The sequence below is a fragment of the Xylanibacter rodentium genome (assembly GCF_013166575.1).
Taxonomy (GTDB): Bacteria; Bacteroidota; Bacteroidia; order Bacteroidales; family Bacteroidaceae; genus Prevotella; species Prevotella rodentium.
Genome location: NZ_JABKKE010000005.1, coordinates 1 through 57,671, shown reverse-complemented (window position 1 = coordinate 57,671; position 57,671 = coordinate 1). Strand labels below are relative to the sequence as shown.

50 protein-coding genes (1 of these 50 running past the window's edge) are annotated in these 57,671 nt (G+C 48.3%); 26 read left to right on the top strand and 24 right to left on the bottom strand.

The annotated features are described in order from the left end of the window. The 3 genes from HPS55_RS04255 to HPS55_RS04245 form a co-directional block, all read left to right on the top strand. Positions 1-1,129, top strand: partial view of an inositol-3-phosphate synthase gene (locus HPS55_RS04255; protein WP_172176109.1) — the 3' portion only. The gene continues 200 nt to the left of window position 1, outside the view; only the last 1,129 of its 1,329 coding nucleotides appear in the window; its start codon lies beyond the left edge, outside the window; its stop codon occupies positions 1,127-1,129. Between the two features lie 363 nt (positions 1,130-1,492). Continuing rightward, positions 1,493-4,036: a DUF5686 and carboxypeptidase-like regulatory domain-containing protein gene (locus tag HPS55_RS04250; protein ID WP_172176230.1), complete on the top strand. Its 2,544-nt coding sequence runs from the start codon at positions 1,493-1,495 to the stop codon at positions 4,034-4,036. Between the two features lie 257 nt (positions 4,037-4,293). Continuing rightward, complete coding sequence (locus HPS55_RS04245; RefSeq protein ID WP_172176107.1) at positions 4,294-5,067, top strand: head GIN domain-containing protein; 774 nt, start codon at positions 4,294-4,296, stop codon at positions 5,065-5,067. 36 nt (positions 5,068-5,103) lie between these two features. Here HPS55_RS04245 and aroB read toward each other — a convergent pair whose 3' ends face one another. Further along, entirely contained in the window at positions 5,104-6,162 is a 1,059-nt protein-coding gene (aroB, locus tag HPS55_RS04240; protein WP_172176105.1) for a 3-dehydroquinate synthase, read from the bottom strand. Positions 6,163-7,506: 1,344 nt separating this feature from the next. Here aroB and HPS55_RS04235 point away from each other — a divergent pair. Next, complete coding sequence (locus HPS55_RS04235) at positions 7,507-10,464, top strand: outer membrane beta-barrel protein (protein WP_172324708.1); 2,958 nt, start codon at positions 7,507-7,509, stop codon at positions 10,462-10,464. Positions 10,465-11,014: 550 nt separating this feature from the next. Here HPS55_RS04235 and HPS55_RS04230 read toward each other — a convergent pair. From HPS55_RS04230 to nusB, 6 genes are all read right to left on the bottom strand, one after another. Further along, positions 11,015-12,043, bottom strand: coding sequence for a LacI family DNA-binding transcriptional regulator (locus HPS55_RS04230; RefSeq protein ID WP_172176101.1), 1,029 nt, complete (start codon positions 12,041-12,043; stop codon positions 11,015-11,017). A 49-nt stretch (positions 12,044-12,092) separates the two neighbouring features. Next, on the bottom strand, positions 12,093-12,536 hold the full coding sequence (locus HPS55_RS04225) for a DUF5606 family protein (RefSeq protein ID WP_172176099.1): 444 nt from the start codon (positions 12,534-12,536) through the stop codon (positions 12,093-12,095). A gap of 88 nt (positions 12,537-12,624) precedes the next feature. After that, the gene (coaE, locus tag HPS55_RS04220; protein ID WP_172176098.1) at positions 12,625-13,203 is read right to left on the bottom strand and encodes a dephospho-CoA kinase; all 579 of its coding nucleotides are present in this window, start codon (positions 13,201-13,203) and stop codon (positions 12,625-12,627) included. A 57-nt stretch (positions 13,204-13,260) separates the two neighbouring features. Further along, positions 13,261-14,241, bottom strand: a complete 981-nt coding sequence (locus tag HPS55_RS04215; protein WP_172176096.1) for a YbbR-like domain-containing protein — start codon at positions 14,239-14,241, stop codon at positions 13,261-13,263. Next, positions 14,242-14,571 (bottom strand): preprotein translocase subunit YajC, encoded by a 330-nt coding sequence (gene yajC / locus HPS55_RS04210; RefSeq protein ID WP_172176094.1) that lies wholly within the window; start codon positions 14,569-14,571, stop codon positions 14,242-14,244. It lies immediately after the preceding gene. Positions 14,572-14,594: 23 nt separating this feature from the next. Further along, positions 14,595-15,542 carry a transcription antitermination factor NusB gene (gene nusB, locus HPS55_RS04205; RefSeq protein WP_172176092.1) on the bottom strand — a complete coding sequence of 316 codons (948 nt, stop codon included), beginning with the start codon at positions 15,540-15,542 and terminating at the stop codon, positions 14,595-14,597. 265 nt (positions 15,543-15,807) lie between these two features. On the opposite strand from nusB, the gene HPS55_RS04200 reads away from it, so the two are divergent. Genes HPS55_RS04200 through HPS55_RS04175 form a run of 6 tightly spaced genes read left to right on the top strand, consistent with a single transcriptional unit; the run spans position 15,808 to position 20,159 of the window. Next, positions 15,808-16,413: a 50S ribosomal protein L25/general stress protein Ctc gene (locus tag HPS55_RS04200; RefSeq protein WP_172176090.1), complete on the top strand. Its 606-nt coding sequence runs from the start codon at positions 15,808-15,810 to the stop codon at positions 16,411-16,413. Then, complete coding sequence (gene pth / locus HPS55_RS04195; RefSeq protein ID WP_172176088.1) at positions 16,413-16,982, top strand: aminoacyl-tRNA hydrolase; 570 nt, start codon at positions 16,413-16,415, stop codon at positions 16,980-16,982. The genes HPS55_RS04200 and pth overlap by 1 nt, the downstream gene beginning before the upstream one ends. 1 nt (position 16,983) lies before the next feature. Further along, the gene (locus HPS55_RS04190) at positions 16,984-17,403 is read left to right on the top strand and encodes an RNA-binding S4 domain-containing protein (RefSeq protein ID WP_172176086.1); all 420 of its coding nucleotides are present in this window, start codon (positions 16,984-16,986) and stop codon (positions 17,401-17,403) included. 38 nt (positions 17,404-17,441) lie between these two features. Beyond that, positions 17,442-18,536, top strand: coding sequence for a hypothetical protein (locus HPS55_RS04185; RefSeq protein ID WP_172176084.1), 1,095 nt, complete (start codon positions 17,442-17,444; stop codon positions 18,534-18,536). Between the two features lie 35 nt (positions 18,537-18,571). Continuing rightward, positions 18,572-19,147 carry a phosphoribosylglycinamide formyltransferase gene (gene purN / locus HPS55_RS04180; protein WP_172176082.1) on the top strand — a complete coding sequence of 192 codons (576 nt, stop codon included), beginning with the start codon at positions 18,572-18,574 and terminating at the stop codon, positions 19,145-19,147. Further along, the gene (locus HPS55_RS04175) at positions 19,137-20,159 is read left to right on the top strand and encodes a calcium/sodium antiporter (protein ID WP_172176080.1); all 1,023 of its coding nucleotides are present in this window, start codon (positions 19,137-19,139) and stop codon (positions 20,157-20,159) included. Before purN ends, HPS55_RS04175 begins: the two co-directional genes overlap by 11 nt. A 93-nt stretch (positions 20,160-20,252) precedes the next feature. Here HPS55_RS04175 and HPS55_RS04170 read toward each other — a convergent pair whose 3' ends face one another. The 6 genes from HPS55_RS04170 to HPS55_RS04145 all read right to left on the bottom strand — a co-directional run bounded on the left by HPS55_RS04170 (position 20,253) and on the right by HPS55_RS04145 (position 27,836). Continuing rightward, complete coding sequence (locus tag HPS55_RS04170) at positions 20,253-21,278, bottom strand: LacI family DNA-binding transcriptional regulator (RefSeq protein WP_172176078.1); 1,026 nt, start codon at positions 21,276-21,278, stop codon at positions 20,253-20,255. 278 nt (positions 21,279-21,556) lie between these two features. Beyond that, the gene (locus HPS55_RS04165; RefSeq protein ID WP_172176076.1) at positions 21,557-22,042 is read right to left on the bottom strand and encodes a PaaI family thioesterase; all 486 of its coding nucleotides are present in this window, start codon (positions 22,040-22,042) and stop codon (positions 21,557-21,559) included. Between the two features lie 82 nt (positions 22,043-22,124). Further along, on the bottom strand, positions 22,125-24,485 hold the full coding sequence (locus tag HPS55_RS04160; protein ID WP_172176074.1) for a DUF5686 family protein: 2,361 nt from the start codon (positions 24,483-24,485) through the stop codon (positions 22,125-22,127). After that, positions 24,482-25,423, bottom strand: coding sequence for a CDP-alcohol phosphatidyltransferase family protein (locus HPS55_RS04155; protein WP_172176072.1), 942 nt, complete (start codon positions 25,421-25,423; stop codon positions 24,482-24,484). Before HPS55_RS04155 ends, HPS55_RS04160 begins: the two co-directional genes overlap by 4 nt. A 4-nt stretch (positions 25,424-25,427) precedes the next feature. After that, entirely contained in the window at positions 25,428-26,153 is a 726-nt protein-coding gene (locus HPS55_RS04150; protein WP_172176070.1) for a sugar phosphate nucleotidyltransferase, read from the bottom strand. A gap of 111 nt (positions 26,154-26,264) precedes the next feature. Beyond that, complete coding sequence (locus tag HPS55_RS04145; RefSeq protein WP_172176068.1) at positions 26,265-27,836, bottom strand: hypothetical protein; 1,572 nt, start codon at positions 27,834-27,836, stop codon at positions 26,265-26,267. Between the two features lie 1,207 nt (positions 27,837-29,043). Here HPS55_RS04145 and tsaA point away from each other — a divergent pair. After that, a complete protein-coding gene (gene tsaA, locus HPS55_RS04140) occupies positions 29,044-29,730 on the top strand; it encodes a tRNA (N6-threonylcarbamoyladenosine(37)-N6)-methyltransferase TrmO (protein ID WP_172176066.1) in 687 nt (228 codons plus the stop codon). On the opposite strand, the gene HPS55_RS04135 is transcribed toward tsaA, so the two are convergent. Both HPS55_RS04135 and HPS55_RS04130 read right to left on the bottom strand, forming a co-directional pair. Further along, positions 29,672-30,316, bottom strand: a complete 645-nt coding sequence (locus tag HPS55_RS04135; protein ID WP_172176064.1) for a DUF4230 domain-containing protein — start codon at positions 30,314-30,316, stop codon at positions 29,672-29,674. The two genes, tsaA and HPS55_RS04135, sit on opposite strands and share 59 nt — an antisense overlap. After that, positions 30,313-31,017, bottom strand: coding sequence for a DUF4230 domain-containing protein (locus HPS55_RS04130; protein WP_172176062.1), 705 nt, complete (start codon positions 31,015-31,017; stop codon positions 30,313-30,315). The genes HPS55_RS04135 and HPS55_RS04130 overlap by 4 nt, the downstream gene beginning before the upstream one ends. 172 nt (positions 31,018-31,189) lie before the next feature. On the opposite strand from HPS55_RS04130, the gene HPS55_RS04125 reads away from it, so the two are divergent. Both HPS55_RS04125 and HPS55_RS04120 read left to right on the top strand, forming a co-directional pair. After that, positions 31,190-31,705 carry a DUF4890 domain-containing protein gene (locus tag HPS55_RS04125; RefSeq protein ID WP_172176060.1) on the top strand — a complete coding sequence of 172 codons (516 nt, stop codon included), beginning with the start codon at positions 31,190-31,192 and terminating at the stop codon, positions 31,703-31,705. Positions 31,706-32,463: 758 nt separating this feature from the next. Next, the gene (locus tag HPS55_RS04120; RefSeq protein WP_172176058.1) at positions 32,464-33,039 is read left to right on the top strand and encodes a DUF4738 domain-containing protein; all 576 of its coding nucleotides are present in this window, start codon (positions 32,464-32,466) and stop codon (positions 33,037-33,039) included. Between the two features lie 30 nt (positions 33,040-33,069). Here HPS55_RS04120 and HPS55_RS04115 read toward each other — a convergent pair whose 3' ends face one another. The 4 genes from HPS55_RS04115 to lysS all read right to left on the bottom strand — a co-directional run bounded on the left by HPS55_RS04115 (position 33,070) and on the right by lysS (position 38,401). After that, on the bottom strand, positions 33,070-33,801 hold the full coding sequence (locus HPS55_RS04115) for an HAD family hydrolase (RefSeq protein ID WP_172176056.1): 732 nt from the start codon (positions 33,799-33,801) through the stop codon (positions 33,070-33,072). Between the two features lie 106 nt (positions 33,802-33,907). After that, complete coding sequence (locus HPS55_RS04110) at positions 33,908-35,266, bottom strand: glucose-6-phosphate isomerase (RefSeq protein ID WP_172176054.1); 1,359 nt, start codon at positions 35,264-35,266, stop codon at positions 33,908-33,910. 278 nt (positions 35,267-35,544) lie between these two features. Then, the gene (locus HPS55_RS04105) at positions 35,545-36,540 is read right to left on the bottom strand and encodes an NAD(P)H-dependent glycerol-3-phosphate dehydrogenase (RefSeq protein ID WP_172176052.1); all 996 of its coding nucleotides are present in this window, start codon (positions 36,538-36,540) and stop codon (positions 35,545-35,547) included. A 133-nt stretch (positions 36,541-36,673) separates the two neighbouring features. Further along, a complete protein-coding gene (gene lysS, locus HPS55_RS04100) occupies positions 36,674-38,401 on the bottom strand; it encodes a lysine--tRNA ligase (RefSeq protein ID WP_172176050.1) in 1,728 nt (575 codons plus the stop codon). Positions 38,402-39,242: 841 nt separating this feature from the next. On the opposite strand from lysS, the gene HPS55_RS04095 reads away from it, so the two are divergent. The 7 genes from HPS55_RS04095 to HPS55_RS04065 all read left to right on the top strand — a co-directional run bounded on the left by HPS55_RS04095 (position 39,243) and on the right by HPS55_RS04065 (position 46,674). Continuing rightward, on the top strand, positions 39,243-40,223 hold the full coding sequence (locus HPS55_RS04095) for an ROK family protein (protein WP_172176048.1): 981 nt from the start codon (positions 39,243-39,245) through the stop codon (positions 40,221-40,223). 60 nt (positions 40,224-40,283) lie between these two features. After that, the gene (locus tag HPS55_RS04090) at positions 40,284-40,706 is read left to right on the top strand and encodes a PaaI family thioesterase (protein ID WP_172176228.1); all 423 of its coding nucleotides are present in this window, start codon (positions 40,284-40,286) and stop codon (positions 40,704-40,706) included. Positions 40,707-40,708: 2 nt separating this feature from the next. Further along, positions 40,709-41,827 carry a chorismate-binding protein gene (locus HPS55_RS04085; RefSeq protein ID WP_172176046.1) on the top strand — a complete coding sequence of 373 codons (1,119 nt, stop codon included), beginning with the start codon at positions 40,709-40,711 and terminating at the stop codon, positions 41,825-41,827. A gap of 64 nt (positions 41,828-41,891) precedes the next feature. Beyond that, complete coding sequence (gene menD / locus HPS55_RS04080) at positions 41,892-43,631, top strand: 2-succinyl-5-enolpyruvyl-6-hydroxy-3-cyclohexene-1-carboxylic-acid synthase (protein ID WP_172176044.1); 1,740 nt, start codon at positions 41,892-41,894, stop codon at positions 43,629-43,631. A 123-nt stretch (positions 43,632-43,754) separates the two neighbouring features. Next, on the top strand, positions 43,755-44,573 hold the full coding sequence (gene menB, locus HPS55_RS04075; RefSeq protein WP_172176042.1) for a 1,4-dihydroxy-2-naphthoyl-CoA synthase: 819 nt from the start codon (positions 43,755-43,757) through the stop codon (positions 44,571-44,573). A gap of 21 nt (positions 44,574-44,594) precedes the next feature. Next, a complete protein-coding gene (menC, locus tag HPS55_RS04070) occupies positions 44,595-45,626 on the top strand; it encodes an o-succinylbenzoate synthase (protein ID WP_172176040.1) in 1,032 nt (343 codons plus the stop codon). A gap of 55 nt (positions 45,627-45,681) precedes the next feature. Beyond that, positions 45,682-46,674: an AMP-binding protein gene (locus HPS55_RS04065; RefSeq protein WP_172176038.1), complete on the top strand. Its 993-nt coding sequence runs from the start codon at positions 45,682-45,684 to the stop codon at positions 46,672-46,674. Positions 46,675-46,742: 68 nt separating this feature from the next. Here HPS55_RS04065 and HPS55_RS04060 read toward each other — a convergent pair whose 3' ends face one another. After that, complete coding sequence (locus tag HPS55_RS04060) at positions 46,743-48,416, bottom strand: alpha-L-fucosidase (protein WP_410543855.1); 1,674 nt, start codon at positions 48,414-48,416, stop codon at positions 46,743-46,745. Positions 48,417-48,447: 31 nt separating this feature from the next. Next, positions 48,448-48,657 carry a hypothetical protein gene (locus HPS55_RS04055; protein ID WP_172176036.1) on the bottom strand — a complete coding sequence of 70 codons (210 nt, stop codon included), beginning with the start codon at positions 48,655-48,657 and terminating at the stop codon, positions 48,448-48,450. A gap of 229 nt (positions 48,658-48,886) precedes the next feature. Here HPS55_RS04055 and HPS55_RS04050 point away from each other — a divergent pair, with 229 nt between their 5' ends. The 4 genes from HPS55_RS04050 to HPS55_RS04035 all read left to right on the top strand — a co-directional run bounded on the left by HPS55_RS04050 (position 48,887) and on the right by HPS55_RS04035 (position 53,615). Further along, positions 48,887-50,215 (top strand): ATP-binding protein, encoded by a 1,329-nt coding sequence (locus HPS55_RS04050; RefSeq protein ID WP_172176034.1) that lies wholly within the window; start codon positions 48,887-48,889, stop codon positions 50,213-50,215. An 824-nt stretch (positions 50,216-51,039) separates the two neighbouring features. After that, on the top strand, positions 51,040-51,330 hold the full coding sequence (locus tag HPS55_RS04045; RefSeq protein ID WP_172176032.1) for a hypothetical protein: 291 nt from the start codon (positions 51,040-51,042) through the stop codon (positions 51,328-51,330). 37 nt (positions 51,331-51,367) lie between these two features. Next, a complete protein-coding gene (locus HPS55_RS04040; RefSeq protein ID WP_172176030.1) occupies positions 51,368-51,619 on the top strand; it encodes a hypothetical protein in 252 nt (83 codons plus the stop codon). Positions 51,620-51,623: 4 nt separating this feature from the next. After that, positions 51,624-53,615, top strand: a complete 1,992-nt coding sequence (locus HPS55_RS04035; RefSeq protein ID WP_172176028.1) for an Ig-like domain-containing protein — start codon at positions 51,624-51,626, stop codon at positions 53,613-53,615. A 109-nt stretch (positions 53,616-53,724) separates the two neighbouring features. Here HPS55_RS04035 and HPS55_RS04030 read toward each other — a convergent pair whose 3' ends face one another. Together HPS55_RS04030 and HPS55_RS04025 are read right to left on the bottom strand one after the other, a co-directional pair. Continuing rightward, positions 53,725-54,516, bottom strand: a complete 792-nt coding sequence (locus tag HPS55_RS04030; RefSeq protein WP_172176026.1) for a DUF1828 domain-containing protein — start codon at positions 54,514-54,516, stop codon at positions 53,725-53,727. Continuing rightward, positions 54,513-55,058: a DUF6978 family protein gene (locus HPS55_RS04025; RefSeq protein ID WP_172176024.1), complete on the bottom strand. Its 546-nt coding sequence runs from the start codon at positions 55,056-55,058 to the stop codon at positions 54,513-54,515. The genes HPS55_RS04030 and HPS55_RS04025 overlap by 4 nt, the downstream gene beginning before the upstream one ends. Before the next feature lie 268 nt (positions 55,059-55,326). Here HPS55_RS04025 and HPS55_RS04020 point away from each other — a divergent pair, with 268 nt between their 5' ends. Together HPS55_RS04020 and queF are read left to right on the top strand one after the other, a co-directional pair. Beyond that, positions 55,327-56,010 carry a queuosine precursor transporter gene (locus tag HPS55_RS04020; protein ID WP_172176022.1) on the top strand — a complete coding sequence of 228 codons (684 nt, stop codon included), beginning with the start codon at positions 55,327-55,329 and terminating at the stop codon, positions 56,008-56,010. Between the two features lie 173 nt (positions 56,011-56,183). Continuing rightward, positions 56,184-56,651 (top strand): preQ(1) synthase, encoded by a 468-nt coding sequence (queF, locus tag HPS55_RS04015; protein ID WP_172176020.1) that lies wholly within the window; start codon positions 56,184-56,186, stop codon positions 56,649-56,651. An 80-nt stretch (positions 56,652-56,731) separates the two neighbouring features. On the opposite strand, the gene HPS55_RS04010 is transcribed toward queF, so the two are convergent. Continuing rightward, positions 56,732-57,148: an HU family DNA-binding protein gene (locus HPS55_RS04010; protein ID WP_172176018.1), complete on the bottom strand. Its 417-nt coding sequence runs from the start codon at positions 57,146-57,148 to the stop codon at positions 56,732-56,734. Between the last annotated feature and the right edge of the window lie 523 nt (positions 57,149-57,671).

The following is a 57,671-nucleotide window of genomic DNA, read 5'->3' as shown; positions in this document are numbered from 1 at the left end:
GGTGCCTTTGGCAAAGCTCGATGATATAGTATTCGGTACATGGGATGTATATCCACAGAATTCTTATCAGGCAGCCATGTATGCCGAGGTTCTGAAAGAAAAGGATATCAACCCGGTAAAGGACGAACTCGAGAAAATAGTGCCTATGAAGGCTGCTTTCGACAAGAACTATGCCAAGCGGTTGGACGGTGACAACGTGAAGCAGTGTGCCACACGTTGGGAGATGGTTGAGGAACTGCGCAAGGATATCCGCGATTTCAAGGAGAAGAACGGTTGCTCGCGTGTTGTAGTGCTTTGGGCCGCTTCTACCGAGATATATGTGCCAATCTACGAGCCTGTACATTATACTTTGGCCGCTCTTGAGCAGGCCATGAAAGACGACGATCGTGAGCACATCGCTCCATCTATGTGCTATGCTTATGCCGCCCTTACCGAAGGTGCGCCTTTCATCATGGGTGCCCCCAACACGACGGTTGACATTCCTGCCATGTGGGAATTGGCAGAGAAGACAAAGCTGCCGATAGCCGGTAAAGACTTCAAGACGGGTCAGACACTGGTGAAGAGCGGTTTTGCCCCCATTATAGGAACACGCTGTCTGGGTCTGAACGGCTGGTTCTCTACAAATATCCTGGGCAATCGCGACGGTCTGGTACTCGACGAGCCGGCCAACTTCCGTACAAAGGAGGTGAGCAAGCTGTCTACACTGGAGACAATCTTGAAGCCCGAGGCCCAGCCCGACCTTTATGGTCACGGCAACGACGAAGACACACAGTACTATCACAAGGTGCGTATCAACTATTATCCGCCGCGCAACGACAACAAGGAAGGATGGGACAACATCGACATCTTCGGATGGATGGGTTATCCTATGCAGATTAAGATCAACTTCCTCTGTCGCGATTCTATCCTCGCCGCTCCTCTGTGTCTTGACCTTTGTTTGCTGAGCGACCTTGCCGCCCGTGCCGGACGTTATGGCACACAGCGCTTCCTCAGCTTCTTCCTGAAGAGTCCGCAGCATGACTATACTCGTGGCGAGGAGCCTGTAAACCATCTCTATCAGCAGTACACTATGCTGAAGAATGCCATCCGCGAGATGGGAGGCTATGAGGCTGACGAAGAGATTGACTAAAAAAGAAAATGACCTGTAGTCTCCCATAGGGTGGAATGCGGCGGAGAGAGATGGTATCAGCTCATAAATAATACTTTCCGTCAGTCCGCTCTTTTGGGGGATTATGGGGCTTTTTTACTTGGATTTCAGCATCCGGTGACCTTATCTTTCCAATTTAAAGTATTGGTTTGGATTGTTTTATCTTGCCAATCTAATTGTATTGGATTGATTGGATAAGGTTTGATTTTTTCTTCATTCCCGTTTGGAGAATCCAACTTTTGGATGGCACTTCACAAATAGGGGCTTTGTTTATATAAATAAAGATAAAAAGATTTGGATAATCACAGAACTAAATATCTGCTGCTTTTGTTTCTGATATTGCTGATGTCATTGCCATTGCGTGCCCAGCATATATCGGGATATGTTATTGACGATGCTACGGGCGACAGTATTCCTTATGCCAGTGTGGTGTATAAGGGACATAAGGTAGCCGTGGTTTCTAATCTTGGCGGACGCTACACGGTGGCGCGTCACGACGGATGGCAGCTCACATTCAGTGCCTTGGGCTATGTGGAAAAGACGGTTATCATAGGTCCGGCTACCAAAAGCACACTCAACATAAGATTGAAACCGGACACAAGAAAGCTGAAAGAGGTGACGGTGAAGACGAAGCGCAAGCGTTACAGCCGGAAGGACAATCCGGCGGTGGAGCTGATGAGGAAGGTGATAGAAAGGAAGAAACAGACGGATCTTGACAACAAAGACTTCTACCAGTACAACAAGTATCAAAAGATTACGCTGGCCATAAATGATATAACGCAGGAGAAGCTTAATTCTCCGAAGTTCAGTAAGGCGGCATGGCTGAAAGATCAGGTGGAGATGTGTCAGTACAACAAGAAGCTGATACTTCCTCTTTCGGTTGACGAGACCGTGACGCAGAAGATATACCGCAAGAGCCCGCACACGGAGAAGAATATAATAAAAGGTCAGAACTCGTCGGGAGTGAACGAGCTTTTTCAGACAGGCGACATTCTTACCACCGTGCTTAAAGATGTGTTTACCGATGTAGATATATACGACGATCAGGTGCGCCTGCTTCAATATCCGTTTACATCCCCGATCGGTAAAGGAGCAATAGGTTTCTATCGATTCTATATAGAAGATACCGTGTTTGTAGATCGTGACCGGTGCATACACCTGCATTTCCTTCCCAACAATCAGCAGGACTTCGGTTTCCGTGGCGACATATATATATTGGCCGATTCGTCCTATCAGGTGAAGCGTTGCGAGCTTACTATACCGAAGAAGAGCGATGTCAATTTCGTGGAAAACCTGCGCGTGGAGCAGGAGTTCACAATGCTTCCCGATAGCACGTGGGTGCTCAGTGTTGACGATATGATAGCAGAGTTGAAGGTGGCAAGTTTCCTGCAGAAAGCTATTGTCATACGTACCACACGTCTCAGTGACTATGCTTTTGACGATTTGCCAAAACAATTGTTTAAAGGCAAGGCGCGTGAAGTGAAAGAGGCTGATGCCATGATGCGTGACGATGACTTTTGGAGTCGTTACCGCCAGGTGGACCTGACCAAGAGTGAAAGCAAGATGGATGTCTTTGTGCATAATCTTGAGCAGATAAAAGGATTCAAGTACATCATCTTCGGTGCCAAGGCATTCATAGAGAACTTTGTGGAGACCGGCAATCCGAGCAAAGTCGATTTAGGACCCATAAATACCATGCTTACAAGCAACTTCGTTGACGGATTCCGAACACGTATCAGTGCGCAGACGACGGCCAAGCTGCACAACCGGCTGTTTGCGGCCGGCTATTACGCACACGGATGGGGCAGTCACAAGAATTACTATAAGGGCGAACTGATCTATTCGTTCAACAAGAAAGAGTATCTGCCACGCGAATTTCCCAAACGCACATTGTCGTTGATGTCGACTTACGATGTGTGTTCGCCGTCAGACAAGTTCATGCGTACGGACAAGGACAATGTTTTTACGTCGTTCAAGTGGGCAAAGGTGGACGCGATGATGTTTTACAACCGCCAGGAACTCACATATGAACGCGAGGAGGACTGGGGCTTCAAGACTACGGTTGCGTTGAAGACAGAGGAGAATCAGGCTGTAGGCAATCTGTATTTTACTCCTATGAACGAGTGGACATCTTGGAATGCCACGAATGACGGTGCGCCTGATGTTGCCGTCCGGCCGTCCCATTACTTCCGCACGACGGAGTTGCGTGCCGAGCTGAGGTTTGCTCCTGGCGAGACGTACATCAACACCAAGCAGCGGCGTCTGAAGATAAATCTCGATGCTCCGGTCTTTACCGTGAGCCACACTCTCGGACTCAAGAACGTGTTGGGAGGCGACTATCGCTACAACTATACCGAGGCCAGTATATATAAGCGCTTTTGGATGAACAGTTGGGGAAAGATAGACTGTTATGTGCGCGGCGGAATACAGTGGGACAAAGTTCCTTTCCCGCTGCTTTGCATGCCTGCAACCAACTTGTCGTACATCATTCAGGACCAGACATTCCAGCTGATAAACAACATGGAGTTCCTCAACGACCGCTTTGCAAGTGCGGAGATCAGTTGGGATTTCAATGGAAAGCTGTTCAACCGTATACCGTTGATTAAGAAATTGAAGTGGCGCGAGTATCTGGCAGTGAGATGTCTTTGGGGTGATTTGAGTGACAAGAACAATCCCTATCTGGCCCAGAATGCCAACGACGGAATGTTGATGATGTTCCCCTCGGGTTCATATCTGATGAATCCCAAAGAGCCTTATGTTGAGGCTTCGGTGGGTATTCATAATATCTTCAAGATAGTTCACGTTGAGTATACCCGCCGGTTCAACTATCTGAATCAGCCTACCGCCCATAAGCATGGTGTAAGATTCATGATAAGAATGACGTTCTGATTGGTTTTCCTGGAGGTTTACCGGATGTGTTAAAATCCGATTTTCCGGACTTTTTATGGACATAATCTTGTGCTTTCGTCCGTTTATAGTATAATAAGTATTCAATACTTTTTTGGCGGACAAAGACAAGATTATGTCTTTATCTATACAATATCTGCATTGTGATAAATATATCTTTTGAAAAACTCCTGTTTCGTTGCAACTTTCTCATCTTTTGTACCGTCTAACGGAAAATAAACCAAACGAACAGAAAGAATATGAAAAAGTTTTTTTTATCGATTTTAGCTATTGTTGTGATGGTCGGTTGCGCAAGTGCGGCGGGCGATATGGAGGGCTCCGGCTCCGGAATAGAAGTACGCAAGGTGAAGAGATTCACCGGAATCAGGCAGGAGGGATCTGTCGTTGTGCACTACTCTCAGGGGCGGAGCATATCGGTTAAGGTCAAGGCGCCGGCAGAACGCATGAAAGACGTGAAGACACATGTAGAAGGACAGACGCTTGTCGTTTCGCTGGGTGGAAACAACGTCAACGTATGGAGCATCTTTGGCAGCAGACGTAATGACGACAGGATAGAAGTATATGTCACTTCTCCCGATCTTGTCGGCATAAGCCTGCTCGGTTCCGGTGATTTCGTATGCCCGGGACATCTTGACACCGACAATCTCTCCATTCTGTTGAGAGGCTCCGGTGACATTACGTTCAATGATATAATCTGCGACAATATATCCACCGAACTTGTAGGCAGTGGCGATATAAACCTGAAAAATGTGGATGCGCTCAACTCTGAGGTACGTCTTGTAGGCAGCGGAGACATCGACATCCGACAGAAAAACACGAAGAAGACGAAGATAAATCTGATGGGCTCAGGCGATATATCCATGTCGTTCGCCAATTGCGGAGCAGTGGATAGCGAGCTTAAAGGGTCGGGCGACATCAGTCTGAGCGGCACCGTCAAGTCGTTTGCCAAGCGTTCCGTGGGCAGTGGCGACTATCATACCTCCCGTCTGAGTGTCCGTAACGGCAAGAGATAAGTCTGACGTGAAGCGGGCCTGCCGCCTATAGTCCGTTCAGGCCCCTTCTCTGTAGAAGTCGAATGCCTCATGCATTTCCTTTTCCGTTGCCGTCCGGTCGATGCGTATGTCGCCTATACCGCCGAGCAATGTGAAGTTGATGACACCGGCCACGTTTTTCTTGTCGTGTGTCATCAACTCAATCAATTCCGTATAGTCATCGCATGTTATGGACATTTTGCCGTAATGCTCGTTGATGAAAGCGACAGTCTGCCGCATACGGTCGGTTGGAAATCCCTCTTTCACGGTGCTCAGATACAGCTCGCACACCAGTCCCCACGCCACGGCATATCCGTGCAGCACCGGTTTTCCGCGGCGCATGGCAAGCGATTCGAAAGCATGGCCCGCCGTATGTCCCAGGTTGAGGGCCTTGCGCAGTCCTCGTTCCGTGGGGTCTTCAGTGACTATGCGCTGCTTAACGGCCACCGATTCGGCCACCATCCGCTGCAATACCGTCAGGTCCGGTTTGCCGCTTATGTCGAAATTCATCAGTTCGGTCCACATCTTTTCGTTGTCTATCAACCCGTGTTTCTGCATTTCGGCATATCCCGAACACATGTTCCGGGAGTCCATGGTGCGCAGAAACTGTGTGTCGAGAATCACCGAACGGGCATTGTTGAACACGCCTATTTCGTTTTTCAACCCGCCGAAGTTGATGCCAGTCTTGCCGCCCACCGACGCGTCTACCATCGACAGCAGCGTCGTCGGTATGTTGATGTAGCTGATGCCCCGTTTGAATGTCGACGCCGCAAAACCGCCCAAGTCGGTCACCATGCCGCCGCCGAGATTCACCATAAGCGAGTGGCGTGTGGCCCCCATGCGTCCCAGTTCGGTCCACACGTGTGCCAGCGTGTCGAGCGTCTTGGCGGTATCGCCTGCTCCGATTGTTATCTTCCGCACTCCATTCATACACTCCATGCCGGCCACAAGCGGCAGACAGAGACGTTCGGTTGTCTCGTCCACGAGGACAAACAGCCTGTCGTATCCGCATTCGGCTATCGCCCCGTCAAGTGCGGATTCCAGATTTTCTGATATTATAACTTTCTGCTTTTCCATAATCCTTGGTTTAAACATAATGCAGCCGTGCGCGATTAAAACTTGTTTTAAGATTGCCGGGTGCCGCTTATCTTCTGCAAAGATAATGCAAACGAGTGCAATTAAAACTTGTTTTAAGATTGCCGAGTGCCGCTTATCTTCTGCAAAGATACATCAAAATATCGGTTTTTTATCCGTTTGGGCGTCAGATAATCAGGTATATGCGGCATTATGTTATGAATGGTAATGAATGTTAAGTTGGTCAACAAAATTAAACTACATAATCGCCCGGATATAGTATGGATGCGCCTTGAAAAGGCAGCAAGCACATAGCCCGGGGTAGAGCGTAGCGGCACCCCGGGTGTCATGTTCAATTGTCCTATTCGCCCTGCAAGGGCAAAAGCATTAATTATCAGATAATTACATTTTTTTTATATCCCATATGTTTTTATGCTTTTGCCCTTGCCGGGCGCGGTGATTGTCGATGTCGGTTCCCGGGGTGCCGCTGCTCTCTGCCCCGGGCTATGTGCTTGTTGCCCCGTTGGGGCGCGTTCTGTCCGGGCACGTTCTGTCCGGAGGATGATATAGTTTAATTTTGTTGACCAACTTATATGCAATTGACCGATATTTAAATCGGTTACATCAGATAATCTTGTTGACCAACTTATATTGACAAAAGAATATATGTCGGCAATAACAGGGTGGAACAGGAAAGAGACAGATTTATTATAGGTATCGACATACATGGCTTATGTCCGATATATTCTGAAAAAAACGCATTCGGTTTTTCGTGAAATAGAAAAGCAATGATGGTCTTTTTGCCTTGTTTACATACCTTTTTTGCATGGTCAACTCGCCGTAAGGGCCTCCCGGGACTCCCGTAACGGCCGTTTGGCAATGCAACGAGGGCCGTTTGGCAGTGCAATAACGGCCTTATTGCAAGGTGAAACGGCCCTCTCTGCTTTCTTGACAAAGCCCCGCCTGCGTAACGTGCTGACTGTCAGCACTCCCCGTTTGAAGCAAAAAACGCTGTTTTCGGAGCCTTGGCCGAAAACAGCGATATGGATGTCGCTTAACATATGTTAAAGTAAATATTTTTATAGTCAGCGGTTTTGTCGTTCAATGATGTCGTTTGGGGGATTGTTGTCATGCGGGCGTCGATGGCACGGCGAACCATGGATGCTGTGCCCGAACCGTGTATCGGGCAAGCCGTGTGGGGGAATTGTTTGGTCACGGCATGGTGGCATTCTTGCGTTTTTCCATTGGCGTGATAATCGATTCGGGAGAATATTTGTGTAACAGTCTTTAAACTTTTCAGAGCGAACAACGTCATAAGACTGTAAACTGAATCAAAAAAGCGACAAAATGAAAAGACTTCTACTGTTGGTTGCCATTTCCATGGCTGCAACAATCTCTGCATTTGCCCAGCGTTCCATAACGGGAAAGATAGTTGAGGGCGACTCAAAGGAACCCATGGCCATGACCACCGTACAGCTGCTCCGGCAGGACAGCACCGTGGCTGCCGGTGTGCTCACTGCCGAGAACGGCAACTTCAAAGTCAAGGCGCCTGCCGACGGGCGGTATATACTGAAGGTGACAAGTGTGGGATTCAAGAGCTATATCAAGAATCTGACAGTCGACGGTGGCAAGGATGTGCCGCTTGGGACGATAGAGATGGCCATGGATGCCATAATGCTGAAGGGTGCCGTGGCAACGGGCCATGCGGCAAAGGTGACGACAAAGGAGGATACGTTTGTATATAACGCGGCGGCATACCGCACGCCCGAAGGATCTGTTGTCGAGGAACTTGTGAAACGGCTTCCCGGCGCGCAGATGGACGACGACGGAAATATAAAAATCAACGGCAAGGAAGTCAAGAAGATACTTGTAGACGGCAAGGAGTTCATGACCGGCGACACCAAGACGGCATTGAAGAACCTGCCCACTTCCATCATTGAGAAAATCAAGGCTTACGACGAGAAGAGCGACCTGTCGCGCATATCCGGAATCGACGACGGCAACGATCAGACTGTGCTCGACTTCGGTGTAAAGAAAGGTATGAACAAGGGATTGTTCTCCAATGCCGACCTTGCCGCCGGCACGAAGGACCGCTATGCCGCGCGCTTGATGGCGGCACGTATGAACAGTGACTTTCGTGTGATGGGAATGGTGAATGCCAATAATGTCGGCAACATGGGGTTCGGCGGCGGCCGTCGCGGTGGCGGTGCCGGCCGTCGCGGGCTTACGGCACCGAAAATGGCCGGTGTCAATATCAACTATGAGAAGAAGGACAAGCTGAAACTGGACGGAAGCGTGCGCTGGAACCATAGTGACGGTGACACGTGGACACGCTCGTCGACGGAGAATTTTGTCAGTACGACAGGGTCGTTTTCCAACAGTGTCAACCAGAGTTTCTCGCGCAGCAATTCATGGAACGGACAGATGCGTCTGGAGTGGATGCCCGATACGATGACCAACATCATGTTCCGTCCGACATTCAGTTACAGTACGAGCGACGGCACGTCGACACGGCGTTCGGCGACATACAATGAAGATCCGTATCTCTACGTGACAGACCCGCTCGCACAGGAGTCGATAGATCTGATGGCGGATAGGGAACTTATGGTGAACAGCCGCTACAACAACTCTATCAGCTATAGCGATTCGAAGAATTTCGGCGGTATGTTGCAGTTTAACCGCAGACTTAATTCCAAAGGCCGTAACGTCACCCTGCAGATGAACATCAACTACGGTGAGAGCGGCAGCAACAGCCTGCAGACGAACAACGTGCATCTGTTCCAGAAAAAGAATATCTCCGGTGAGGACTCTACATATCAGACCAACCGGTATAATCTTACCCCGCAGAAGAATTGGAACTACAGTGTAAGGGCCACTTACAGCGAACCGATATTCAAGGCCACATTCCTGCAATTCAGTTATGAATTCCAGTATAAGTACTCGAAGAGCGACCGTTCGACGTTTGACTTCAGCAATCTCGGCGAGGGTATGTTTGCCGACTTGCGACCTCAGTACCGTGATTGGCACAGTTATCTCTCGCGTCTGGACAATCCGTTGGACAGCTATCTTGACGACAATCTGAGCCGGTTCTCGGAGTATACCAATTATATACACGACATACAGGTTATGCTGCGCATCATACGTCAGGCGTATAACTTCAATGTCGGTTTGACTCTTCTTCCGCAGAAGACACACTTTGTGCAGCACTATCAGGGACACAATGCCGACACGACACGTACGGTGGTCAACTTTACGCCTACAGCCGACTTCCGTTGGAAGATATCCAAGGTGAGCCAGCTGCGTTTCAACTATCGCGGACGTACAAGCCAGCCCAGTATGAGCAATCTGCTTGATATCACCGACGACAGCGATCCGCTGAACATATCCAAGGGTAATCCGGGACTGAAGCCGTCGTTCTCGAACGATTTCTTCCTGCGCTATAACAATTATATACAGAACCATCAGCAGGGTATGGGCGCAAACCTGCGGTTCCAGACCGTAAGCAACAGTATCTCAAGCAAGGTGACATACGATCCCGTGACGGGCGGACGTACCACACGGCCTGAGAACATCAACGGCAACTGGAACATCGCGGGAGACATGTTCTATAACATTGCCATCGACACCACCGGATATTTCAATGTGAATACCACCACGGGAGCAAGGTATGTGAACAGCGTCGGGTATATCGACATGCGGCGTGACGGCAACTCGGTCAAGTCGATAACGAAGACGATGGAGATCAACGAGCGTCTGGCAGCAAGCTACCGTAATGAATGGATCGAGTTTGAGATCAACGGAAGTGTCGACTATGCGCATTCGAGCAACGAACTGCAACCTTCGAGCAATCTCGACAGATGGAGCTTCTCGTACGGATTCAACACTAATCTGACGATGCCGTGGGGGACGTCTTTGTCGACAGACCTCAACATGCACAGCCGCCGCGGATATAACGATGCGGCACTTAACACGAACGAACTGATATGGAACGCGCAGGTGAGCCACAGCTTTCTGAAGGGAAGAAATCTTATAGTGTCACTGCAACTGTATGACCTGTTGCATCAGCAGTCCAACATAAGCCGGGCTATAGATGCCATGAGGCGTCAGGACACTGAGTACAACTCGATAACCAACTATGCCATGCTACATGTAATCTATCGTCTGAACCTTTTCGGAACTAAAGAAGCACGTCGCGAAATGAGGCGTGGACCAGGTCTTGATGGTGGAGGTGAGCGCGGACCACGCGGCGGACGTCGCGGCGGTGGCGGATTCGGTGGCGGATTCGGTGGTCCCGGAAGATTCTGAAAAGAAGAGTAGTTAAGAGGTAAGAGTGAAGAGTTTAGAGAGAAGAGGTATGATTAGCTTTTGTTGATCGATAGCGACTGTGGGACTACTTCCTGATGGTTTAGAGAGAAGAGGTATGATTAGCTTTTGAAGTTATATCTGATAATAACTATCAACCAAAGCTAATCATAAGTTAGTCAACAAAATTAAACTATATCATCCTCCGGACAGAACGTGCCTTGACAGAACGCGCCCCAACGGGGCAACAAGCACATAGCCCGGGGCAGAGCGCAGCGGCACCCCGGGAATCGACATCGACAATCCCCGCGCCCTGCAAGGGCAAAAGCATAAAAACACATGGGGATATGAAAAATGTAATTGTCTGATAATTAATGCTTTTGCCCTTTTAGGGCGAATGGGATAATTGAACATGATACCCGGGGTGCCGCTGCGCTCTGCCCCGGGCTATGTGCTTGCTGCCTTTTCAAGGCGCATCCATTCTATATATTAGGACGATTATGTAGTTTAGTATTGTTGACCAACTTACCTCTTCTCTCTAAACTCTTCACTCTTATCTCTTAAAGGTTTTTCTGCTGCTTTCGCGTATTCTCTGTATTGTTGGAACTATTATCCGGTTTGGCTTTTGCCGGCTGTCGCGTATATGCGCTATAAGTGTGCGGCATGCCGTTTCGCCCATCAGTCTGCTTTGGTCCTCGATGGTTGATAGTGTGGGACTGACATCAACGGTGTATTCAACGTCGCTGAATCCCATCAGTGCTATGTCTGAGGGCATGGACAGGCCACGGCTGCGGATGGCACGCATGGCGGCAAAGAGCAGGGTGTCGTTGAGTGCAAGTATGGCATCGGGAGGTTGCGGCAAGTCTAAAAAGGTGTCGGTGGCGTCTATGGCTGACGGCATTTCAATGTCACTGTATGCCACATATTCGGGTCGCACGGGAATGTGCAGTTCGTGAAGAGCCTCGATATATCCGTGTTTGCGTTCGGCAACCATGCGCAGACAATCCGGACCGCACAATATGGCTATGCGCCGGCAGCCTTGCGAGGCGAGATGATGTGTTGCTTTGCGGGCGGCATCCACACTGTCGGCCACGACCGATGAGTAGCGTGTGGTGTTGATGTCACGTGCGACGAAGACAACCGGAATGCCTTCTTCCGACAATAGATCAAAATGTGCAGAGTCGGCTGTCTCCTGTGTCACACTGGCTATGATGCCGGCCACATGGAGTCCAGCCAGACTCTGCACATTACGGTGCTCTTCGTCATATCGTTCGTGTGAGTTCATGCAGATTACTGCATATCCTTCCTGAGCTGCCACATGCTCGATGCCGTCGAGAACTGAGGAATAGAAAAGCGTAACTCCGTGTGGCACTATCACTCCGATGATGGGCAGCGAGCCACTGCGCAGACTGTCGGCAATGAAGTTTTTGGAATAGTTCATCTCGCGGGCTGCTTCTTCCACCTTTCTGCGTGTGTTTGTGCTGATAGAAGAGTGCCCCTGCAGTGCCCGGCTTACTGTGGCGATACTGATGCCAAGCCGTTGTGCAATGTCTTTGAGCGATGCCGTTTTTTTTATTTCCAATTACTTCCCGTATGGCTCGTTTGGTATATTCTCTATTCCGTTTGTCCGCTTATTCCTCTTTACGGTCGTCGATGTTGTCACCGTCGGTAGGTTGCATTTCTTCCTCGAAGTTTGTTATACCGTTGGCAATAAGGATATTGTACCACTGCAACAGTTTCTTTATATCACTGTTGTGCACACGGTCACGGTCGAATTCGGGCAGAACTTTGCCGAAATATTCACGCAGTTCCTGACCTCCGGCTTTTTTGAAGTCGATGCTTACTGTCTTGCCCTCTTCAAGGTCTCTCAGATTGGCGAGTACTTTGTATAGTGGCACGTCGTCGGTTTCGGTATACATTGCGATGTCTGCCAATGATGTTATTTTGTCTGTTGCAAAAGCCGGCATACGTCGGTGTGTCTCGTCGAGTACTTCTACAATGAGACTGTTGGTTGCTCTTGATACTAACTTGTAAAGTCCCGGTTTGCCCGAGATTGCTAAAATTGTCTGTAACATTTTACTTCAGTTGTTTTTTTATTGTATTTTACTTCAGTTGTGTTATTTCTTTTTGATTCATGACAGATAGCCACGAAAGCCGTGATATTCACTCGGCTGTGTTTCCGGAGATCTCGAGTTTGTCCAGCAGGTGTTCCAACTGTGCGTCGATGTTGTGTATGCCGTCGTTTTTTATTTCGTGGTCGGCACGTCTGAGTATTTCGTTTTGTGGCAATTGGCGTTTCATCCATTCCAGAACCTTTTCACGGGAAATACCGTCGCGTTGCATTACACGTTGTATTCTGAGTTCGTCGGGAGCGGACACTGCTATAATCTTGTCTACCAGATTGTCGAAACCGGACTCGTAGAGGATGGCACATTCCATCCATTCAGCCCCGCTTTGGGTGAAATCAGAGGCTACGGCCGGATGTACGATTCTGTCTATGGCACGGGCATTGTTTTCTGATGCCAACAGAAACGAGGCGATGGCGGCCTTATTGAGCTGTCCGTCGTCTTGATAGGTTTCGGGACCGACAAGTTGTGTAAGGGCGTTGCGGATTTCGGCAGATGTCCTTATAATTCTTTTTGCGGCACTGTCACAGTCGTACACCTGGATTCCCATTGTCGCAAGTCGTCGGCATATGTAGCTTTTACCGCATCCGATACCTCCTGTTATACCTATTTTCATTATTGTCTGCTTTATTTATGTATGTTTGGCAAATCAAGTAAGTTGAAGGCTTGAGGGTCATTCTTCTTCTATCAGATAGTCCACTTGCTTGATGTCAAGTGTGGCGCGTGATATGCCTTGCGGCACTTTCTTTATATGAAGCGTACATTTGTCCGAAGGATGGCTGGCTATGTCCTTATAGTCTGCAACGACAGTGAAGTCTTTGGCGCTCAGTGTGCGGTAGAGGCTCACGCCTGCTACGAATTTTATTGTGACTTTCGACGGGAATGTGCGCAGTACCTTGCCTTCGGGCATGTTGATGCCTTGAATGGGAATGTCTTTAATGCTTGCTTCGGTGAGAACATCGGTATAGAATGTAATCTTTACATTGTCAGGTACTGATTTCACGCCGCGCATCTTCTGTAGATTGCAGCGCACGGAGAGTGTGTCGCGGAAATTGGCATAGTTGAGTGGTTCGGTGTATACGATGTTTATGCTGTCAAGTTTTTCCTGTGATGCATATATGTCCACACTGTCAGTCTCGTATTCGGTATGCGAAATGAAGTAGAGGTGCTCGGGAATGACGCGGCCGCTCCATCTCAGTGGCACGCGCTTGTGCAGGCCGTAGTTGAAGAAATACTCCAGTCGGTCGGGTTTGGTGCTTGTTATTTTTGTGGAGGCTGACAGTTGCTGATACATCATACGCTGTAGTTCGGCAGCTGTAACAGAGCCGGTACCGGTGGAGCGCATGTAGTTTTTGAAATTGACTTTCAACGGACGTAATCCGTCGCCATACATGTATCCCAGCAAGACAAACCCTTTGTCGCTGAGTGATACTTTAACGGTGTCGACGCTGTCTGATGTCAGCACAACATTCTGAGGCACATTGACGATATGTACCGGTATTCTCATTTCTTTCTCATATGTTTCGTTGAGGGTCATCATGAGCCAGAAAACTCCCGATAGGGCGAGAAAGAACAAAAAAATCAGAAATTCCTTATTCACAGTACTGAATAAGAAATTCCTGACTATCGGGAATATGCCTTGCAGCTTTTTCATTTATTTGCCTTGTACTGGAGTACTTGCCATGTCTTTGAACACGTAGCCTTTGTCAACGCGTATCACTACACCTTTGGCTATCTCCACTTCTATGATGTTGGCTACGAGGTCTATCTTCTTTACGATTCCGTATATGCCGCCGCCTGTTACTACAGATGTGCCTTCTGTCAGGGAGTTCTGGAACTTCTGTATCTCTTTCTGCTTTTTCTGCTGCGGGCGAATCATGAAAAACCACATGATGGCAAAGATTGCAACCATCATTACTATGAAACTCATGCTTGAGCCACTGCCCTGTGCTGCTTGTGCAGCTAAAATCAAGTTTGTTGTCATATTCTGTTTTAGTTGTTAAAATGTCAATACTTCTTTTTCGGTTCGTCAATGCTTTTCATCAGGCGGCCTGTCTGAATGAGATGGCGTGCGATGGCGTCGAGCATACCGTTGATATATCCGCTACTGCGCGGAGTGCTGTACAGTTTTGCTATTTCTACAAATTCATTGATTGTCACGCTGATTGGAATGCTCGGGAAAGTCATTATCTCGGCAATGGCTATCTGCATAATTACGACATCCATGTATGCGAGACGGTTGAAGTCCCAGTTGCGTGAGGCTTCACCCATGAAGCGTTGATACTCATCGGCGTTCATGATGGTTGCACGGAACAGTTTGCGTGCATAGTCTCTGTCTTCTTCGCTATCGTATTCCGGCAGAAGTTCCTGTTTGGATTTGTTCTTTTCTTCAAACCGCTTTATGGTCTTGATTACAAATGTGTCAACGATTTCCTTATCGTCGTTCCAATACAGGCTTTGCTCTTCCAATATGGAATCGAGAGTTTCGTTGTTCTGAATGAGTGTGCGGTAAATCTTGCGCCACAATTCGCGGTCGGCATCATATGAATCGTCTTCGCTTGTCAGATATTCCTGATAAATCTGACTTTCCGTTATCTGTACAAACAGTTTTTTGATGAATTCCGGTTCGGAGTTCCATGACTTTTTCTGAGTCTCCATAAACTCGTTGAGCATTTTGTTCTCTTCAAGTTGCATGGCAAACTTATTGTATGCAAATTTCTGTGAAGGTGCTTCTGTGCCTTCGCGTTTGGCTTTGGCTTGTGCTACTTCAAGATGCCGTCGCGACTCATGTGTCAGTTCGACAATCAGCGATAAAAGGTAGTTGTATAAGTCATAGGCTTTGGAAAGACTGAAAAACAATTCTTTTTCAGCAGAGTCTATGTTCTTGTTGCCGTTTTGATAGTAGGCATAGGTTAACTGGACAATCTTTATCCTTATAATTTCTCGGTTTATCATAAATGCTCGTTTATTCGTTTGTCGATTCTCTAATCTTTAATTGCAATTATAAACTTTTGACTGCAAATTTAGACAAAAATCTTATACAATGCAAGAAACGGAATGAAATATTGTGCTTTTTTTTTAGAATATTTGCATAATTGGATTTAAAAGAGTAACTTTGCACCGCTTTTTCAAGCACATTGACAGAATATTATATTTATGTTCGTGTGATGGTGAATTAGGCATTTTTTTATTAAAAACTTAATTTAGAGTAACACAAAGTATGAAAGAAATCAGCGTATCGGGTCAGAAACGTAACGACCTTGGCAAGAAGGCTTCAAAGCTTATTCGTAAAGAGGGACTTATTCCTTGTAACATTTATGGTGAGGCAAAAGGTGAGAACGGTCTGCCTGTAGCCATGTCGTTCGTAGCTCCTATGGCAGAACTCCGCAAGGTGGTTTACACACCGCATATCTATGTTGTAAATCTCAATATCGACGGTGAAGAGCATAAGGCTGTGCTCAAGGAGCTTCAGTTCCACCCAGTCACAGATGCTTTGCTGCATGTTGACTTTTACGAGATCAACGAGACGAAGCCTATCACAATCGGTATTCCCGTTAAGTTGAACGGTTTGGCACAGGGTGTTCGCGATGGTGGTCGCATCAGCCTCTCTATCCGTAAGATTAATGTGACGGCTCCTTATCAGGCCATTCCCGAGCAGCTCGACATTGACGTTACAAACCTTGGTCTTGGAAAGAGCATCAAGGTAGGTTCGCTGAGTTTTGAGGGTCTCAAGATAGCCACATCTCCCGAAGTTATCGTATGCTCGGTTAAGGCTACACGTGCATCTCGTTCGGCAGCCGCAGCGGAGGCAGCAGGTAAGAAATAATGGAGAAATACTTGATTGTTGGCCTCGGGAATGTCGGTTCGGAATATGACATGACCCGCCATAACACAGGATTTATGGTATTGGACGCCTTCGCTAAGGCGTCCAATATTGTTTTTGACGACCGTCGTTACGGATTTGTTTCAGAGACAAGTGTGAAAGGGCGCAAACTGATTCTGCTCAAACCAACCACGTTCATGAATCTCAGTGGAAACGCGGTGCGCTATTGGATGAATAAGGAGAACATCGGCATAGAGCATCTTTTGGTCATCGTCGACGACCTTTCGTTGCCACTTGGCACTTTGAGACTGAAACCATCTGGCAGTAACGGCGGCCACAACGGGCTCGGAAACATCCAGTCTGTCATAGGCACTGATAAGTATTGCCGTCTGCGCGTCGGCATAGGCAATGATTATCCTCGGGGAATGCAGGTGGAGTGGGTGCTCGGACGTTACGGTGAGGACGACATGAAAGTTCTTGAGCCCAAACTGGAAACGGCATGTGAGATAATAAAGAGTTTCGTGCTTGCCGGTGTGGATTTTACGATGAATGCATTCAACAAGAAGAAATAAGATGGCAGACGAGGCAAGAGTCGACAAGTGGCTGTGGGCAGCACGTATATACAAGACACGCTCTATTGCTGCCGATGCTTGTAAGAATGGTCGTGTGACAAAAAACGGCATCAACGTTAAACCTGCTCACATGGTCAAGGTGGGTGATACTGTGAGCGTACGCAAGTCGCCTGTAACCTATTCGTTCAAGATTCTTCAGGCCATTGAGAACAGGGTGGGGGCCAAGTTGATACCACAGGTTTATGAAAATGTCACATCACCTGATCAGTATGAATTGTTGGAGATGAACCGTATCGGCGGATTTGTGGACCGCGCCCGTGGTACGGGACGTCCTACAAAAAAAGAGCGCCGTTCGCTCGATGCGTTTATCGGACCTTCGTTTGAAGGCTTTGGTGACTGGGATGATGACGAGGAAGATTAATTTGGTTTATTCATTAACTATCAAAACAGAATATTTATATGAAGACATTAAAAACATTATTGATAGGTATGGCCGTGGCTCCGATGTTTTCGGCATGTTTAAATGATGACGTCAGCAATGCCGGTTTTTCACAAGTGTCTGTAACGATGCAATACGCCAATGACACCTTGGGTGGCATATCGTTTGCCAGCTATGGGCCGTGGGCGATGACACAGAATTCCGGAGCCGGTTGGTGCAAGATGCACACAATGTCGGGAACGGGCAATGCCATATATTATATCCCCGTTCATTTTGAGCAGAACAGGACGGGAGCCGAACGTTCGGCTGCTTTTAAGATTAACGATACACGGACGGACGATGCTTATATCAACTTCAGTCTCTATCAGTATGCCACACGTGGTGACGGCTCGTTGGGTAACGCTTCGCTTGTCAGTTCCATCGTCGGTGAAACAAAGGATGCCGGCGGCAGGATCATTGGAAACAGCAGCATAGACATAACATATGACAGGGTCTGTCGTCCGCTGTCTCTTGTGATAAAAGACGGTGAGGCCACTCTTCACAATATGAAGTTCACCTATGGTGACAGCATTATGTATGTTAATACCGGTTCAAGCACATTGTCTTCCAAGTTCGGTACAGGTTATCAGCCGGGCAGACTTGTCTCTGAGACCGATACCGTGGGATATTACGAACAACTGAACATCGGGTCGTCTCAATATGCTTTCAATGTCGAACACCACAAAAGCGGTGGAGAAACGACGGCTCAGGCTATTTTGTTGGTAAGTCAGAATCTCAGTCCAGACAGTGAGCATACGGCTGACAGTGTGAAATATCTTCACATATATACCGACGGCACGCGATATGTGGAGAAGATGAAGATGAGCTACAGCGACAAGAGCAACCGAAGCCAGTCTGTCGATGCCAACCAGCTTCTGCTTGGCGTCAAGGAGTGCAATCCTTACATGCTTCTTTCTCTCTACCGGTATGCGCGTAGCAGCAAGATGATATCAAAGGCTGCGACCGACAACGGCAGTTTCATCGTCGAGACAACCCACAATCAGGATAACAGTGTGAAAACGATGGTCGTTACGGACAAAGCCGGCAACAAGACCACATATACGTTCAGCTATTAAGAAATCAGAAGTAGTTCCTTCCCATATATTTATATATGACTAATGTAGCCGTTTTCGTTTCCGGTACAGGTAGCAATTGCGAGAACATCATACGCCATTTTAGTGGAAACAGTGAGATAAAGATATCTTTGGTTCTCAGCAACAGAGCCGGTGCGTATGCTGTTGAACGTGCCCGTATGCTTGGTATACCGACGGAGGTGATGGCTAAAACGGAATTTAACGATGGCACAAACCTGCCGGACATGATGAAGCGATATGGCATCGACTTCATTGTGTTGGCAGGTTTCTTGCTTATGGTGCCGCCGTTTCTTATAGAGCTGTATCCGCATCGTATTGTCAATATCCATCCTGCCCTTTTACCCAAATATGGAGGAAAGGGGATGTATGGACACTATATTCATGAGGCGGTGAAGGCAAACAACGAGACTGAGACGGGCATTACCATCCATTATGTCGATAAAGTGTGTGATGGCGGCGAGATAATATTTCAGGCCGTCACCTCTGTATCGCCAGATGATACGCCAGATGATATCGCGGATTCAGTCCGTATTCTTGAACAACAGTATTTCCCGAAAGTCATAGAAGAAACGATAAAGAAGAATGTTTCTTAATATTATATATATAATAGCAGGTGTGGTTCTCGTTTTGTGGGGAGCCGACCGAATGACGGACGGGGCATCGTCGCTTGCCCGCCGTATGAATGTTCCGGAGATTCTTATCGGACTTACAATCGTGGCCGCCGGAACATCGGCTCCGGAACTTTTTGTAAGTCTTGTTTCGGCACTGAAAGGCACTCCCGACCTTGCAGTAGGCAATGTCGTTGGCAGCAATATCCTCAATACAATGCTCATCGTGGGATGTACTGCCATGGTAGCCCCGATGGTCATATCGCGCTCCACCGTGCGTAAGGACATTCCCTTTGCCGTGGCAGCTTCGCTGCTTCTGTTCGTGTTGTGCATGGATGGTTTCGGCACCTTGTCTTTGAAAGGCAACATGATAAGCCGCACAGACGGTTTGGTCCTGCTTGCAGGATTTGCGGCTTTCATGGGTTATACCATCAGGTTGGCGCGAAAGGAAGCTCCTGTGGCTTCACACGTCACATCCTGTGATGCTGCGGGTGATGTATCTGCCACTCCGGTCACCGGTAATGTCGTGGCAGATACCGTCTCTACGGAAACGCCTGTCAGTTTATGGAAATGTATTCTGCTTGTCATTGTCGGCCTGGCTTGTCTTATATTCGGCAGCAATCTTTTTGTCGATGCCGCATCTGCTGTTGCCGCCACGCTTGGGGTTAGTGAAAGCGTTGTCGGTCTGACCATTGTTGCCGGAGGAACGTCGTTGCCCGAACTGGCCACAAGTGTCGTAGCAGCACGCAAGGGTCAATCGGCTTTGGCTATTGGCAATGTTCTTGGCAGCAATGTCTTCAATATCCTTGCCATCCTCGGTGTTACGGCAGTAGTGTGTCCCATGCAGATCAGCGGCATCACCATTACAGACCTTTTGGTGATGATTATGAGCATTGCCGTTGTGTGGATGTTCTCATTCACCCGCTACACCGTGGAGCGTTGGGAGGGCGCCGTTCTCGTATGCGGTTATGCCGGATATATGTGGTGGCTGCTTTAATTTTGGTTACAATTAATCTTTAACCTTTTAAGGTACCGTTATACGGGTTATTTAATATAGTCAAGCGGCCTGTGTAACAAGTTGGTATTGTGATTACAGACGTATTTTTGCCGATGTCTCGCGTATGACGAGTTGCTGCGGCACACGTTCACGGTATATGGTCTTGTCGCCGCCGATACTCTTCAGCAGCAGTTGGCAGGCCGTGGCGCCCATCTCGTGCGACTGGTCTTCGATGGCCGACATGCGTGGTGTGACATATGCCGCGTGGGCATCATCGGTGAAGCCTATGAGTGCCACGTCATCAGGGATGGTCAATCCCATCTGCTTTATGGCGGTGAAAGCAGCGAAAGTGATGATGTCGTTAAAGGCCAATATGGCATCGGGACGATTGGGGCGGCTCAGCAATTCTATCGTGGAGCGCAACGCCACATCATAGTCTATTCTGTCGCATATTACCATGTCTCGGTCTATGGGCAGACTGTTTTCGCGCAGCGCTTCCAGATAGCCGTGCTTGCGTCGGCGCACCATATCGATATGGTTAGGTCCGCCTATGAAAGCTATGCGCCGGCTGCCGGTATCTATAAGATGCTGTGTGGCCATTTGTGCCGCTTCGTCACCGTTGGCTGTGACGGAGGAGAACAGGTCTGGCAGGCAGGTGCGTCCGAAAAAAACCAACGGTATGCCCATGCGGGCTATCTCCTCAAAGTGTGAGTAGTCGGTAGTGTTTTGTGCCAGGCATGCTATTATGCCTTCGACGTGTAGTCCTATGAAATTGTCTATCACGCGGGCTTCGGTATCAAAGTCTTCGTGACTGTTGGCGCTGATCACGGAATATCCGGCTCGTGCGGCCTCGTTCTCTATACCGTCGAGCACAGCTGCGTAGTAGTGGGTTACGAGGTTGGGCACAACCACACCGATAATTTTGGGTGCCTCACGGCGCAGACTCTGTGCAAATGGGTTAGGGCGGTAGTTGAGTTGCTTGGCCAGTTCCTTGACTTTCTGTTGCATGTCTTTGCCTATTTCCGGGCTGTTGCGCAGTGCCCGGCTCACGGTTGCTATGCTTACGCCCAGTTCGCGGGCAAGGTCTTTAAGTGATGTTCGATGCTTGTTTACGGCCATTGATTTGTATCAGTTGACTAATAGTATGAGTTTCAGTATAATGCAAAGTTACTTAAAATGGTGGAAAAGCGCAAACGTTTACGTTATATTTTTAGTGAAAAGTGATACAAAGTTCTTAAAAAGTGCTTATCTTTGCACTACGAATTCAGAATGAGTAATGAATAGTTGATAATAAGTTAGTTAGAAAACAGGGGGTTAAAACTGTCGGGAGACACTTTTAACCCTTTTTCATGCGTTGATATTTCCCGGTATAATCAGAATCTGAGAACAATTACCGATCAGAAACTGAGCATCTCTTCCCCTTCGGTTGTACATTCGGTGAATCCCATTTCGCGGGCCTTGCCGGCAGGGAATGTGAAATACACGGCTTCGCCTTCGGCACACAGTTCGCCGTGAGAATTTTCTATACATACGTTGATGTAGGCCACGTTTCGGCGCATTTCGTTCAGACGGGCACGCACTGTGATTTGCGGTTCGGTAGTCATCACCGGCTTGCGGTATTTCACTTCAAGTTTGCTTGTGACACCGGTTGTCTGTAGTTTTCGGAAAACCACCCACGAGGCGCATTCGTCTATCAGTGTGGCCTGTATGCCACCGTGCAGTGTGTTTATCCATCCCTGGTAGTGGCTCTGCGGTTTCCAGAAGCATATAATCTCGTCCCCATCCTCAAAAAACTCCATTGCCACTCCCTGTGGGTTTTCGGGGCAGCATCCGAAACAGTCGTAACCTGGCTTCGAGAGCCATGGGTTCTTTATCTTTTTCATAGGCAATAATTATATAATATGATGTTTTTATTCTGTAGTCCTTATTGTTATATCAGTGTCAGATTATGTCTTTTCCGTGTAATCAGAACTTCACACTCAGTTTGAATCTTACGCCGTGGCGGCTTGCAGTGGGCAAGTCAAGATATGTGAGTCGGCGCACATACTCTACATGCAGGCATCTGAAAATGTTGTGCACGCCGGCGATGATTTCAACGTATGGCTTGTCGGGATTCATGGCATGCGCCCCTTCTGGGAAAGGCATCAGTATGTTTCCTCCGGTGTTGGAGGCCGATTCCGGGTTGTTCTTGTCTGTGAGTGTTCCCCACATAGTCCTTATGCCAAGACATTCGCGCCATTTAAGGTTGCGAAGCAGCGGAATACGGTTGAATATCTTGCCGTTGAGGTCCCACGACAAATGGGCTGAGGCATATCTGTCGGTGAGAAATTCCATGTTGCTCATCAGCCCGAACATGTCGCGCTGTACAATGTACGAAACATTCGATGCGGGCATGATGAGCAGCGGGAAAGGCACACGGTTCCATTGTGCGCCGGCTTTCAGGCTTACGTCCACCTTGCCCCAACTCTTTGCCCGGAAGCGTTTGAAGAACGACATCTCGGTAAGGTTGTATCGGTATTGTCCGCCCAGAAATCCGTCGATGCCTGTGGCGTGGCTCAGAGTGAAGACGGGGGCGTCGAGGTTTATCATGCGTCGGTGTTGCTTGGTGCTCACAAAATTTTCGCCTGGGGCGTAGCGCAGTTCGGCACGCAGTTCGGTAGTACGCAAAGAGTAGGGTGTAAGGCCGAGTCCGGCCGCGGCCTTGTTCTTCTCCGTCTTCAGCGAGATGGTGGAGCGCAGCCCGCATTCTTCTTCCCGGATTATCGTCAGCTGTTGACGGTTGTATAATACGAGTCTGTCCGTGCGGTCCCATTTTATCGACGAGAACATGTTGTCCTTGTCCGTAGATAGGAACTTGTCCGTAGGTGTGCATATGTCGTATGCCGACGCAAATGTGATGGAGCGCATCGGAAACTCATGTGGCAGATAGTCCTTGCGGTTGAACGAGTAGGTAAGTTCCGTTTTGTAGTAGTTTTGCCTGCTTTTCCAGCCGTGGGCGTAGTAGCCGTTGAAAAACAGGTGGGGATGCAGATGTGCGGTGGTCTGTCCTCCTATGCGTGTGCGCAGTCCGTCTATGGAATTGACCGATGCTGTGCTTAGAACCGGACCGATGTCCAGTTTGTTGTATTCCTTCCGTCTGTCGGTCTCGATATAGTTTTCCACCAACGCGCGTACTATGAACGTCAGAATCTTAGACCCTCCCATGTTCTTGAAGTTTTCTTCAAACTCGTCCATCCTTCGCTCGCTTGTGGTGAGGCCGAGCGGGCGGTGGGCTTCCCAAAATGCTTCGCTGCGGTTTTGGGCCTTGTGCGCTGTTTCCGTATGTGTTTCGTCTTTCAGCATGCTATCGGACAGTGGCGAGAAAGAATGGCCGCCCATTCGTGTATTGCGTATCACTACACCTTTCTGCAGAAAGTCGAACAGCCTTATCTCTACAATCATGTCGTCGGTAGTGAGCACCCATTCGCCGTTTTCCAGTTTTGTGAACTCCTGTACTATTCTGATATCGTCCACGAAGTTCACGTCACTGCGCTTGGGGATGGTAAGGTCGCAACGTTTCACCTGATACGACGAGTCGTCGAGTATACAGATGTCTCCGCTGAAACCGAAGTCTTGCGGGTTGTTGGGTACAAAGCTCAGACGGATACATCTGTAGCCGTCTATGCTGAGAGTGTCGATGATGTAGAAACGGTAGAATCCGATGGCATCGCGGCTTATGGGAGATGTGAACCGCTGTTGGAGCAGGGCGATCTGCTCGTCATATATATCGACGTCGGTAAAGAAATCTTTCAGTGCGGCAACAAGAAGGTCGCCCGACTGGAAGGCATTGTTCACGCCGTCGGCCCTGTCGCCCTTTACTATTTCCCGTTCGCTGTGCGGCTGCCTGCGATATACCTTTTGTGTAAGGGTCTCGGTCTTCATCACGGGCAGTATCAGCTTGTTGTTGTAAGGGCATAATTCCACTTGGCGGAATACATCGGGAATCTTTGCCAGCATCCCCTTTGTAAGGTCTTCGGGATGTATGTCGTTGGTGGCAAGCGTCAGTTTCTGATATTTTTCGTAGCTGTAATAGTCGTGGCGCGAGAGTTCGCTGCGGCGCTTGGCGGCTATCACTTTCTTCATCAGCTCTACCGCGGGGTTGTTTTTACGGCTGTAATGTTTGCGTCGTGTGGTCACTGTCACTTCGTCAAGACGCTGTACCCTTTCGTACCATCTCACGCTGTCACCGTACGTCCGGCCGTTATAACCGGCAATGGTGGCGTGTGCCCTGTTTACAGTCAGGGTACATGCCACCATTACCAGTAACAACAACAGCCGCCTTGTCATAGGCCGTACGTGGTGTTGAGGCGCCGGCACAGAGCTTCGTGACTTCTGTGCATGTGCCAATATATAGTTGACAATACGATAATCTCGAAGAGCGGATATATATAAGGTATGTCGAGCAGACAACCTATGAATAGCGTTATGGCGCGTGAGTTGTGGGTGAGCAGGTTGGTGTACTTCATCAGCGGAAGCGAACCGGCACGGAAGTCGTCGCGCAACTGCTGCGGCATATCGCTGACGTCGGGATATCTGGCTCGTATGTTGCGATAGAAAGCCTGAAACTCAGGTGTGCTCTTTTCCTGTGCGCGACAGTATTTGGCATAGTTGGTATAGAAAGCCCGCTCCCAGAAAGCGCCTTTCTTGGGCAGACCGTCCACGATGGCCTGCTGCGACTCGTAGTCGTCGAGTTCGCTGCCGCTCTTGCCGAGCAGGAAATAAAGATGAATCTGGCGGTAGTAGTCGGCCAGCCGGCACTGCATGGTGTGGCACACGAATCCGGCGACGGCACAGAGCAGCAATGCCCATGCTCCCCATTTCACATCGATGAAAGGCATGTTGTCGTTCCAAAGACGGAATACGATGCCCAGATATACCGCAGTGAACCATACGTCGCTGGCCACTCCGTCGAGCATCCGACCGATGAGAGTCTTCCGGCCTGTAAGTCGGGCAAGCTGTCCGTCGGTGGAGTCGCAGAAGTTGGCGAACATCATAAGCACTATTCCTGCGATATTGTGCCACAGGTCTGTGTGGCTGAACATCCATCCTGCTCCTATTCCGAGAAACATAGAGAGGATGGTGATAGTGTTGGGATGCACCCCGAGACGTGCCCAAAGCAGCGCGAAGGCAAGGCCGATGGGGCGTGTGAAGTATATGTCGAGCCACTCCTCGGTGTCGGCCGACTTGAACGAAGCGCGAAGCAATTCGCTGAAACTCTTTTCCATAACTTTATTCTTCCAATATGAAATCTTCTGCTTTCTTTATGTCCGTGGCATGGTCGATGTCGAGAACTTTGGAGAATGGCCATGCCTTTAGTCTCCGTCCGTCGGCTATCAGCGCTCTCTGGAAGTTGCGCATACGGCTCTCGCCGCGTTCCATGCAGCCGCACAATGTCTCTATTGCCGTTGATGTGAGGCCGTAGATGCCTCCTGAAATATATCGGCATGTGTCCGAACGGTCGAGAAACCCGGTGATGCCGAGGCTGTCGTCTGTGTCGACATACAGCGGCTTCTCGTCGTCGATATAGTCGGTCACTCCCATCATTCCGTCACACTTGCCCGATGTAACAGCCTCGCTGAAAGCCGCGATATAACGTGCGAACTCCTCTTCGCGGAATATAGTGTCTACGGTGGTGAGGCAGAACGGTCCGTCGCCGAGCATGCGGCTGATTTCAAAGAAACTGTGCATGGAGCTTGGTGTGCTTTTCACGATGAAGCGCAACGGCAACGGGCGCCCCTCCAGTCCGTCTTGCTGTAACTTGACAAGATGAAAACTTACCTCTGTCGTTATGTCGTTGCAGATTACGACTATCTCTTCCGCGTCGTTGTCCATGAACACCCTTATCAGGCGGTCTATCAGCCGTTCGTGTCTTATCTTGACCAGCGGTTTGGGCGATTCCACGCCCTCGGCGGCCAGCCTGCTGCCTTCTCCGGCGGCGATTATTGCATATTTCATTTTCTTTCTGTATGTCTAACGGACGGCAAAATTACGAATTAATAATGAGAACAGGAAACGAATTTACTCTTTTTCAACGGCCTGCGTCCTCTTATTTCCGGGTTTATGTGTCTATATGTTCCTTATGCGGCTGTCAAAATCACGTGCTCCCCCGCGCTCTCCGAATATCTTGAACAGCATGCGCACGCGCATGTTGGTGATGAGTTGTGGCGACATGTCCGTGAGTATGGCTATCTCCGACGGGATGAAGCGCAGGCGGATGAGCAGGCATACGTTGGTTTCCTTGATGTTGAGGCTGTCGGTGTTGTTGAGGCGTGACATCAGTTCGGGAAGCCATGTCGTTGCCAGGCGGTACAGTCCGGCCCAGTCTTCGTCTGAGGCCTTCTTGTTGCGTGCCGCCATGGAGTGCAGCCTCATCACTTCGGGGGCTTGCAGGATTTGTTCCTTCATGTTCCAGTTGTCGGGGCGGCATCGGTCGTCGTGGTATTCGGCCAGCCGTTGCTGAAGGCGGTCTATTTCTTTCATCTTGTCTGCAATCAGTACATTGTCCTTCTCTTTCAGGTGTTGCAGTTTCTCCAGTTCGGCGCATGTCATGTTGTAGAGCAGCAGTTCAGAGGAGTAGCGGTTGTTGATTGATTTTATCCGCCTGTGGTGGTAGACGATGAATGTGAGTATCAATATTGCCAGCAGCGCCATGGCAGACAGGTTGACGGTCTGTATGCGTCTGGCTTGCCGCTCGGTTGCCATGTTGTCGTATCGTGTCTGTACGTAGGCGATTTCCAGAGTGTTGTTGTTCAGATATGTATTTTCGTATATCGTGTTCAGCTTCTGGCTGATATAGGCGGCACGTTTGTACTGTCCGCTCTTGTTGAAATGGTCTGTCAGATTGTGGCAGGCCGCAATCCCTATGTCGGGCTGCGGTGAGAATATGGCTTCGTACCATAGCGAGCACGCCTGCTCCATGTGGCCCTGTCCGGCATAGATGTCGCCCGTGAGTTTCTGTGTCTTGTAAAGCGTAAACACGGCCTGTGCCTTTCTCAGCAGCTTTTCGGCCCGCACCGTGTCTCTGATGTACAGGCGGTAGGCGGCGTCGTTGGTAAGCATGGCGGCATATTGCTCATTGTCTTCGATATGTATTTTCCTGCATTCCTCTATATATTTGTACATGCTGTCCGGCATTCCGGCCGCATCGAAGGTGTCTGCGAGTCTGTTCAGGGCTTTTACGGTCAGTGTAGGGTTCGAGGCAGACTTGGCTGCCGCCAGGGCTTTTCGGTAGTATTTTGTGGCGAGCTTGTTGTTGCCCGATTGGTTGTTTATCATTCCGAGGATATCGTTGAGGTCGTAGACGAAGTTGTGGTTGTCGCTGCCCGATGCTTCATGTTCGGCTTGTTTTATCATTTCTATGGCTCTGTAGCGCATGCCGTTGCTGTAGAGGGTTATGCCGTTGTGCAGCAAGGCCCGTCCGTAGTATCTCTTGTCGTGGTGCTTTCCATAGTATAGCCTGCATTCCGCGATGGCGCTGTCGTCGGCTTCGGTTATTCCCATGCGGTGTATGTTTTCGCTTATCAGTAGGGTGTAGAGATTGCGGTCTCTTTCCACACGGAAACTGTCGGCCGTGTAGTGTTTCAGCATGTTGACGGCATTGTATGGAGAGAAGCGCGATGCCTCTTCGGCGCGTTTCAACAACGAATTGCGTGACTGCCCTTTTGAGCAGCCCGCAATTACCAGAGATACAACTAATAATAATCCAAATATACTGTATCTTCTGATTTTTGATCTATGTGTATGCTTTGGTTTTATGGTGGTTGTCTTTTGTTGGTGTTGCCTTGATGTCTGTTGTCATGACTTGCCGCATTGTCATTTCAGCTTGAAAGTCACAGGAAGCGTGAAACAGACGTTGGCGGGTTTGCCATAATGAACACCACGGCCATCATCATAATCATGGTTTTGATTTTCATTTGTCTGATGTTTGATTTCATTTCACTTGTTTATATAATGTATTTTTGCCATGAATGTGTATGTGCTGTCTGGCCGGATGGTATGGCCGTGACAGCAAAGCGATGCAAATGTATTAAAAAAAGCGATTTACGGCAAGCAAACTATTACATATTATTACACATGGTGAGAAAAACGGTTTAAACGTCGTTATTCGGGTATATTCGGATTCCAGAAAAAGTGTTTTATCGGGGTTCGTAATACGGATGCCGTGCGGGAGAGAACAAAAACGTGGCTTGTTTCATGTTGGTAGTTAATGTTCCGAAGGTATGGGAATCCTTTATGACGGTATAGGTTTGAACTCTTTAGGGACGGCAGTGAAAGATAATGCCATTCGATTACGCAACTCGTAAATTTCTTTACTTTAACGTATGTTAAGCGGCATCGTATGTTCAATTTCCGGCCGACGGCCCGAAAATCGTGATTTTTGCGTCAAAAGGGAAGCACTGATTATCAGTGTGTTACGAAAATATGGCTTTGTCAAGAAAGCAGAGAGGGCCTTTTCGCCTTGCAATAAGGCCGCCGTTGCATTGCGAAAAGGCCCTCCTTGCACTGCGAAACGGCCGTTACGGGAATGCAGGGAGGCCCTTATTGCAAGTTGAAGGCACTAAAACCATGTGTTGGAATAGCAGAGAAGGCCTTACGGCCTTTCTGGTTTGCTAAAAATAAAATGCGTTTTTTTCAGAATAATCCGTACATTGCGCCGGCTTGTCAAAAGGCGAATGTTCCTGATGGGCCAATTACTTTATCCTGCCGTTGTGGAAATGTCGCGATTTATACGTACATTTGCATATGGCTTGTCGTGCCGGGCGTCTTCTCAGTCTTATTAGGAGTTGGCGCAAAGGAAAATACAGAGAGCCGATTGTATATATCCACTTTTTAAAAATAAAGATGCATGGAAATAATACCTGTAGCGCATTTTCATTCGCCGTTTACCACAAAATTCGGCATACCGAGGCAGAGCGGGCTGGTGGAAGGACTGCGCGGACGCATAGTCTTCGAGCCGGAATACCGCAGTGCCGACGCGTTGCGCGGACTTGAGGGATTCGATTATTTATGGATGATATGGGGATTTTCGGCCAACATCGGGGCGCGTAAGGCGGCCACGGTGCGTCCGCCTCGTCTGGGCGGCAATGTCAGGATGGGGGTGTTTGCCACGCGCTCGCCGTTCCGTCCCAACAATCTGGGGCTGTCGTCGGTGAGGATAGAAAGTATAGAGCATACGGAAGCATCCGGCCCGGTGGTACATGTGTCGGGAGCCGATCTGATGGACGGCACGCCGATATACGACATCAAGCCTTATGTGGCGCAGGCCGATTGCCATGAGGGAGTGAGATGCGGATTTGCCGACAGTGAAGAGTGGCATACGCTGAGGGTGGACATACCGGATGATGTCCGGCGTGTGTTGCCACCGGAGCAGTGGCGTACGCTTGCCGGTGTGCTCGAACTCGACCCGAGGCCTCATTTTCATGACGACCCGTCGCGTGTCTATGGCATGTCCTTTGGCGGCAGCGACATACGTTTCAGGGTAGACGGTGCTGTGCTGACGGTGGTAGAAGTGGTGCCCGGTTCTCAAACCTGATGGTGATATGCCTGAAACCGATGGCACGCAGCATGCTGCGCATCTGGGCGTCGGCATTGTTGCGGGCGGTGTTGATGTTGGCCGGTGTCAGTCCGCGGGCTTTCATCATTCTGTGGGCACGGCGGTACATGGCCTCGCGGTCCTCGGCTGTCCATCGTCCGCTCTCGTGGAAAGAGCGGGTGCGGGCTTCGTCGATAAAGTCGTGGTCGAGCAGTTCTACCGGCGGCAATGTCACGCTGACGCTGTCGCCCGATGGTTTTATCCATCCGGGTTTGGTATGGTGCATGTTTATTCCGAGCCGCATGGTGCCGTAGTATATTCGTACCAGACGGTCGTTGCCGAAGAGACGGCTGCGTGTGGTGTCCACCATTTCCTCGTCGGTAATGGACAGGAATTCCCATTCGCCGATGGCCTTTATCGACTGTATCTGTTCCGGAGTGATGTCTATCCGGTTGTCGGCGGTAATCGTAATCTCGTTGTTCTTCGACACCCGGACCAACCAGAATATCATGACAGCCACTACTATTATGGCCACGGCAATGGCCGTGGTTCGTAGTCTGTTGAGTGTTATGAGTGTCTTTTTCATTTCTTTATGCTTGTTGCGGTTGACGTATTGGTTTCAATGTTTTGCTTGTCTATCAGAGTGTTGATGTCGCCGTTGCCGAATTGTTTGCGATAGGTTACGGTGATGTCCTTTTCGCCGAATCCCATCTGCTCTACCATCGGTATCAGCACGCGGGCTGCATTCTCGCGGGCGGTTTCGATGATGCCCAGCTGCGGTATGCTGGCTATTATGGACGCGCGTCCCTGACGTTCGTAGTCGGACATCTCGGCATCGCTGAAGTAGGAACGTGTCAGCGAGACAAACTCCTTGATGTTCTTCTGGTCGATTTTACTGCCGGTGAGCGTCACTCTCGGGTCGGGCAGTATGATGGTGATTTTGTTGCCGTTGCGCTCGATGTTCTTTTCCGAGAACTCGCTGAAGTCGATGTATGCTTTGAGTTTGGCGTTCATCGGTATCGCTATCTTCCGGTCGCCGATGGGTACCGGCATGTCGAAGTCTTTGTTGAACAGTGTGCCTTTCAGTCTTATCACATCGTCGTGGGTCACTATCTTCCGGATGTTGTACTCGGCCGTATACAGGCGGGATGTCTGTTTCACCTGCATGATGAGCGCAGGTATGGTGTCGATACTCTTTGACGGAGCTTCGGATCCGGTATTATTGCTGCACGAAAATGATACTATGGCAATAAAAACTATTGTGATATGCAATAAATATTGTTTCATGTCGTTATATTAATATGTATGCAAAAGTACGAAAAAAAAGGTGTTCTGCAGAAAAAACAGATTTATTTTATTGAATCTTTAAACTTTTCAATCTTTTCATCGTCATATTGATAGTTGCAACTTGAATAGTGAACTGACAATAGAAACGATAACTTTTAAAGAACAAGGTGATATGAAAAGAATGATAATGACTCTGACAGCGGCACTGGTGATGAGTTGTGCAGCAATGGCACAGACCGGCGGCAACGGAGAGAAGAAGCCGGCGGACAAAACTGAAATGGTCAGGAAACGTACCGAAGCTGTGGCTGCGAGATATGGACTCAACGAGGAGCAGAAAGCGAAACTTCTCGAATTGAACACAAGATATGCTGACAGCATTAGAGTGGGAATGAGAGTTCAGGGCGGACGCAGGATGCCGGCCGGCGACCGTATGAAGACAAATGATGGAAGACGCCATATAGGCGGACATCAGGGCGGCGTAAAAGACTCGGTGGCAATCAGGCGTATGCCGGCCGGACAACCGCGAAAGATTGATGCTGCACGACGTATGGAGAGGGCAGGCGCGATGAAGCGTTATGACGAGAAGCTGAAAGGCATCATGACGTCCGAACAGTATCAGAAATATACCGAGGACATGAACAAGCGCATGCAGCGTCAGGCACGTCCGCGTAACGGTATGAGACAATGAACATCATAGTGATTTAGGTTAACATAGATTATGTAAGGCAGGCGAGCCTTTGGGTTTTAATTGGTAAAAGCATTTCTTTTGATGTAAAAGATTTAAGGGTAACAAAGAGGTGGGGAGCGTATGCTCTTCACCTCTTCCTGTAATTGGTAGATTAGGAATAGAATATTAAGAGAATTGAAAATTGAGAGTTGAGAATGGAGAATTATGATTTGATATATTTACAGTAAGTTAGTCAACAAAATTAAACTACATTATCGTCCGGATATAGGATGAATGCGCTTTGGATGGATGCGCCCCGTCGGGGCAACAAGCACACAGCCCGGGGCAGAGCGCAGCGGCACCTCGGGAACAACACGATTGTACGCACTTGCCCTGAAAGGGCAAAAGCATTAATTATCAAATATTTACAGTTTATGTATTGTATGTTTTTTTATGCTTTTGCCCTTGCAGGGCGCGGAGTGTCGATGTTTGATTCCCGGGGTGCCGCTGCGCTCTGCCCCGGGCTGTGTGCTTGTTGCCCCGTTGGGGCGCGTTCTGTACATACGATAATGTAGTTTAATTTTGTTGACTGACTTATGTATCCACCAAATAAGGTAATCATAATTATCCATTCTCAACTCTCAACTCTCAACTCTCAATTCTCTTAATTCTCAATTTTTTCCTTGTCTTTCCTCTAAATAAAATCATTTTCTTTATCCAGTCGGTGTATAATCTCACTATTTTATTGTACATTTGTACCTTGGATAGAAGATAATGATATGAGAAGAATATTGATGTTCCTGATAGCAGGAATTGTTGTCGGGTCAGTGACCGGATGCGGTGAAAAGAAGAATACTGACCATATAATAGCTCGGAAAGTTGTGGCAAAGGCACCGTTAGGACCGATAAGGATGCAGGATTATATACAGTCCAAGGGCGATGTGAAGTGGCTTGGGACATCTTATAGGTGTGAGATAGTGCGCACGGCTGACGACAGTCTGGCAATGGTGAAGGACGAGACCGGGCAGAGATTTGTGGACAACAGGATTTCCTTGGAAATACTGCGTGCCGACGGAAGTGTGTTTTTCAAAAAATCATTCGTCAAGAAGGACTTTGACGCTTGCCTCGATGATGACTATCGTACTACGGGTATTCTTGAAGGGCTGGTGTTTGACAAGGTCGACGGACAGTCGCTTGTTTTTGCAGCGAGTGTCAGTCATCCTCAGACAGATGAGTATATTCCGTTGTTGGTGCGTGTGTCGCGGACGGGCAATATCAGCATAGCGCGTGACACGCAGATGGATATCAGCGCTCAGGACGAGGGCAATGTGGATTCGGATGAGGATGGCGTATGATATAAGTCGGGAAACATTAAAGGCGGACTTTTATTTATGGAAGTCCGCCTTTAATGTTTCCCAACTGTCCCGGAATTCCGGCATACTGCCGAAAACTACGTTTGCCCCCTCCTCGGTGAGCATGCGGTCGGGCAGGGGCCCGGTGTTCACCGCTACAGTGAAAACCCTTGCGGACACTCCGGCCCGCACTCCGAGCGGAGCATTTTCAACCACAATGGCTTCCCATGGCTCGACGCCCGCTTTCTGAAGGCCTTTCAGATAAGGTTCGGGATTTGGTTTGCCGTGTGTGACGTCGAAACTCGACACGATCAGTTCGGGTGTGACGAGACCGTCAAATTCCATGACGAGCCGGTCGAGCAGCGAGCGTTGGCCGCTTCCTGTCACCACAACTATTTTCATATCGTCGGCTTTTATCTTGTGTTGCAAGTCGCGGACTCCTTCCATTATTCCGGCTGCCGGACACAAGGAAAACACACGGGCTTTCTCCTCGTACATGCGTTTGGCTTCATCGTCGTTGAGTTCGCGGTGCCATTGTTCGCGTGCTATCAGTTTGATGGTCTCCACGCCTCTCATTCCCTCATATTTATAAGCGTCTTCAGGAGGCATATCGAGCCCGAGGGTTTTCATCGATGTGTGCCAGCTGTATGCATGATTGGGCATGGAGTCGTAAAGGACGCCGTCCATATCAAAAAGAACGGCTTTAGGACTGAATGTCCTAAAGCCGTGTCTTTCCAAGTATTTGTTGATTTCTTTTTCGTACATTATATTCCTGTCGGTTGATTGGAATAATCGGATTTGCTTGGTTTTTGGATCTTTTCAGGTTTGTTTGCCGAATCAAATAGCCGAATCAAGCGGATTCCCGATATGTTTATGCCTCTTTTGCCAGTCTTTCCTTGATGGCTTTGCTGTCGGCCTCGTATCCCGGTTTGTCGAGCAGTGCGAACATGTTCTTCTTGTAAGCCTCAACGCCAGGCTGGTTGAACGGATTCACTCCGAGTAGGTTGCCGCTTATTCCGCAGGCTATCTCGAAGAAATAGATGAGCTGGCCGATGTAGTATTCGTTCAGTTCGGGCACGCTGATGCGGATGTTGGGCACTCCACCGTCAACGTGTGCCAGACGTGTTCCGAGTTCTGCCATCTTGTTGACCTCGTCTACTCGCTTGCCGGCGAGGAAGTTCAGACCGTCCAGATTTTCATCGTCGTTGGGGAAAAGCAGGTTCCGGTTGGGTTGTTCAACGCTGATGACTGTCTCGTATATGGTACGCTCTCCCTCCTGGATCCACTGGCCCATTGAGTGCAGGTCGGTGGTGAAGTCGCACGAAGCGGGGAATATGCCCTTGCCGTCCTTGCCTTCGCTCTCTCCGAAGAGCTGCTTCCACCATTCGCTGATGAAGTGGAGTTTGGGCTGGTAGTTTACCATTATCTCAATCTTCTTGCCGGCTTCATCATACAGTCCGTTGCGTACAGCGGCATATATGGCGGCGGGATTCTCTTCGAAAGGCACGTCCTTGCCGCAAGCCTTCTCCATGTCGGTGGCTCCGGCCACGAGTTTTGCGATGTCGAAGCCTGCGCAGGCAATGGGTAGCAGACCTACGGGGGTGAGCACGGAGAAGCGTCCGCCGACATTGTCGGGGATGATGAACGAGGTGTAGCCTTCCTTGTCGGCGCATGTACGGGCTGCACCTTTTCGGGCGTCGGTCACGGCCACGATTACTTTCTTGGCCTCTTCCTTGCCGCGTTGCTCCTCGCACTGCTTCTTGAGCAGGCGGAATGTAAGTGCTGTCTCTGTCGTGGTACCTGACTTCGAGATGTTTATTACACCGAATCTCTTGCCTTTCAGATAGTCTGTCAGTTCTGCAAGATAGTCTTCGCCGATGTTGTTGCCGGCAAAGAGTATAGTCGGATTATTGCTGTCGCCTACAAGCCATGCGAACGAATTGCCCAATGCTTCGATTACGGCGCGTGCTCCGAGGTAACTGCCGCCGATGCCGGCTACTACTATTACTTCGCAGTTTGCGCGCAGTACGTCAGCGCAATCCTGTATTTCCTTGATGAACTCCGGTGTTATTGACGACGGCAGATGCAACCATCCGAGGAAGTCGTTGCCCGGACAGGTCCCGTTCTCGAGGGCTTCCTGAGCGGCCTTTACTTTGGGTTCATACGCTTTCACTGCGCCTTCCGTAAGGAACTGGGCGGCTTTGGTAATGTCTAAGCTGATATTTTTCATATTGATTTGATTTTTTGACATAAAGCCATTGTAAATAAAGACGGATTCTTTATTCAGACATATTCCTCATTTCTTCAGACATAAATAACATATTCCTTTTTCTTTTCGACATAAAGACATAAGTGATAAGTGTCTTGTTGTATAAAGAGTTGCTGTTTTTATTTCGGGTATGGCTAAAATGTCTTGTTATACATTCTGCATTTTCTTTTTATTTCTATTTTGTTACTGTCGAAGTTTATCAGCAGACCATTTTCTATCTTTACACGGCATAGAGGTAGTCATCTGAAGCTGTCGGTCAACAGTTTGATTTCAATTTGCGGGCTTATCCGTTCATATAATATGTTGTATACGGCATCGAGAATGGGCATGTTGACATGCATGTGCCGGTTGATTTCTTTCATGCACTTGGTGCCGAAGTATCCCTCGGCAATCATTTCCATTTCTATCTGCGCGCTTTTCACACTATATCCCTTGCCAATCATGGTTCCGAAAGTGCGGTTGCGCGAGAAGTTGCTGTAGCCCGTCACGAGCAGATCACCGAGATAAACCGAGTCGTACACATTGCGTTCTATCGGATATACGGCCTGTAGGAACCGCGACATCTCCTGTACGGCGTTTGACATTAGCACGGCCTGGAAGTTGTCGCCGAACTTAAGGCCGCTGCATATTCCGGCAGCGATGGCATATACGTTTTTCAGCACCGACGAATATTCTATTCCTATCACGTCACTGCTCGTCTTGGTCTTGATGAAGTTACTTGTGAGAATGTCGGCAAAAGCCTGCGCTTTCTCCCTGTCGCCGCATCCTACGGTGAGATATGACAATCGTTCGAGTGCCACCTCTTCCGCGTGTGACGGTCCGCCGAGACAAGCGAGATTATCGTAAGGCACATCGTATACCTGATGAAAATATTCCGAAACGACCAGATTCTCATCAGGAACGATACCCTTGATTGCTGTCACCACAAACTTGTCCCTAAGTCTGCATTTCAGTTTTTTCAGGTGATTCTTTACATATGGCGACGGAGTCACGAACACCAGTGTATCATAGTTCTGCACAATCTTGTTGATGTCGCTCGAGAAGAATATTTCGTCGATATTGAACCGCACGCTTTGCAAGTATGCCGGATTGTGCCCCAGCCGGCGGAAATCCTCGATACGGTCATCCCGACGCATGTACCATCCGATGTGGCGCGTGTCTCCCACCACAATCTTTGCAATGGCTGTAGCCCAGCTTCCGCCTCCGATTATCGCTATTTTTCCGCAGTTGAACATAAATATTCGTTACGAGTCTTGAACTGCGGATTACGTGTCAGACCTTGTCTTATGTGTGTGATTCCCTCATGCGGCCAATCACATATTTACTGAATCAGGCCGTCTTGTCACGTAATCCGAAGTTCCTAATCCGTCATTTTGTATTCTCAATCCATGCCGCAAACTCGTCAACCTTCGGGTTTTCCAGTCCCAGCTTGTATTTCTTGTTCACTCCGCATACGTCCTGTTGGAGTTTCTGCGGGTTAAGGTCTTTGATGTCCGACGTAAGATAGTAGCCGCATTTGTTGAACAGCGGCACCCATTCCTCGGGCACACCGATAGCTGTCCATTCGGCCACCGAACTGCGTGGGGCTTTCTTTTCCGGCTTCATTGTCGGGAAGAGCAGCACCTCCTGTATAGTTGGCTGACCGGTCATGAGTATTGCCAGACGGTCGATTCCGATTCCGATACCGCTTGTGGGCGGCATGCCGTACTGCAGTGCGCGCAGGAAGTCGTGGTCGATAACCATAGCCTCGTCGTCGCCCTTGTCGGCCAGTCGCATCTGTTCGATGAAGCGTTGCTCCTGGTCTATCGGGTCGTTCAGCTCAGAGTAGGCATTGGCCAGTTCCTTGCCGTTCACCATAAGCTCGAAACGCTCGGTCAGTCCGGGCTTGGAGCGGTGCATCTTTGTCAGCGGACTCATCTCCACCGGATAGTCGGTGATGAACGTTGGCTGTATGAACGTGCCTTCGGCAGTCTCGCCGAATATCTCGTCAATCAGCTTGCCCTTGCCCATAATATCGGTATCCTCTATGCCAAGCGACTTGGCTATCTCGCGGATTTGCTCTTCGCTCTTTCCTTCGAGGTCGTAGCCTGATTTCTCCTTGATGGCTTCGAGGATGGGCAGACGACGGTAGGGCGCCTTGAAGCTCACCACGTTGTCGCCTATCTTCACTTCTGTCGAACCGTTGACAGCGATACAGATTTCTTCGAGCAGCTTCTCTGTGAACGACATCATCCAGTTGTAGTCCTTGTAACTCACGTACAGTTCCATGCAGGTGAACTCTGGATTGTGGCTGCGGTCCATGCCCTCGTTGCGGAAGTTTCGGCCTATTTCGTATACACCCTCGAATCCGCCTACGATGAGACGCTTGAGATAAAGCTCCGTGGCGATGCGCAGATAGAGGTCTGTGTTGAGCGCGTTGTGGTGAGTGATGAACGGACGGGCGCTGGCTCCTCCCGCTATCTGCTGGAGTATTGGCGTCTCAACTTCGGTAAATCCTGCATCGTCAAACACGCGACGCATTGTGCGCAATATGGTGGCACGTTTCTCGAAAGTGTCTTTCACGCCTTCGTTGACCACCAGATCTACATATCGTTGGCGGTAGCGCAGTTCGGGGTCTTCGAACTTGTCGTAGGCCACTCCGTCCTTGTATTTCACGATTGGCAGCGGCTTCAGGCTCTTTGACAGCAGGGTAAGCTCTTGTGCATGCACAGAAATCTCACCGGTCTGGGTGCGGAATGCAAATCCTCGCACACCGATGAAATCGCCTATGTCCATCAGTTTCTTGAACACCTTATTATACATGTCCTTGTCGTTGCCAGGACAAATGTCGTCGCGGGTGATATAAACCTGTATGCGGCCTTTGGAGTCCTGAAGTTCGGCAAAACTGGCTTTGCCCATTACCCGACGGCTCATCAGCCTGCCGGCTATGCATACCTGACGCGGCTTGTCCCCGTCATTGAACTCATTCTTTATGTCAATGGAAAAAGCGTTTGTGGGATATTCTGCTGCGGGATACGGATCGATGCCCATCTCGCGCAGTTCCTGAAGGCTTTGGCGTCTGCCAATTTCCTGTTCACTTAACTCTAAAACGTTCATAAGTCTTGAAAATATCGAATATATATTCCGTTGTGGGTGCAAATTTAATAAATAATTCTGAATAAGCACTATTTTACAACTTGTTTTATTATTTGTTTGATGCCTGCGAAAGTTTTTTGTGCCTGTATTGTGAATGTCGGTGGATATGTATTCTTGTTCGCTGTCTTTCTTTTTCTTAAAAAAACGCATTTCTTTTTTCTTCAAATAGAAAAATATAGTGTCTAATCAGGCTTTGTTTACGCCCGTTACAGGGTGGTTGTACTGCATTTCGGGCCGTTTCATAATGCGATATAGGCCATATCGGGTTGCAATATGGCCCTTATTGCAATGCGAAACGGCCCAAATGACAACCCTATATGGCCTATATTGGAATGCAATATGGCCTATATCGCATTCCGAAAGCGCTTTGGTTGCATTCCAGAAAAGGCACTTATAGCCTATGCTTCTGTAACTGTCTGATAGTCAGTGTTTCCTGTTCTAATGAAAAAACGCTGTTTTTCGGCCCATATACAACTAAAGATGGCCTTGTGATGTATGACGAAGTGTTTTGTCGGAATAATTCCTAATAGTATCGTCAAGTGTGGTATGGTGGCCGGCATGCTGCCAGACATTCTTGTATATAATGACTGCATTGACGGTCTTTAGGCCGGTATTGTTTTTGATTCCCGTCAGACAGAGGCTCGGCCGAATCGGTGCGAACAATTAATTTCTGTTAAAACAATACAAAAAACAGATGTGTGATTCTTTATATCAGGAGAATTAATTATTTTTGAAGTCCGTTTGTAATCAGTCATAGCAGACGGATAACTATGGTTGTTAACTAATCTTGCTTATTTGAAATATGTTATACGGAGCAAAGAAAAACAAAGTAATAGGAATCGATATAAGTATTGAAACCACCACTTATGCCATAATAGACGTTCGTGGCAACATAATAGCCAAGGATGTTTTCAGTACAATAGACTACCCCGACGTCAATTCTTATGTGGTTGCGCTTTGTGACAGGATTGTGAACCTGATACAGGATAATTGCAGTATGGACGAAGTGCGTTCCATCGGGATATCAGCGCCGAGCGGAAACTTCAAGACCGGATGCATAGAAAATTCCCCCAACATGCCGTGGCATGGTGTGATACCGCTTGCTGCCATGTTGCGCGACAGGCTCGGTCTGGCTGTGGCTTTGGGTAACGACAGTCATGCCGTGGCATTGGGCGAGCAGGCTTTCGGCAGTGGTCATGGGTTGTCCGATTTCGGTGTGGTTACTATCGGCAGCGGATTGGGCAGCGCTTTCTTGTCGCACGGGAAGATACATCTGGGATACAGTGGTTTTGCGGGTGAGTTAGGCCATGTATGCGTGGAGGACGGAGGCCGTCCGTGCAATTGCGGACTGCGTGGATGTCTGGAGCGCTATGTGGCTGCTTCGGGCGTAGTAGAGACAGCTCGGGAACTTATGGCCGGGAGCGATAAGCCGTCAATGATGAGGAGTGTCGGACAACTTACACCGAAAATCATCACTCAATGCTGTGATGAGGGTGACGAAATGGCCATTGAGGTATATCGCCGTACGGGATATTATCTTGGCATCGGTCTGGCCAATTTTGCAACATTGGTCAATCCGCAGGCCATAATCATCACCGGTGGGGTTTCGAGGGCCGGAAAGTGGCTTATGGGGCCGGCCAAGGAATCGTTTGATTCGCATGTCTTCCACAATATACGTGGCAAGGTAAGTCTTATTATCTCGACGTTGGACAACCGTGAGCGCGATATTCTTGGTGCAAGTGTTATGGCATGGGAGGTTGAGGAATATTCATTATTTAAGTAATAGCTGATAAAAACGGGGCTTTTCACAATGGCTGTTGATTCAGTTCCTGACTGGAAGTGTATGGACATAGACAATATTTTGGAAGGTTTTCGTGGCGGGCCGACACTTGACACCACGCTTGGCATGAAGTTTTTTTCCACATCCGATCCCGATACCTGTATGGGTCGCCTTGCCGTTGACGGGCGCACGCGCCAGCCTTTCGGGGTGCTCAGCGGAGGTGCCACACTGGCATTGGCAGAGACATTGGCCGGGTTGGGCTCATTGGCGTTGTGTCCGGGCGAGAAATACGTGGGTGTGAATGTGAGCGGCAACCATGTCAAGGCTGTATCGGAAGGCGACGAGATTACTGCCGTGGCGCGCATAGTGCACCGTGGCCGCAGGTTCCATGTGTGGAATGTTGAAGTGACCAACACGGCAGGCGAGATAATATCGACGGTCAGCGTGACCAACTATGCCGTTTCAATAAAGCCGAGAGTGGTGTGAGCATGGCATCTTTTGCATATTACAGACTGCCATATGCCGACCGCTATACCGTCATGGTACAGACCGAAGGTGAGCCCGAACGGCTGGCTTCCTGTACCGGGCTCAACGGACGCAACGGTTTTGTGCTGGCTCCTTTCAGCGTATCGTCCGGCTGTCCGGTGCTGCTCATTCATCCCGACAGGGTGGAGGAGAGGGCCGTGCCTGAGGAGGAGCACATCCGCACGGGTCATTGTACGGCATCACGGCAGGCGGGCGGATCGGCATCCGGTGTGTCGGGGATGGACAGCGACAAGGCGGTTTATTCCAAGGATTTTGAATCGTGCCGTTCAATGTTGGTTTCGGGTGAGTTCAGTAAGATAGTGCTTGCCCGCAGTGCCGGTGTGGAGACTGTTGACGAAATGGATGCAGAAGGGCTCTTTCTGCGTGCCTGCCGCATGTATCCCCGCATGTTTGTCGTGCTTGTGTCCACGCCGCAAAGTGGCATGTGGCTTGCTGCCACACCCGAGATTCTGCTTGAAAGCAGTTGCGGCACGGGGCGCACGGTGGCTCTTGCCGGCACGATGAAACTGGATGAAAGTCAGCTCGGGTTCGACAATCCTCCGTCGGCATCGGTTGACGATGCTGCGTCTGGAATATTCTGGAGCACCAAGAACATAAAGGAACAGCGCTATGTGGCCACGTATATATCCGATGTCCTGAAGCGTTTTGCCGGTGCCTGCCGTGAGGAAGGTCCGCGGACAGTGCGGGCGGGCAACATTGTGCATCTGCGCAGTGACTTCACTTTTGAGCTTGCCGACACCTCGCGCATCGGCAGTCTCCTGGATATTCTGCATCCTACTCCGGCCGTCTGCGGACTGCCAAAGACTGAGACGTATCGTCATATCGTGGACCATGAGCATACCGACCGCCGTTATTACAGCGGTTTCATGGGACCGTTGTGCCACGACGGGGCCACTCATCTGTACGTCTCTCTGCGCTGCATGCAGATAGTTGACGGCCGCCACTATCGCCTGTATGCCGGTGGCGGACTGCTGAAAGACAGCGTAGAGGAGCAGGAATGGTGTGAGACGGAGGCCAAGATGGAAACGATGTTGAGGTTGTTCGACGGTTCTTGTCTGTAGTTCTGCACCGTTCTGTCTTGACATTATCATATAGTTTTAATTCTTACCACATATCTTTTCAACAGTGTACAGCAACAAGGATAACATAAACATACTTACATCGCTGCTCGTCAGGCATGGTGTGGTCAGGGCAGTGGTGTGCCCGGGCTCGCGCAACGCGCCTATTGTGCACAATTTCAGCGAATGTCCCGACATGCAATGCTTTCCCGTCACCGACGAGCGTTCGGCCGGATTCTATGCTCTCGGCATGGCTCTGGCTACGGGATGTCCGGTGGCTGTATGTGTCACGTCGGGCACGGCGTTGCTCAATCTGATGCCCGCCGTGGCCGAGGCTTTCCATTTGCATGTTCCGCTCGTTGTCGTATCGGCCGACCGCCCGCAGGCGTGGATAGGCCAGCTCGACGGGCAGACATTGCCGCAGGCAGGCGCCTTGGGATGTTTCGTCGGCTGTAGTGTTACTCTGCCCGAGCCTCTGTCGGGCGGACCGGAACCGCATCGTGACGAAGCCGGCTGTTGGTATTGCGGACGTTTGGTCAACGAAGCCATGATGGCTGCGGGGCGTGCTGTCGGATGTCCTGTCCATATCAACGTTCCGGTAAGCGAACCGCTGTTTGAATTTTCTGTCAGCGAATTGCCCGATGTGCATGCCGTCAGGCTTCTGGAGCCTTGCGGCATGTCTGACGGACAGGTGAGCATGGTGGCCGGAAGGCTTCTTGAAGCTGCGCGTCCGATGGTTATTGTCGGCCGTCATGCCTGCTGTGGCGGTCTGGCTGATGCGCTGAGAGTGTTGGGCCGCCATGCCGTTGTGTTGCGCGAGCCGCTCTGTCCGGGTGACGGGGTGGTGCATTTTGACGAAGTTCTGCATGCTGTGGGGACGAATCCCGACTATATGCCCGACTTCATTTTATATGCCGGAGACACCATTGTCAGCAAACGTCTGAAAAGATTCCTGCGCAGTGCGTCGGGAGCGGAGACATGGGCGGTGAGCGCTGACGGCAAGATTCACGACACGTTCATGAACCAGACTGTTGTAATGGCTTTGCCGGCGGAGGTCGTATTTGGTGCTGTGGCTTCTTATATTGCTGGTGCCAAGGATGCCCGTATTCTCTGTGAGGAGACCGAAGGTGCCGGTGTCTCAAAGCGCCGGGGGATGTTTATTGACCGTTGGCGGACTGCGCTTTCTGCCGCTGCCGGCCATGCCGCGACGTTTGAGCCGCGCTACTCGCAGATGATGGCCGTACGGCTGTTTGAGTCAATGCTCGGTGATGTTGATTATGATTGCCATGTGCATTATGCCAACAGTTCGGCAGTGCGTCTTGGAAACATCTATGCCGACCATTATATATATGTGAACCGGGGTGTCAACGGCATCGAGGGCTCTTTGTCGACAGCGGCAGGTTTCTCTGTGGCAAATGCCGGTATGACGTTTTGTGTCATAGGCGATTTGAGCTTCTTTTACGACAGCAACGCTCTTTGGAACCGGTGTCTGCGCGGCAATTTGCGCGTTCTTCTGCTCAACAACTGTGGCGGGGGCATCTTTCACCAGCTGCCGGGACTTGACACTTCGCCCGTGCGTGACAGTTTCATCGCAGCCGGTCATAATGCCAGTGCCCATGGCATTTGCGACTCTCACGATATCGGTTATCTTTCGGCACGCAATGCCGGCGAGCTTTCACGTCACATGGAGACATTCCTGTACAGCGGTACCAACCGTCCGCTTCTGTTCGAGGTCTTCACCGATGCAGAGGAGGACGCGGCGGTGATGCGTGAGTATTATTCCCTTTTCAAGCTGTGTTTGACATAGAGACATGTTTTTTCTATACAAACACATGTCCCTATGCCAAAAGAAAAACATGTATTCATGTCTTTATTGTCAATCGAAAATATTACTTTTGCATCATAATAGTATACTTAATTTAGTCTTGAGATGAACAGAGAATGGAAGAAAATCAGTGATTTCGAGGAAATCCTGTTTGAAGAATACAACGGAATAGCAAAGATAACCATCAACCGTCCGCGCTATTGCAACGCCTTCACCCCGAAGACAACATGGGAACTGTCGCAGGCGTTCTCGCTCTGCCGCGAGATGCAGCACATCAGCGTGGTGCTTCTTACAGGCACCGGCGACAAAGCTTTCTGCTCGGGCGGCGACATGAACGTTAAGGGGCGCGGCGGATATATCGACGGTGACGGTGTGCCCCGCCTTAGCGTGCTCGACGTGCAGATGCAGATACGTCGCCTGCCGAAGCCTGTCATAGCCATGGTCAACGGCTATGCCATCGGTGGCGGCCATGTGTTGCATCTGGTGTGCGACCTTACCATTGCCAGCGACAATGCCGTCTTCGGACAGACCGGCCCGAAGGTAGGTTCGTTTGATGCCGGTTTCGGCGCTTCATATCTCGCACGCATAGTAGGTCAGAAGAAGGCCCGCGAGATATGGTTCCTCTGTCGTCAATATACAGCAGAGGAGGCCGAGCGCATGGGCATGGTGAACAAGGTCGTGCCGTTTGACCGTCTTGAAGACGAATGTGTAGAGTGGGCCGAGACTATGATGGAGCGAAGCCCGTTGGCATTGCGTATGATAAAGGCCGGACTCAATGCCGAGCTTGACGGTCAGGCGGGCATACAGGAGCTGGCCGGTGACGCGACGATGCTTTATTACTTCCTTGACGAGGCTCAAGAGGGCGGCCGTGCCTTTCTTGAGAAACGCAAGCCCGACTTCAAGAAATATCCCAAGATGCCGTAAACCGCCGCATAAAAGAAAGATATGAAATACAAGATAGACATTACAGAGCGTGTGTTCCGTTTCAAGCAGCCTGCCGGCACGTCGCGCGGGGTATACACCACACGCAAGTCGTGGTTTGTCGAGCTCACATCGCCCGATGAGCCGGGCCGTCGCGGAGTGGGCGAGTGTGCGCCGTTGCCGGCATTGAGTTGCGACGACATTCCGGAATACGGCAAGACGCTGCGCGCGCTGTGCGACATGTTCGAGCAGCGTGGCGGGATAGATTATGCTCTGATGCGCCCTTACCCCTCGATGCTCTTCGGACTGGAGACGGCCTTGTGCCACTTCGAGAGCGGCAGCACGGCGCTCTTTGACACTCCGTTCGCCCGTGGCGAGGCGGGCATACCTATCAACGGCCTTGTATGGATGGGCAGTCATGATGAGATGTTGCGCCGTATGGAAGCCAAGATAGAACAGGGATTCCGCTGCATCAAACTCAAGATAGGAGCGATAGACTTTGAAAGCGAACTGGATTTGCTGCGCCGCATACGTGGGCGTTTCTCCCACCGTGAGATGACGATACGGCTTGATGCCAACGGTGCATTCAAGTTTGACGAGGCTCTTTACAAGCTGGAACTGCTGTCGCAATATGCCGTACATTCCGTCGAGCAGCCCATCGCGCCGCGTCAATGGGGCAATATGGCCGAGTTGTGCCGTGAGTCTCCGTTGCCTATAGCTCTCGACGAGGAACTTATAGGTGTGAATCAGCCTGACATGAAAGCACATATCCTCAATGTGATAAAGCCGGCCTACATCGTTCTTAAACCGTCGCTGCACGGCGGAATGCGCGGTACGGAGGAGTGGATTGCCGCCGCACGGTCCAAGGATATAGGCACATGGATAACGAGCGCGCTCGAAAGCAATGTGGGTCTCAACGCCATAGCTCAGCTGACCGCACATGTCTATGGCCGTGATATCCGAATGCCGCAGGGATTGGGCACGGGACAGCTTTTCACAGACAACATCCCGATGCCGCTCGAAGTGAGAGGTGAAAGATTGTGGTGTGTGAAATGATACAAATGGTCCGATATATTCACCATCCGTATCTCTTCAACATACATCAGTAATTATGCGGCTTGAGGATTTTTTGATTGAATGGAATAAAGGTTCTGATTGTGTGCTCGTTCACACGAGCGGATCGACAGGCTCACCGAAACCGCTGTGGGTGGACAAACGACGCATGGAGGCTTCGGCGCGCATTACGTGCTCGTTTCTTGATCTTAAACCGGGCGACACGGCCCTGCTTTGTATGCCGCTCGACTATATTGCAGGCAAAATGATGGTGGTGCGGGCGCTGACATGCGGTTTGCGGCTTGTAGAAGTGAAACCGACGGGACATCCGCTTTCAGCTTTACCTGAACCGGACATGTACTTGGATTTTGCTGCCATGGTTCCGATGCAGGTCTACAATACCCTGCGAGTGCCGGAGGAACGTGAGCGGCTCATGCGTGTGCGCAATCTGATAATTGGTGGTGGAGCCATTGACGAAGCCATGGCGGCAGAACTCCGTGCGTTTCCCAATGCCGTGTGGAGCACATACGGCATGACCGAGACCCTGTCGCACATAGCATTGCGCCGGCTAAGCGGTTCGGAAGCCGGTGAATGGTATACGCCGTTTGACACGGTCAGTGTCAGTCTGAACGCTGACGGATGTCTGGTGATAGACGCTCCCGAGGTTTGTTCTACAGTTTTGGAGACCAACGACCGGGCTGAGATTCATGCCGACGGTCGCCGTTTCCGCATCATCGGCCGGCGCGATAACGTGATTTGCAGCGGTGGAGTTAAGATACAGATAGAGGAAGTTGAGCGTGCGTTGAAGCCGCATATGCCGTTTCCGTATATGATAACACGTCGCCGCGACTCAAAATTCGGCGAGGTTATAGTGCTGCTCATGCAGTCGGACGATGTTGATATGGCGCGCGATATATGCTGTCGTGTACTGCCGTGCTATTGGCAGCCAAAGCACTACATCACTGTTGCCGCCGTTCCGATGACGGAGACAGGCAAGCCTGCGAGGAAGAGAGCGGAAGAGATGGCGGTGGAAATGCAAAGTGAAAGATAAGATGAAAGGCAAAATGTATCGTTGCGGGCTATGGCATATCGTCGCAACCATACATTTTGCCTTTTCTGTTATCTTATCTTCAGTACCGGTGCAATAGTGTTGACCTTCTTCGGCAGAGGAACGGTAAGTTTGTCGTTTGTCTGGGTGAATTTCACCTTACCGTAGCCGAGCAGTTCTATTGACTTTATTTTCTCGGTTGCGAGACTACGGATGTTTACTGTCATGTTGTCCGGCCAAGCCAAAGCCGTAGCATATATGACGTTTCCTTTGCTCGTAAACCGTATCTCGTCGGCACCGGCTTTGGTGTACTGCCCGTCGTTGAAGCCCTGTGCATTGATGGCGATGTCGCTGTCGGCGATGGGACCTTCGCCGAAGGTGCGCCACGGCCGCGTGCCTACTATGCTTTCCTTGTTGACTTTCATCCATGCGCCGAACTCCTTCAGTATGGCTTCTTCCTTTTCGTCGAACGTTCCGTCGGCTCTTAGCGGCACGCTGAGCAGCATATTTCCGTTCTTGCTGACGATATCTACAAGCAGTTTCACCACTGTGGCGGCCGATTTATACCTTCCGTGTTCGTATGTAGAGGTGTTGTAGTGCCAGTCGCCCAGACAGTTGCAGCATTGCCACGGGCGCTCCATAATCTTGTTTGGCGCTCCGCGTTCCACATCCCACACAAGTGCCTCTTTCTGATTATCGCTGAGAATCTTGCCGAATACCACTCCCGGGTCGGGATTGTTTCCGTTTTTAATCCTTGTAGCGGTTCTGGTCTTGAGATGGTGGTTGTACATGTGGGCTGTGATTTTCATTCCCGCATCGCTTATTGGATAGAACGGCAGCACCGTCACATCGAAGTAGATAAGGTCGGGCGAATAGCGGTTGATGGCGTCGAGCGTGCGGTTGTAGAAGTTGGTTACATACTCCTCGGTGGGCATTATGGCGCCGCCGGCCCATCCCCACTGGCTGTGTATGCCTCCGTTATCCCACATCTTGCTGCTCATGTCGTGGTTCTGGGCATACAGATTCTGAGGGTCGAGGCCCTTCCACCACTTTTCCGTACCGTCGGCATTGGGCTTGTATCCGTCCTCTTTGGTCAGCCATCCGTCGTATTTCACACCGCGCATATCGCCTTTCAGGTCGAAGCGTCGCGACGGTTCATACCACATCCACGCATGGTCGGCATGGAATGATATGCCGAAAGGCAGGCCCGCCTTTTGTGCTGCTGCCGCCCATTCGCCGAGGATGTCGCGTTTGGGACCGATGTTCATCGAGTTCCACTCCTGATATTGGCTGTCCCACAAGTCGAAGTTGTCGTGGTGGTTTCCCAATGCAAAGAAGTACTCGGCGCCTATATCCTTGTAGAACCGTACGAGCTTCTCCGGATTCCAGTTCTCGGCCTTGAACAGCGGCAGCACATCCTTGAATCCGAATTCCGACTGGTGGCCGTAATGCTTGCGGTGGTGATTGTACTTGGCCGTACCTTCCATATACATTTCGCGGGCCATCCAGTCGCCCGAGCCCTCCACGCACTGCGGGCCCCAGTGTGCCCAGATGCCGAATTTGGCATTGCGGAACCATTCGGGCGTCTCATACTGTCGCAGCGATTCCCACGTGGGTTCATATTTTCCCTTGTCCATCGGCTGCTGTGCCTCGCTCACTTTCAACTGATAGTCCTGTGCCTGTGCCGTGTTGGCCGTAAGCAACAATGCGCAGGTGATTACAGAATACATTGTCTTGTTCATCATTGTTATGGTTATGATTGTTTAAATAGGTTTGTCATTCCAGTGCCAGCGTCACCGGCCCCATCATTCCCGATGGGAGCAGGGGTGATTCGGCGGTGAACATCCATTGCCATATTATCAGCGAGCGGTGCTCGTCTTTCGGGTTGAGAAAGTCCTCACGGTAAGATGATTGCGCTCCGGCCTGCATGCCGAGGCCTAAAGTGAGTGCGGCGGTCAAGGCGATGCGTTGTGTGATGTTGCGCATAATTGATGATTTTTTAGTAGATTACAGATTGTTTTTATTACATGCAAAGTTACATGAAATTCTTGAGATTACCGCATCGCCGGACGTATAAAGCGCGTTTGGGATGGGGCAAAAGAGCTGAAAATGTGATACTTTATGGATAAAAACAGGCTTTTGTTTTGTCAATCCAACGGAATTTATTATTTTTGTAACCGCCGTAACAGTTACGACGGTAACTAAATTGAATCTTATGAAATTCTATAATCGTACATCCGAGATAAAGGAGCTGCAACGTATTCAGAAGCTCTCGTTCGACAGTCATTCACGAATGACAGTCATCACGGGCCGGCGGCGTATCGGCAAGACGTCTCTTGCGGTCGAGGCGACCAAGGGGGAGACGTCGGTATATCTTTTTGTCAGCAGGAAGAACGAGGCGGCGCTGTGCGAAGAGTTTTCTCAGCTTATATCTTCGGTGCTTGGTACTTATGTGCCATCAGAGATAAAGACTTTCCGCTCGCTGTTTGTGATGCTGTTGGAACTGGCCAAAACACGAAGATTCAATCTTATAATTGATGAGTTTCAGGAGTTTGAATACGTCAATCCGTCGGTATATAGCGACGTGCAGAACCTATGGGACCAATACCGTAAGCAGACCAATCTTAATCTGATTCTCATGGGTTCGGTGTTCTCGATGATGCGTAAGATTTTCGAGGGATACAAGGAACCGCTGTTTGGCCGTGCCGATAACATAATCCGTCTGACGGGATTCGGCACCGAGACATTGAAAGAAATAATGCACGACTATCGTCCCGGATACGATAACGACGAGTTGCTTGCGCTTTATTCCTTTACCGGAGGTGTGCCCAAATATATCGAGTTGCTGTGTGAGAATACTGATTTGTCCATCAGCGGGATGCTTGACTATATGGTGCGCGACAATTCTCCTTTCACTGACGAGGGGAAGAATATACTTATCGAGGAGTTCGGAAAGGATTATGGAGTATATTTTTCCATACTCAGTTGCATTGCATACGGCATAAACACTCAGACCGCGATAGAGGCGGCGTTGGGAGGAATCAGCACCGGCGGGCAATTGCGCAGACTTATCGAAGACTATTCGCTCATCACCCGGCATAGGCCTATTATGTCGAAGGAGGGAACGCACAGCATACGGTATGACATCGACGATAATTTTCTGAAATTCTGGTTCCGGTACTATGACAAGAACAAGTCGATAGTGGAAATCAGAAACTTTGTGTTTCTTCGCAAGATTATCGAGGATGATTACACCACATTCTCCGGCTTGATGCTTGAAAAGTATTTCCGTTTGAAGATGATGGAGAGTTTCCAATATTCTGCCATCGGCTCATGGTGGGAACGCAAGAGAGGTAAGGAAGCGAACGAAATAGATATAATCGGGATTTCTGCCGAGGGTAAGAAAGCGCTGGTTGCAGAAGTGAAGCGTCAGCGCCGCAACTACGACCATAAAGTATTTATGGAGAAGGTAGAGTGCGTAAAGGCGAGCATCCTGTCGAAGTATAAGATTGAACCACGTCTGTTTACTTTGGAGGATATGTGATGTTAGTGTCATATGAAACATTTTTACTTTAATAATAATTAAACGCTATCCGAGCCGCCATTTCTGCCCGACGACGCAAAATATGCGATTTTCATGTGAAAATAGGGGTGTTGATAATCAGATAGTTACGCTCATAAGGCCGCAATGGTGACGTGTAAGGAAAGCAGGGAGGCCCTCCCTGCTTTCCTATTTCGAGAAAAATAAAACACGTTTTTTTTAGAATAATCTTTAGCTTTTTTTATGTGACAAGGTGTGTTTGATTGGTGATAATGGCTCGGTGGTAAATTGGTGAGAATAATATATAGATTGGTTATATTTTATTGTTGTCATATAAAAGTAAAATCAACTATATTGTGACTAAAAGGAGAAAAAAGAGAATAACATCAACGAATATGTTGGTGGTAAAAGATAAATTTGTTACCTTTGCATTGTTATTCCCACAGCAGAAGCCTACAAGGTGAAAGGGTGGGGACGACACATATTATAGATAAGGCGTTTACTACGCTTTGTGCTTGACGTTCTGAAATCTCGCAAATTTCTTGGTACAGTCAGGGACATGGCAGCGGTAGATGCCCAACGGGATGTGTTATATGCACACTTTACTATTTGGCGTACTTTTATAGTATACCGATGGAAAGGTGTAGCTTTACATATCTGGCGTGGGCTTCTGCGTTGCTCGTTCAACTGTACCGGGCAATGCGAGAGCCTCAGAATGTGGAGCGAGTGATGGTAAGAATTCCCACGTCTTTTTTTATTATATGTAATCCAAATTTAAATTAAAAGGTCGGATTTGGGAGTTACCGAGTATTTAAATAGTAATAGTTATGAACTACCGTTTGATTTTTGAGCATCTGATGTGTGATGCTTTCAGTTGTGCCAGAGCCGATTTCGGTTTTGCAAATGCAAGTTTTTATGATGCAGGGATTGGTAAGCATCCGGAGACTAAAGCCTATGTAATATGTGCACTGATTACTTTAGCTTATAAAAAATATGAAGGAGAGCATCGTGCCGAACTTCTGGGTATGGCTAAAGAAATAGATGATAAAAAGACTTTTACCGACGCTGATGTAGATAATATTCTTGCTGCGCTTACAACGAAAGGTTTTGTTTGTTGATATTCTTGGTTGAACTATAATTTGAATGCTTATAAATATGAAACTATTACTGACCTCAGAATTGGTAGAACGTTTAAATGCGGTTCCAGACCTTGACATTACACAAATGGTGTTGCCTGAGAGTGTAATGAAAATTAAAGACTTGTCAAATTATCCTACAGACAAGGACGGGTCATTAGGTTATAACACCTATATCGCCTTGCTTAGGGATGGAACGGGTGTAGGAGTAAGTTGTGCCAAAGAGCAGTTAAGTGGGGTTTTATCACAATTTTTTGAATTAGAAAAATAAGGTAATGAAAAAGAATATATTAATTTCGTTCTTGTTCTTATTTGTTGTGCTTTGCATGAAAGCTCAGCCGATATCAATGACAATAGATAACCAGACTCCCGGTGGGTTGTCAAGTAAAATAAATTATGGAGACCAACAGACGGTTGAGAAACTAAAAGTTACAGGTTTTATAAATGCAGATGATATTGTTTTTCTTCGTGTTCTAAATACAAACCGTGCTTTGGTGGATTTGGATTTGTCAGGTACACGTATAGTCGCAGGAGGTGGAACTTATGGAGATGATCCAAAATACAAAACGACAGATGATGTGCTTGGAGAGAATATGTGGGGTGATTTTGGATATTTTAGAAAATTATCTTTGCCTTCAGTAAAGGAATATACATATTGGTCTACTTTTGGAAGTACTACCGGAAAATGCACATTGGAAGTTGATACTCTTATTGTAAATGGTTCAATTACCGAATTTGATATGTCATGGCTGGGTCAGAGTCTGATTTCTAATGCATCTAGATATAAATCTATAGCCACAAATTTATATCTTCCAGAAGGTTTAAAACGTCTTCTGCTTCAGGATTTGCAGACAGGATCAAGGTATCCTATTGGAAAAGGAGGACGAAAACTTGAATTTGTAACATTCCCAAGTACGATGGAGGCTGTAGAAACAGATGCGATTTCTGATGTAAATATGATTGTTGTCAGTTATATTAAAGAACCGCAAAATGTGCGAAATGAGACAACGAATCCTAAATATCCATTGACCAAATGGAAAGGTACTATTTATGTACCGAAGGGTACTGTTGATAAATACAAGGAGTCATGTTTTGGACATATGACAATTAAAGAAATGCTTGATGTGGACTCTATATCAATAGATGCTGAAATGATGTATCTTCATGTGGGAGAGATTACCAATTTGGCAGCAACAATCTATCCAGATGAAGCATATGATAAGGCATATTCATGGCGAAGTGAAGATGAGAATATTGCTACAGTTGATGAAAATGGCACTGTTACAGCAAAAGCTTATGGAAGAACCAAAATAATAGCAGAAGCAAACAATGGTGTGAAAGATTCATGTGATATTATTGTTTACGATAAAACAACAGGAGTGGTAATGGATGAAAAAGTGGAAATAAATATAGGTGAAAATGTGCAGCTTATAGCGAAAACTTTACCGCTAGAAACGTCGGATAGTTTTGTCGTATGGTCAAGCAATGATGAGAGTGTAGCTTCAGTTGATGAGAATGGAGTTGTTTGTGGCTATAAACAAGGGCATTGTGTAATTACCGCAACAAGTATCAATGGCGGTTATACAGCAAACTGTACGGTTAATGTATTGCAACCTATAACTGATATTCAGTTGGATAAACATGAAGTGACAGTTAAAACAGGAAATAGTGTACAACTGAAAGCCACAATATTACCAGATAATGCTGATAATGAACAGGTTGTGTGGACTTCAGACAATGAGGATATTGCAACTGTAAGTACAGATGGTATTGTCATTGCCAAGAAGGCAGGAGTGGCAATGATAATGTGTAAATCTGAAGAAAACGAAGGTATAAATGATGTTTGTCAAGTTACAGTCATTCAACCTGTGACAGGTATTATTTTGGATAAGAATGATGTGGTATTAAGTAAACTTGGTGAGGTTGTTAAGCTAATACCTACGATACAACCGGAAGATGCTTCAAATAAAGAAGTACGTTGGAGTAGTTCAAAAGAAAATGTATGTACCGTATCTGACAATGGTACGATTGTGGCTTTAGATGATGGTGTTTCTATTGTTATAGCTACAACTGTTGACGGTGGTTTTGTTGCGGTTTGTACTGTTAATGTTACGACTTTGTCCGGTATAGAAAATATCAATATTTCCGATAACGAACAAGTGGATGGGTTTTATACTATTGATGGGTTGCGACTTATTAAGCCACAAAAAGGTTTGAATATTGTGAAATTTAAAAATGGAGCAATAAAAAAGATATTGGTAAAATGATAGCTAAATACGTGTTAACTGTTTTTTAGCTTGTTCAATCGAAACAAAAAGACTGCATCGTAATGCAAAATTAAGATGCAGTCTTTTTGGTGTAGTCATATAGCAGCATTTAAGCCACCAACTCCTTAAACAGTTTTATTGTTTCGGAAGAATCCTTTTTACTCCATGGAACATATATACATCCGTATTTCTCCAAAGCAGTAATATATTCAGGTTTCAATTTCATGGCCACGTCGTTTACTATAGCCAAACTATTAACTTCCTTTCCGGTTTGTTCTTCGCGTACAGGCTTGATGTCTTCCCAAGTGAAAAGGAAATTAGGTACGTTTATTTTGTTAAGAGTATTGAAAGACTTTACGACGGTCTCTTTTTTTCTACCGGCAAACTGGAAATCAAACGTAAATTCGATGCCGGTGCTTCCTTTCATGATGAACTGTGGAGTATATACAAGATCGTTTTTGTCGAAGAAACTTTTAACATCTTCTTTGAATATTGTAGCAACATTATTTTGAGCCAACACTTCCATTTCAGATATTTCCAACATGGCACATAGCAGACTGTGTTTCTTTTGCGGGAAATTTTCCAAAGTGGCAGTTGCGCGTAGCTCGTTGTCTTCAATGGTCACTCCATAATTGCGAAGAATATACTCAACCCATTCTTTGCGTTTTAAGGAGCGGTTAACGTTTACTCCCAACTGGCGTAAATTGTCAAATATGACTCCGTCATCGCTCAATTCTATATTCTCGCCATTTGTACGAATAAAAATTTCGATAGGGTCGTTGTAGGCCCCCAAGAAAGGAGTGGATATGACACTCCATCCTGTGGTTTCATCTGTGCGAACCTTTACACGTTCACGCACCCACTTGTAGTAGTCTGTAATTCTGTCTTCTATCCAACTCATATAATATATTGTTGTGCCACTATAGGCGTTGTTACATTTATATATTTAGCAAAACATTTGATTGCCGAAGCAATATCTATATTACTCAGACTGTCTACGATTGACTTTACTTTAAAGTCGATGTCTTCCAAAGGCACAGCCCACTGCAAAGTTTTATATCCAAGCACGTTGAAATGTGCATGCGGACCGATAATATCTTTGCCTGTAAACGGTTTCAGTTCGTCAGGGACATTTTCGGTAGATATTGTCGGGTTGTGATGTATGGATTCATCTGATACATAATCGACACGGAAAATACCAATGTGAGAATCTTTCTCTAAAACGTGCAGGCTAAGTTTTATCAACTCTTTTGCACTTCTGTTGATAGTCCATACGAAGAAAAATTCTGCATCAATGGAGCGTAGTATGATATTTTCCCGTAATCCGGGAATACAGTCTATCTGTTTGAATGAACATGCTGTCTTTCCGTCGCTTTCCAAAACAACTTTCGGAGTGGCGATTAAATCTTTTGCTTGTTTGAAAGTAAATTCCGTTACAGTCATGGTCATTGTTTACGTGAAAATTATGTTATCGCATTTGGTATGCTTTATCTTGCAAAGATAACGATAATTTTTGAGTTTATACTTGAAACAGCTAAAATATTGAGAATAAAGAAGAAAAGTATATGATAAAACATTCTTTCGGTCTTTATTTGACTTATTTTATGTAACTTTGCAGCCGCATTTCCTACGAGCTTCCTGTTTCCGGCAGCCGGTGGGAATATAAAGTAATGATGGAGTGCTTGTCTAACCTCCTTAAAAAAACAAGAAAATGAAAACAGACAATCAACACGTCAGTGTGCTGTTCATGTTGTTCGGCATACTTTTTTGCGTTTGCCTGATTACGGCAAACGTACTTGAGACCAAGCAAATCTCATTAGGTCCGGTAAACATTACCGGCGGACTGCTCGTATTTCCGGTTTCTTATATCATCAACGACTGCGTGTGCGAGGTGTGGGGCTATGGCCGTGCACGCATGCTGATATGGACGGGATTTGCCATGAACTTCCTCTTTGTGCTCTTCGGAGCTGTGGCCGATGCCATCCCCGGTGCTCCGTATTGGGATGGCGACGAGGGATTTCATGCCGTATTCGGCCTGGCACCGCGCATTGCCGCAGCCTCGTTTGTGGCTTTTCTCGTCGGATCGTTCATCAATGCCTATGTAATGAGCCGTATGAAGGTGTCGTCGGGCGGCCGTAATTTTTCGGCACGTGCCATCCTCAGTACGGTGTTCGGCGAGACGGCCGATTCGCTGATATTCTTCCCGTTGGCCCTTTCGGGAGTTGTGCCGCTTGGCGAAATGCCGTCGCTCATCATATCGCAGGTGGTGCTCAAGACGCTGTATGAGATTGTTGTGCTGCCCGTCACCATACGTGTGGTGCGTCACACAAAGCGCTACGAGGGCGAGGATGTTTACGATAAGGACATAGACTATAATGTGTTTTCCTTTAAGTAGGGCACTCCTAGTTAATCCCCAAAAGGGATGTTATGCGGGTAATCATGAGAGTGTGGCAAAACGTGATTCATGTAACTTGTATTTTGCTGCACTTTCCGAAAAAGATACCATTCTGAAAGATAAAGATTTCTTTAGTCTTGAATATGACTTCTCAAATAACAAAACTAAAAACAATGACCGATAACAGAAAATCCGAGGGCCTCAGCGCTCTCGGTTCCGCAACCAAGTATCTCATGGACTATGCTCCCGAGGTGCTCGAGACATTCGTGAACAAACATCCTGAAAATGATTACTGGGTGCAGTTCAACTGTCCCGAGTTCACATCGCTGTGTCCCATCACCGGACAGCCCGACTTTGCCGAGATAAAGATAATGTACCTGCCCGGTGAGCGTATGGTGGAGAGTAAGAGCCTGAAGCTCTATCTGTTCAGTTTCCGCAACCACGGCGACTTTCATGAAGACTGCGTGAACATTATCATGAAAGACCTTGTCAGACTGATGAATCCGAAATATATAGAGGTGACGGGCATCTTCACTCCGCGTGGCGGTATCAGCATCTATCCCTATGCCAACTACGGCCGGCCGGGCACCAAATATGAGCAGTTGGCCGAAAAGCGCCTTATGGAGCATCAGGTTTTATGAGGCTGTGACTTTCATATTGTGTATGACTGTCAAATGGCAGGGTGGTGTGCAGATTCTAAATTTGCACGCCATCTTACCTTTTATTCGTCAAATTGCCATCTTTTGAGTTTTACGCCGTCGCACATCTCACGTTCCAGCCGATGTGTAAGCTGGTTTCGTCGGGCCGATGGAGTAAACTTGCATATTATCCGCCTGATGTGTTTCTTCAGATTGTATTCCTCCTTTGTGTCGGTCATTTCGCTTTGCACCGTCAGGTGAAACCGTCCGAAATCGTCAAGTACCACGGTCTTTCCGTTCTGCATCTGGCGTTTCATTTCCGCCACAAGAGCTGCTATCACTGCTTTTACATCGCTTTCGGTCACTGAATTACTCTCGCTGATGTTTCGTGCGAGTGTGCGTGTGTCCACTTCTCCTGTGCTGACCACACGTCCGTACCACTTGCCGCCATATTCTTTGCGGCTGTCCTTGTTCTGAAATAATCTTATTTGTAATGCCATGATATTAAATATGTCAGTATTGAAACTTACTAAAAAATATGGTCAATCTTTGTTCATTAAGATGTATGCCGTTAGTTTATATAACGTCCGAGCGGGCATATTATTGTTCCATGGGATGAATTTTATGAGGTAAAATAAGTTATATTACTTAGTAAAATAAGTTATATTACTTAGTAAAATAAGTTATATTACTTAGTAAAATAAGTTATATTACTTAGTAAAATAAGTTATATTGATGACTAACATAACTTATATTATCATATAACATAACTTATTTTACTATTTAATTCAGCCTTTTCCCAAATATAATTCCGGTTTTTTGGACAGATAAGACAGTCAACAGATTAAACTAAGTTGGTTAACAAAATTAAACTACATTATCGTACGGACATAGGATAAACGCGCTTAGGATGGATGCGCCCCTTTGGGTAGGGTGGCCATAATTTGTGGTTCATTTTTAGTATCAAAATAGCATTAAATTTAGCAATAACTGTATGATATTTAAATAATTGACTTTTTATAT

Bases quoted from the DNA above. Each gene is read 5' to 3' on its own strand.
- HPS55_RS04200 (WP_172176090.1), top strand. From the start codon at position 15,808: ATGAAAGAAATCAGCGTATCGGGTCAGAAACGTAACGACCTTGGCAAG.
- HPS55_RS04215 (WP_172176096.1), bottom strand. From the start codon at position 14,241: ATGAAAAAGCTGCAAGGCATATTCCCGATAGTCAGGAATTTCTTATTC.
- HPS55_RS04160 (WP_172176074.1), bottom strand. From the start codon at position 24,485: ATGACAAGGCGGCTGTTGTTGTTACTGGTAATGGTGGCATGTACCCTG.
- menC (WP_172176040.1), top strand. From the start codon at position 44,595: ATGAAATACAAGATAGACATTACAGAGCGTGTGTTCCGTTTCAAGCAG.
- queF (WP_172176020.1), top strand. From the start codon at position 56,184: ATGACCGATAACAGAAAATCCGAGGGCCTCAGCGCTCTCGGTTCCGCA.
- yajC (WP_172176094.1), bottom strand. From the start codon at position 14,571: ATGACAACAAACTTGATTTTAGCTGCACAAGCAGCACAGGGCAGTGGC.
- tsaA (WP_172176066.1), top strand. From the start codon at position 29,044: ATGGAAATAATACCTGTAGCGCATTTTCATTCGCCGTTTACCACAAAA.
- HPS55_RS04155 (WP_172176072.1), bottom strand. From the start codon at position 25,423: ATGGAAAAGAGTTTCAGCGAATTGCTTCGCGCTTCGTTCAAGTCGGCC.
- HPS55_RS04020 (WP_172176022.1), top strand. From the start codon at position 55,327: ATGAAAACAGACAATCAACACGTCAGTGTGCTGTTCATGTTGTTCGGC.
- aroB (WP_172176105.1), bottom strand. From the start codon at position 6,162: ATGGAAAAGCAGAAAGTTATAATATCAGAAAATCTGGAATCCGCACTT.
- HPS55_RS04045 (WP_172176032.1), top strand. From the start codon at position 51,040: ATGAACTACCGTTTGATTTTTGAGCATCTGATGTGTGATGCTTTCAGT.
- HPS55_RS04050 (WP_172176034.1), top strand. From the start codon at position 48,887: ATGAAATTCTATAATCGTACATCCGAGATAAAGGAGCTGCAACGTATT.
- HPS55_RS04135 (WP_172176064.1), bottom strand. From the start codon at position 30,316: ATGAAAAAGACACTCATAACACTCAACAGACTACGAACCACGGCCATT.
- HPS55_RS04130 (WP_172176062.1), bottom strand. From the start codon at position 31,017: ATGAAACAATATTTATTGCATATCACAATAGTTTTTATTGCCATAGTA.
- nusB (WP_172176092.1), bottom strand. From the start codon at position 15,542: ATGATAAACCGAGAAATTATAAGGATAAAGATTGTCCAGTTAACCTAT.
- pth (WP_172176088.1), top strand. From the start codon at position 16,413: ATGGAGAAATACTTGATTGTTGGCCTCGGGAATGTCGGTTCGGAATAT.
- HPS55_RS04040 (WP_172176030.1), top strand. From the start codon at position 51,368: ATGAAACTATTACTGACCTCAGAATTGGTAGAACGTTTAAATGCGGTT.
- HPS55_RS04010 (WP_172176018.1), bottom strand. From the start codon at position 57,148: ATGGCATTACAAATAAGATTATTTCAGAACAAGGACAGCCGCAAAGAA.
- HPS55_RS04120 (WP_172176058.1), top strand. From the start codon at position 32,464: ATGAGAAGAATATTGATGTTCCTGATAGCAGGAATTGTTGTCGGGTCA.
- coaE (WP_172176098.1), bottom strand. From the start codon at position 13,203: ATGAAAATAGGTATAACAGGAGGTATCGGATGCGGTAAAAGCTACATA.
- menB (WP_172176042.1), top strand. From the start codon at position 43,755: ATGAACAGAGAATGGAAGAAAATCAGTGATTTCGAGGAAATCCTGTTT.
- HPS55_RS04065 (WP_172176038.1), top strand. From the start codon at position 45,682: ATGCGGCTTGAGGATTTTTTGATTGAATGGAATAAAGGTTCTGATTGT.
- HPS55_RS04110 (WP_172176054.1), bottom strand. From the start codon at position 35,266: ATGAAAAATATCAGCTTAGACATTACCAAAGCCGCCCAGTTCCTTACG.
- HPS55_RS04150 (WP_172176070.1), bottom strand. From the start codon at position 26,153: ATGAAATATGCAATAATCGCCGCCGGAGAAGGCAGCAGGCTGGCCGCC.
- HPS55_RS04090 (WP_172176228.1), top strand. From the start codon at position 40,284: ATGGACATAGACAATATTTTGGAAGGTTTTCGTGGCGGGCCGACACTT.
- HPS55_RS04245 (WP_172176107.1), top strand. From the start codon at position 4,294: ATGAAAAAGTTTTTTTTATCGATTTTAGCTATTGTTGTGATGGTCGGT.
- HPS55_RS04105 (WP_172176052.1), bottom strand. From the start codon at position 36,540: ATGTTCAACTGCGGAAAAATAGCGATAATCGGAGGCGGAAGCTGGGCT.
- purN (WP_172176082.1), top strand. From the start codon at position 18,572: ATGACTAATGTAGCCGTTTTCGTTTCCGGTACAGGTAGCAATTGCGAG.
- HPS55_RS04030 (WP_172176026.1), bottom strand. From the start codon at position 54,516: ATGAGTTGGATAGAAGACAGAATTACAGACTACTACAAGTGGGTGCGT.
- HPS55_RS04170 (WP_172176078.1), bottom strand. From the start codon at position 21,278: ATGGCCGTAAACAAGCATCGAACATCACTTAAAGACCTTGCCCGCGAA.
- HPS55_RS04225 (WP_172176099.1), bottom strand. From the start codon at position 12,536: ATGTTACAGACAATTTTAGCAATCTCGGGCAAACCGGGACTTTACAAG.
- HPS55_RS04085 (WP_172176046.1), top strand. From the start codon at position 40,709: ATGGCATCTTTTGCATATTACAGACTGCCATATGCCGACCGCTATACC.
- HPS55_RS04125 (WP_172176060.1), top strand. From the start codon at position 31,190: ATGAAAAGAATGATAATGACTCTGACAGCGGCACTGGTGATGAGTTGT.
- HPS55_RS04175 (WP_172176080.1), top strand. From the start codon at position 19,137: ATGTTTCTTAATATTATATATATAATAGCAGGTGTGGTTCTCGTTTTG.
- HPS55_RS04055 (WP_172176036.1), bottom strand. From the start codon at position 48,657: ATGCGCAACATCACACAACGCATCGCCTTGACCGCCGCACTCACTTTA.
- HPS55_RS04115 (WP_172176056.1), bottom strand. From the start codon at position 33,801: ATGTACGAAAAAGAAATCAACAAATACTTGGAAAGACACGGCTTTAGG.
- lysS (WP_172176050.1), bottom strand. From the start codon at position 38,401: ATGAACGTTTTAGAGTTAAGTGAACAGGAAATTGGCAGACGCCAAAGC.
- HPS55_RS04235 (WP_172324708.1), top strand. From the start codon at position 7,507: ATGAAAAGACTTCTACTGTTGGTTGCCATTTCCATGGCTGCAACAATC.
- HPS55_RS04190 (WP_172176086.1), top strand. From the start codon at position 16,984: ATGGCAGACGAGGCAAGAGTCGACAAGTGGCTGTGGGCAGCACGTATA.
- HPS55_RS04035 (WP_172176028.1), top strand. From the start codon at position 51,624: ATGAAAAAGAATATATTAATTTCGTTCTTGTTCTTATTTGTTGTGCTT.
- HPS55_RS04250 (WP_172176230.1), top strand. From the start codon at position 1,493: ATGTCATTGCCATTGCGTGCCCAGCATATATCGGGATATGTTATTGAC.
- HPS55_RS04165 (WP_172176076.1), bottom strand. From the start codon at position 22,042: ATGAAAAAGATAAAGAACCCATGGCTCTCGAAGCCAGGTTACGACTGT.
- HPS55_RS04095 (WP_172176048.1), top strand. From the start codon at position 39,243: ATGTTATACGGAGCAAAGAAAAACAAAGTAATAGGAATCGATATAAGT.
- HPS55_RS04060 (WP_410543855.1), bottom strand. From the start codon at position 48,416: ATGATGAACAAGACAATGTATTCTGTAATCACCTGCGCATTGTTGCTT.
- HPS55_RS04185 (WP_172176084.1), top strand. From the start codon at position 17,442: ATGAAGACATTAAAAACATTATTGATAGGTATGGCCGTGGCTCCGATG.
- HPS55_RS04025 (WP_172176024.1), bottom strand. From the start codon at position 55,058: ATGACTGTAACGGAATTTACTTTCAAACAAGCAAAAGATTTAATCGCC.